Annotated in this window: 59 protein-coding genes, 1 tRNA gene and 1 riboswitch (1 of these 61 only partly in view); of the genes, 31 read left to right on the forward strand and 29 right to left on the reverse strand. The window is 62.4% G+C overall.

Features of this window, described 5'->3' with window-relative positions:
* The coding region (locus ABIE33_RS11055) for a zinc-binding dehydrogenase (RefSeq protein WP_429124742.1) at positions 1-672 on the forward strand (672 nt) is incomplete at its 5' end.
* 70 nt (positions 673-742) lie between these two features.
* Here the strand turns inward: ABIE33_RS11055 and ABIE33_RS11060 are convergent.
* Positions 743-1,201: a hypothetical protein gene (locus tag ABIE33_RS11060; RefSeq protein WP_429124744.1), complete on the reverse strand. Its 459-nt coding sequence runs from the start codon at positions 1,199-1,201 to the stop codon at positions 743-745.
* 215 nt (positions 1,202-1,416) lie between these two features.
* Here ABIE33_RS11060 and ABIE33_RS11065 point away from each other — a divergent pair, with 215 nt between their 5' ends.
* From ABIE33_RS11065 to ABIE33_RS11075, 3 genes are all read left to right on the forward strand, one after another.
* Positions 1,417-1,761: a GFA family protein gene (locus ABIE33_RS11065; protein WP_429124745.1), complete on the forward strand. Its 345-nt coding sequence runs from the start codon at positions 1,417-1,419 to the stop codon at positions 1,759-1,761.
* A gap of 460 nt (positions 1,762-2,221) precedes the next feature.
* Positions 2,222-4,279, forward strand: a complete 2,058-nt coding sequence (gene rpoD, locus ABIE33_RS11070; RefSeq protein ID WP_025427882.1) for an RNA polymerase sigma factor RpoD — start codon at positions 2,222-2,224, stop codon at positions 4,277-4,279.
* 193 nt (positions 4,280-4,472) lie between these two features.
* Positions 4,473-4,766 carry a GYD domain-containing protein gene (locus ABIE33_RS11075; protein WP_429124747.1) on the forward strand — a complete coding sequence of 98 codons (294 nt, stop codon included), beginning with the start codon at positions 4,473-4,475 and terminating at the stop codon, positions 4,764-4,766.
* 45 nt (positions 4,767-4,811) lie between these two features.
* Here ABIE33_RS11075 and ABIE33_RS11080 read toward each other — a convergent pair whose 3' ends face one another.
* On the reverse strand, positions 4,812-5,669 hold the full coding sequence (locus ABIE33_RS11080; RefSeq protein WP_429124749.1) for a DUF2066 domain-containing protein: 858 nt from the start codon (positions 5,667-5,669) through the stop codon (positions 4,812-4,814).
* A complete protein-coding gene (locus ABIE33_RS11085) occupies positions 5,645-6,058 on the reverse strand; it encodes a lysozyme inhibitor LprI family protein (RefSeq protein ID WP_429124751.1) in 414 nt (137 codons plus the stop codon). Before ABIE33_RS11085 ends, ABIE33_RS11080 begins: the two co-directional genes overlap by 25 nt.
* 360 nt (positions 6,059-6,418) lie before the next feature.
* Here ABIE33_RS11085 and ABIE33_RS11090 point away from each other — a divergent pair, with 360 nt between their 5' ends.
* Positions 6,419-6,988, forward strand: a complete 570-nt coding sequence (locus tag ABIE33_RS11090; protein ID WP_429124753.1) for a transglycosylase SLT domain-containing protein — start codon at positions 6,419-6,421, stop codon at positions 6,986-6,988.
* A 29-nt stretch (positions 6,989-7,017) separates the two neighbouring features.
* Here the strand turns inward: ABIE33_RS11090 and ABIE33_RS11095 are convergent, their stop codons facing one another.
* Complete coding sequence (locus ABIE33_RS11095; protein ID WP_429124755.1) at positions 7,018-7,470, reverse strand: VOC family protein; 453 nt, start codon at positions 7,468-7,470, stop codon at positions 7,018-7,020.
* 229 nt (positions 7,471-7,699) lie between these two features.
* On the opposite strand from ABIE33_RS11095, the gene ABIE33_RS11100 reads away from it, so the two are divergent.
* From ABIE33_RS11100 to ABIE33_RS11115, 4 genes are all read left to right on the forward strand, one after another.
* Positions 7,700-8,053, forward strand: a complete 354-nt coding sequence (locus ABIE33_RS11100) for a DUF1428 domain-containing protein (RefSeq protein ID WP_429124757.1) — start codon at positions 7,700-7,702, stop codon at positions 8,051-8,053.
* Positions 8,054-8,255: 202 nt separating this feature from the next.
* The gene (locus tag ABIE33_RS11105) at positions 8,256-8,678 is read left to right on the forward strand and encodes a secondary thiamine-phosphate synthase enzyme YjbQ (RefSeq protein ID WP_429124759.1); all 423 of its coding nucleotides are present in this window, start codon (positions 8,256-8,258) and stop codon (positions 8,676-8,678) included.
* 175 nt (positions 8,679-8,853) lie between these two features.
* Positions 8,854-9,258 (forward strand): ketosteroid isomerase-related protein, encoded by a 405-nt coding sequence (locus tag ABIE33_RS11110; RefSeq protein ID WP_429124761.1) that lies wholly within the window; start codon positions 8,854-8,856, stop codon positions 9,256-9,258.
* 323 nt (positions 9,259-9,581) lie between these two features.
* Positions 9,582-9,980, forward strand: coding sequence for a hypothetical protein (locus ABIE33_RS11115; protein WP_429124763.1), 399 nt, complete (start codon positions 9,582-9,584; stop codon positions 9,978-9,980).
* Positions 9,981-10,626: 646 nt separating this feature from the next.
* Here the strand turns inward: ABIE33_RS11115 and ABIE33_RS11120 are convergent.
* Complete coding sequence (locus ABIE33_RS11120) at positions 10,627-11,388, reverse strand: SIMPL domain-containing protein (protein WP_429124764.1); 762 nt, start codon at positions 11,386-11,388, stop codon at positions 10,627-10,629.
* Between the two features lie 161 nt (positions 11,389-11,549).
* On the opposite strand from ABIE33_RS11120, the gene ABIE33_RS11125 reads away from it, so the two are divergent.
* Positions 11,550-11,625 (forward strand) — tRNA-Ile (locus ABIE33_RS11125).
* Positions 11,626-11,716: 91 nt separating this feature from the next.
* Here the strand turns inward: ABIE33_RS11125 and ABIE33_RS11130 are convergent.
* Entirely contained in the window at positions 11,717-12,355 is a 639-nt protein-coding gene (locus ABIE33_RS11130) for a hypothetical protein (protein ID WP_429124766.1), read from the reverse strand.
* 757 nt (positions 12,356-13,112) lie between these two features.
* Here ABIE33_RS11130 and ABIE33_RS11135 point away from each other — a divergent pair.
* Complete coding sequence (locus tag ABIE33_RS11135; RefSeq protein WP_429124768.1) at positions 13,113-13,460, forward strand: hypothetical protein; 348 nt, start codon at positions 13,113-13,115, stop codon at positions 13,458-13,460.
* 180 nt (positions 13,461-13,640) lie between these two features.
* Positions 13,641-14,663 (forward strand): glycoside hydrolase family 26 protein, encoded by a 1,023-nt coding sequence (locus ABIE33_RS11140; RefSeq protein ID WP_429124770.1) that lies wholly within the window; start codon positions 13,641-13,643, stop codon positions 14,661-14,663.
* A 165-nt stretch (positions 14,664-14,828) separates the two neighbouring features.
* On the opposite strand, the gene ABIE33_RS11145 is transcribed toward ABIE33_RS11140, so the two are convergent.
* The 3 genes from ABIE33_RS11145 to ABIE33_RS11155 form a co-directional block, all read right to left on the reverse strand.
* Positions 14,829-15,068: a DUF982 domain-containing protein gene (locus ABIE33_RS11145; RefSeq protein WP_429124771.1), complete on the reverse strand. Its 240-nt coding sequence runs from the start codon at positions 15,066-15,068 to the stop codon at positions 14,829-14,831.
* A 368-nt stretch (positions 15,069-15,436) separates the two neighbouring features.
* The gene (locus ABIE33_RS11150; protein WP_429124772.1) at positions 15,437-16,147 is read right to left on the reverse strand and encodes a GntR family transcriptional regulator; all 711 of its coding nucleotides are present in this window, start codon (positions 16,145-16,147) and stop codon (positions 15,437-15,439) included.
* 121 nt (positions 16,148-16,268) lie between these two features.
* Positions 16,269-17,063 carry a DUF1194 domain-containing protein gene (locus ABIE33_RS11155; protein ID WP_429124774.1) on the reverse strand — a complete coding sequence of 265 codons (795 nt, stop codon included), beginning with the start codon at positions 17,061-17,063 and terminating at the stop codon, positions 16,269-16,271.
* 160 nt (positions 17,064-17,223) lie between these two features.
* On the opposite strand from ABIE33_RS11155, the gene ABIE33_RS11160 reads away from it, so the two are divergent.
* Entirely contained in the window at positions 17,224-18,534 is a 1,311-nt protein-coding gene (locus tag ABIE33_RS11160; protein ID WP_429124775.1) for a glucoamylase family protein, read from the forward strand.
* On the forward strand, positions 18,531-19,394 hold the full coding sequence (locus ABIE33_RS11165; RefSeq protein ID WP_429124776.1) for a (2Fe-2S)-binding protein: 864 nt from the start codon (positions 18,531-18,533) through the stop codon (positions 19,392-19,394). Before ABIE33_RS11160 ends, ABIE33_RS11165 begins: the two co-directional genes overlap by 4 nt.
* 75 nt (positions 19,395-19,469) lie before the next feature.
* Here ABIE33_RS11165 and ABIE33_RS11170 read toward each other — a convergent pair whose 3' ends face one another.
* The 3 genes from ABIE33_RS11170 to ABIE33_RS11180 form a co-directional block, all read right to left on the reverse strand.
* A complete protein-coding gene (locus tag ABIE33_RS11170; RefSeq protein ID WP_429124778.1) occupies positions 19,470-20,267 on the reverse strand; it encodes a CbtA family protein in 798 nt (265 codons plus the stop codon).
* A gap of 200 nt (positions 20,268-20,467) precedes the next feature.
* Complete coding sequence (locus ABIE33_RS11175) at positions 20,468-20,644, reverse strand: CbtB domain-containing protein (protein WP_025427862.1); 177 nt, start codon at positions 20,642-20,644, stop codon at positions 20,468-20,470.
* Positions 20,645-20,687: 43 nt separating this feature from the next.
* Positions 20,688-20,957, reverse strand: a riboswitch (cobalamin riboswitch).
* Positions 20,956-21,648, reverse strand: a complete 693-nt coding sequence (locus ABIE33_RS11180) for a TetR family transcriptional regulator (protein WP_429124779.1) — start codon at positions 21,646-21,648, stop codon at positions 20,956-20,958. (Overlaps the previous riboswitch by 2 nt.)
* A 103-nt stretch (positions 21,649-21,751) precedes the next feature.
* Here ABIE33_RS11180 and ABIE33_RS11185 point away from each other — a divergent pair, with 103 nt between their 5' ends.
* Entirely contained in the window at positions 21,752-22,582 is an 831-nt protein-coding gene (locus ABIE33_RS11185) for an NAD(P)H-binding protein (RefSeq protein WP_429124781.1), read from the forward strand.
* Complete coding sequence (locus ABIE33_RS11190) at positions 22,579-23,058, forward strand: DUF1772 domain-containing protein (protein ID WP_429124783.1); 480 nt, start codon at positions 22,579-22,581, stop codon at positions 23,056-23,058. The genes ABIE33_RS11185 and ABIE33_RS11190 overlap by 4 nt, the downstream gene beginning before the upstream one ends.
* Positions 23,059-23,106: 48 nt before the next feature.
* Here ABIE33_RS11190 and ABIE33_RS11195 read toward each other — a convergent pair whose 3' ends face one another.
* The 4 genes from ABIE33_RS11195 to ABIE33_RS11210 all read right to left on the reverse strand — a co-directional run bounded on the left by ABIE33_RS11195 (position 23,107) and on the right by ABIE33_RS11210 (position 25,807).
* Entirely contained in the window at positions 23,107-23,904 is a 798-nt protein-coding gene (locus ABIE33_RS11195) for an SDR family NAD(P)-dependent oxidoreductase (protein ID WP_429124785.1), read from the reverse strand.
* 111 nt (positions 23,905-24,015) lie between these two features.
* Entirely contained in the window at positions 24,016-24,576 is a 561-nt protein-coding gene (locus ABIE33_RS11200; RefSeq protein ID WP_429124787.1) for an SRPBCC family protein, read from the reverse strand.
* Positions 24,573-24,983, reverse strand: a complete 411-nt coding sequence (locus ABIE33_RS11205; RefSeq protein WP_429124789.1) for an ArsR/SmtB family transcription factor — start codon at positions 24,981-24,983, stop codon at positions 24,573-24,575. The genes ABIE33_RS11200 and ABIE33_RS11205 overlap by 4 nt, the downstream gene beginning before the upstream one ends.
* Before the next feature lie 29 nt (positions 24,984-25,012).
* On the reverse strand, positions 25,013-25,807 hold the full coding sequence (locus ABIE33_RS11210; RefSeq protein ID WP_429124791.1) for a crotonase/enoyl-CoA hydratase family protein: 795 nt from the start codon (positions 25,805-25,807) through the stop codon (positions 25,013-25,015).
* Positions 25,808-25,902: 95 nt separating this feature from the next.
* Here ABIE33_RS11210 and ABIE33_RS11215 point away from each other — a divergent pair, with 95 nt between their 5' ends.
* The gene (locus tag ABIE33_RS11215; protein ID WP_429124793.1) at positions 25,903-26,484 is read left to right on the forward strand and encodes a TetR/AcrR family transcriptional regulator; all 582 of its coding nucleotides are present in this window, start codon (positions 25,903-25,905) and stop codon (positions 26,482-26,484) included.
* Between the two features lie 16 nt (positions 26,485-26,500).
* Here the strand turns inward: ABIE33_RS11215 and ABIE33_RS11220 are convergent, their stop codons facing one another.
* On the reverse strand, positions 26,501-26,887 hold the full coding sequence (locus ABIE33_RS11220) for a hypothetical protein (protein ID WP_429124795.1): 387 nt from the start codon (positions 26,885-26,887) through the stop codon (positions 26,501-26,503).
* A 91-nt stretch (positions 26,888-26,978) separates the two neighbouring features.
* Between ABIE33_RS11220 and ABIE33_RS11225 the strand changes: the two genes are divergently transcribed.
* Complete coding sequence (locus ABIE33_RS11225; protein ID WP_429124797.1) at positions 26,979-27,911, forward strand: LysR family transcriptional regulator; 933 nt, start codon at positions 26,979-26,981, stop codon at positions 27,909-27,911.
* Positions 27,912-28,081: 170 nt separating this feature from the next.
* On the forward strand, positions 28,082-28,432 hold the full coding sequence (locus ABIE33_RS11230; RefSeq protein ID WP_429124799.1) for a glyoxalase superfamily protein: 351 nt from the start codon (positions 28,082-28,084) through the stop codon (positions 28,430-28,432).
* Positions 28,433-28,489: 57 nt separating this feature from the next.
* On the opposite strand, the gene ABIE33_RS11235 is transcribed toward ABIE33_RS11230, so the two are convergent.
* On the reverse strand, positions 28,490-29,773 hold the full coding sequence (locus ABIE33_RS11235) for a cystathionine gamma-synthase family protein (RefSeq protein WP_429124801.1): 1,284 nt from the start codon (positions 29,771-29,773) through the stop codon (positions 28,490-28,492).
* Between the two features lie 124 nt (positions 29,774-29,897).
* Here ABIE33_RS11235 and ABIE33_RS11240 point away from each other — a divergent pair, with 124 nt between their 5' ends.
* The 4 genes from ABIE33_RS11240 to ABIE33_RS11255 all read left to right on the forward strand — a co-directional run bounded on the left by ABIE33_RS11240 (position 29,898) and on the right by ABIE33_RS11255 (position 34,616).
* Entirely contained in the window at positions 29,898-30,356 is a 459-nt protein-coding gene (locus tag ABIE33_RS11240) for an Lrp/AsnC family transcriptional regulator (RefSeq protein ID WP_429124803.1), read from the forward strand.
* A gap of 354 nt (positions 30,357-30,710) precedes the next feature.
* Positions 30,711-32,000, forward strand: coding sequence for a mechanosensitive ion channel family protein (locus ABIE33_RS11245; RefSeq protein WP_429124805.1), 1,290 nt, complete (start codon positions 30,711-30,713; stop codon positions 31,998-32,000).
* A gap of 151 nt (positions 32,001-32,151) precedes the next feature.
* Entirely contained in the window at positions 32,152-32,784 is a 633-nt protein-coding gene (locus tag ABIE33_RS11250; protein WP_429124807.1) for a LysE family translocator, read from the forward strand.
* 140 nt (positions 32,785-32,924) lie between these two features.
* The gene (locus ABIE33_RS11255; RefSeq protein ID WP_429124809.1) at positions 32,925-34,616 is read left to right on the forward strand and encodes an alpha/beta hydrolase; all 1,692 of its coding nucleotides are present in this window, start codon (positions 32,925-32,927) and stop codon (positions 34,614-34,616) included.
* A 15-nt stretch (positions 34,617-34,631) separates the two neighbouring features.
* On the opposite strand, the gene ABIE33_RS11260 is transcribed toward ABIE33_RS11255, so the two are convergent.
* Positions 34,632-35,522, reverse strand: a complete 891-nt coding sequence (locus tag ABIE33_RS11260; RefSeq protein WP_429124811.1) for a LysR substrate-binding domain-containing protein — start codon at positions 35,520-35,522, stop codon at positions 34,632-34,634.
* Between the two features lie 149 nt (positions 35,523-35,671).
* Between ABIE33_RS11260 and ABIE33_RS11265 the strand changes: the two genes are divergently transcribed.
* From ABIE33_RS11265 to ABIE33_RS11280, 4 genes are all read left to right on the forward strand, one after another.
* Entirely contained in the window at positions 35,672-36,337 is a 666-nt protein-coding gene (locus ABIE33_RS11265) for a cysteine hydrolase family protein (protein WP_429124813.1), read from the forward strand.
* A gap of 62 nt (positions 36,338-36,399) precedes the next feature.
* Complete coding sequence (locus ABIE33_RS11270) at positions 36,400-36,702, forward strand: GYD domain-containing protein (protein WP_065794111.1); 303 nt, start codon at positions 36,400-36,402, stop codon at positions 36,700-36,702.
* An 11-nt stretch (positions 36,703-36,713) separates the two neighbouring features.
* Positions 36,714-37,529, forward strand: a complete 816-nt coding sequence (locus ABIE33_RS11275) for a transporter substrate-binding domain-containing protein (protein ID WP_429124815.1) — start codon at positions 36,714-36,716, stop codon at positions 37,527-37,529.
* An 82-nt stretch (positions 37,530-37,611) separates the two neighbouring features.
* A complete protein-coding gene (locus ABIE33_RS11280) occupies positions 37,612-38,283 on the forward strand; it encodes an amino acid ABC transporter permease (protein WP_429124817.1) in 672 nt (223 codons plus the stop codon).
* Between the two features lie 98 nt (positions 38,284-38,381).
* Here the strand turns inward: ABIE33_RS11280 and ABIE33_RS11285 are convergent, their stop codons facing one another.
* Positions 38,382-39,248, reverse strand: a complete 867-nt coding sequence (locus ABIE33_RS11285; protein ID WP_429125533.1) for a LysR family transcriptional regulator — start codon at positions 39,246-39,248, stop codon at positions 38,382-38,384.
* Positions 39,249-39,376: 128 nt separating this feature from the next.
* On the opposite strand from ABIE33_RS11285, the gene ABIE33_RS11290 reads away from it, so the two are divergent.
* The 3 genes from ABIE33_RS11290 to ABIE33_RS11300 all read left to right on the forward strand — a co-directional run bounded on the left by ABIE33_RS11290 (position 39,377) and on the right by ABIE33_RS11300 (position 45,803).
* Positions 39,377-41,824, forward strand: coding sequence for a GcvT family protein (locus ABIE33_RS11290; protein ID WP_429124819.1), 2,448 nt, complete (start codon positions 39,377-39,379; stop codon positions 41,822-41,824).
* Complete coding sequence (locus ABIE33_RS11295; protein WP_429124821.1) at positions 41,821-44,268, forward strand: GcvT family protein; 2,448 nt, start codon at positions 41,821-41,823, stop codon at positions 44,266-44,268. The genes ABIE33_RS11290 and ABIE33_RS11295 overlap by 4 nt, the downstream gene beginning before the upstream one ends.
* 248 nt (positions 44,269-44,516) lie before the next feature.
* Positions 44,517-45,803, forward strand: a complete 1,287-nt coding sequence (locus ABIE33_RS11300; protein WP_429124823.1) for an aromatic ring-hydroxylating oxygenase subunit alpha — start codon at positions 44,517-44,519, stop codon at positions 45,801-45,803.
* 160 nt (positions 45,804-45,963) lie between these two features.
* On the opposite strand, the gene ABIE33_RS11305 is transcribed toward ABIE33_RS11300, so the two are convergent.
* Complete coding sequence (locus tag ABIE33_RS11305; protein ID WP_429124825.1) at positions 45,964-46,407, reverse strand: Lrp/AsnC family transcriptional regulator; 444 nt, start codon at positions 46,405-46,407, stop codon at positions 45,964-45,966.
* A 114-nt stretch (positions 46,408-46,521) separates the two neighbouring features.
* On the opposite strand from ABIE33_RS11305, the gene ABIE33_RS11310 reads away from it, so the two are divergent.
* A complete protein-coding gene (locus tag ABIE33_RS11310; protein WP_429124827.1) occupies positions 46,522-47,106 on the forward strand; it encodes a cysteine hydrolase family protein in 585 nt (194 codons plus the stop codon).
* Between the two features lie 24 nt (positions 47,107-47,130).
* Here the strand turns inward: ABIE33_RS11310 and ABIE33_RS11315 are convergent, their stop codons facing one another.
* The 8 genes from ABIE33_RS11315 to ABIE33_RS11350 form a co-directional block, all read right to left on the reverse strand.
* Entirely contained in the window at positions 47,131-47,652 is a 522-nt protein-coding gene (locus ABIE33_RS11315) for a hypothetical protein (RefSeq protein WP_429124829.1), read from the reverse strand.
* Between the two features lie 160 nt (positions 47,653-47,812).
* On the reverse strand, positions 47,813-48,964 hold the full coding sequence (locus ABIE33_RS11320; protein ID WP_429124830.1) for an ABC transporter substrate-binding protein: 1,152 nt from the start codon (positions 48,962-48,964) through the stop codon (positions 47,813-47,815).
* Between the two features lie 2 nt (positions 48,965-48,966).
* A complete protein-coding gene (gene fhuF, locus ABIE33_RS11325; RefSeq protein WP_429125535.1) occupies positions 48,967-49,722 on the reverse strand; it encodes a siderophore-iron reductase FhuF in 756 nt (251 codons plus the stop codon).
* A gap of 311 nt (positions 49,723-50,033) precedes the next feature.
* Complete coding sequence (locus ABIE33_RS11330; protein ID WP_429124832.1) at positions 50,034-51,461, reverse strand: gamma-aminobutyraldehyde dehydrogenase; 1,428 nt, start codon at positions 51,459-51,461, stop codon at positions 50,034-50,036.
* Between the two features lie 25 nt (positions 51,462-51,486).
* On the reverse strand, positions 51,487-52,302 hold the full coding sequence (locus tag ABIE33_RS11335) for an ABC transporter permease (protein WP_429124834.1): 816 nt from the start codon (positions 52,300-52,302) through the stop codon (positions 51,487-51,489).
* Entirely contained in the window at positions 52,292-53,242 is a 951-nt protein-coding gene (locus tag ABIE33_RS11340) for an ABC transporter permease (RefSeq protein WP_429124836.1), read from the reverse strand. The genes ABIE33_RS11335 and ABIE33_RS11340 overlap by 11 nt, the downstream gene beginning before the upstream one ends.
* Entirely contained in the window at positions 53,239-54,234 is a 996-nt protein-coding gene (locus tag ABIE33_RS11345) for an ABC transporter ATP-binding protein (RefSeq protein ID WP_429124837.1), read from the reverse strand. The genes ABIE33_RS11340 and ABIE33_RS11345 overlap by 4 nt, the downstream gene beginning before the upstream one ends.
* A gap of 191 nt (positions 54,235-54,425) precedes the next feature.
* A protein-coding gene (locus tag ABIE33_RS11350) for an ABC transporter substrate-binding protein (RefSeq protein ID WP_429124839.1) crosses the window boundary here: on the reverse strand, positions 54,426-54,828 show its 3' end. 758 nt of this gene lie beyond the right edge of the window; the window shows 403 of its 1,161 coding nt (coding positions 759-1,161); its start codon lies off the right edge, out of view — the gene reads right to left on this strand; it ends in the stop codon at positions 54,426-54,428.

A 54,828-nucleotide genomic window follows, 5' to 3' on the forward strand; every position in this document is an offset into this window, starting at 1 on the left:
CCGGGCTCGTTCGGCGAATTCGTCTGCCTGCCGGAATACAACGTCGTGCCGATCCCGCCGGATGTTCCCGACGAGATCGCCGCGATCTTCGATCCCTTCGGCAATGCGGTGCACACCGCACTGTCGTTCGATCTGGTCGGCGAGGATGTGCTGGTGACCGGCGCCGGGCCGATCGGCATCATGGGCGCTCTGGTCGCCAAGCGTTCGGGCGCGCGCAAGGTCGTGATCACCGACATCAACCCGACGAGGCTTGAGCTTGCCCGCAAGGTCGGCATCGACCATGTCGTCGATGCCTCGAAGGAGAACCTTGCCGACGTGATGAAGGCGATCGGCATGACCGAAGGTTTTGACGTCGGGCTGGAAATGTCGGGAGCGGCCCCTGCCTTTCGCGACATGATCGACAAGATGAACAATGGCGGCAAGATCGCCATTCTCGGCATTGCGCCGGCCGGCTTCGAGATCGACTGGAACAAGGTGATCTTCAAGATGCTCAACCTCAAGGGCATCTACGGCCGCGAGATGTTCGAGACCTGGTACAAGATGATCGCCTTCGTCCAGGGTGGGCTCGACCTTTCGCCCATCATCACCCATCGCATCGGCATCGACGCGTTCCGCGACGGCTTCGAGGCCATGCGCGCAGGCAATTCCGGCAAGGTCGTCATGGACTGGTAATCGAGACGACGCTTCCACACGGTGTCCAACTCAAAAGGCCGCGCGTTCCACGAATGCGCGGCTTTTTTCGTCAGTTGGCAAGACCGAACTGGATCTCGATCTCATGGTAGCGGGCGCCCGGGCCTGCCCAGCGGTGATAGATCTCGCGGCTTTCGCCGGAGAAATTGTGCCTGCTCATCTCGATCTTTTCCACCAGAGGCGCGTAGCCCTGGGTAAAGAGGCTTCGCATCGGCCCCTGATGCAGGGCAGAGGCGACCATGATCGGTTCGAGCGTGATCATATCCAGCGCGCCGTGATAGTCCTTGCCACCCTCGACGGGGCGGCAGATGCGCCAGTCAAATGCTGTTGTGGCGTTTTTCGGCAGGTTCTGTGCGATGAAAATCCATGGCCCTGCGGGCGTGAGCCCCGCCCGGCCGATCTCCGCCTCGATCAGTGGCGCCAGCTCGGCGGCGGCGTGCCTGACGTCCGGAATCGTGATCCTGCGCGCAATGCTCATGACGCGCATGGCGTCAGTCTCCCTGATGTTCATTCTGGCCTCCGTTTCTTCGGCGGAGAGTCTTTCGAGATTGGGTGGCCGGCAAGCGGAAAAGCGGAATAATATTGCGAACTCGAAGGCGAAGTCCGCCGTTTCAGGAATTGTTTTGCGTCTTGTTGATCCGGCTTGTTCGCCGGCTGCGGCGCACTATCTTTGCCGGCACTGCGGATGTCTGCGATCAGCGGTTGTGACGGTCAAAGGAGCCTTGCATGCGTTACGAGGGAAGTTGTCATTGCGGGAAGATTGCCTTCGAGGTCGAGGGAGACTTCGCCGAGGCGATTGATTGCAATTGTTCGATGTGCCGCCGGCGCGGCGGACTGCTGGCCTTCGTTGCGCGCGACAGTCTGCGGCTGAAGACGCCTGCGGCTGATCTCTCGACCTATGAATTCAACAGGCATGTCATCAAGCATCATTTCTGCAACCATTGTGGCATCGCGCCTTTCGGCGAAGGGGCCGGTCCGAACGGACCCATGGCGGCCATCAACCTGCGCTGCCTGCCGGAGTTCGACACCGAGGCCGTGAAGATCGTCAAGTACGACGGGCTTTCGATGTGACGGCTGACAGCGGGTACAGCTATGGTTGCGCCGGCGGCTTCGGCACAACGAAGCATTGCCGATATGCGGTATCGACCCTTGTCTTTTTACAGGCAGCGCCTACATGTTCAGCGGACGCTGATAAACACCAAAAAACATGAACTGAGGCGATTTTTGCCGAATCGGGCGGTTTTTCAGCGGAAATGCTTGACGGGATCGAAAATTCTGGGAATCACCATTTCCAAGCAAGAAATGGCGAAATGACACGGCGGTTAGGATATCATGCCAGTAGTGCTTCAGTGGCAGGACTGTCGAAGCTTGCCCGCTTTGCCACGATCGCTATCGTGGTTAATCAGGAATTAAACATCATCCCGTTACGTCAGGGGAAATGATTCGGTGGCGGGTGCGCGGCGCACCCGGACCTTCGAGCGGCATTTGCACCGGGCTCACGCCGGTTGCGACAAGGAAAGCGACGAACTAAATGGCAACCAAAGTCAAAGAAAACGAAGAAGCTGACGTTGAACGCGAAGGCGCTCCTGACGGCCCGCTTCTCGATCTTTCCGATGACGCTGTCAAGAAGATGATCAAGGCCGCCAAGAAGCGCGGCTATGTGACGATGGACGAGCTGAACTCCGTCCTGCCGTCCGAAGAAGTCACCTCCGAGCAGATCGAAGACACGATGGCGATGCTCTCCGACATGGGCATCAACGTCATCGAAGACGAGGAAGCTGAGGAAGCCGCCGGCGGCAGCAGCGACGACGAAAGCAGCGACGACGACAACGACGGCGAAGGCGGCGAACTGGCCCCCTCCGGCGGCACGGCGCTTGCGGCGACGAAGAAGAAAGAGCCGACCGACAGGACCGACGACCCGGTGCGCATGTATCTGCGCGAAATGGGTTCGGTAGAGCTTCTGTCGCGCGAAGGCGAAATCGCGATCGCCAAGCGCATCGAGGCTGGCCGCGAGACGATGATCGCCGGTCTCTGTGAGAGCCCGTTGACGTTCCAGGCGCTGATCATCTGGCGCGACGAACTCAACGAGGGCCAGACGCTGCTGCGCGAGATCATCGATCTCGAAACCACCTATTCCGGTCCCGAGGCAAAGGCTGCTCCGCAGTTCCAGAGCCCGGAAAAGATCGAGGCCGACCGCAAGGCTGCCGAGGAAAAGGAAAAGACCCGCAAGGTTCGCGCCGCCAACGACGACGACATCACCAATGTCGGCGGCGATGTCATGCCGAGCGAGGAAGAAGAGGAAGACGACGACGAGTCGAACCTCTCGCTCGCCGCGATGGAAGCGGAACTGCGCCCGCAGGTCATGGAAACCCTCGACATCATCGCCGAGACCTACAAGAAGCTGCGCAAGCTGCAGGATCAGCAGGTGGAAGCCCGCCTTGCTGCCACCGGCACGCTTTCGCCTGCCCAGGAGCGCCGCTACAAGGAACTCAAGGACGAGCTGATCAAGGCGGTCAAGTCGCTGTCGCTCAACCAGAACCGCGTCGACAGTCTCGTCGAGCAGCTCTACGACATTTCCAAGCGCCTGATGCAGAACGAAGGTCGCCTGTTGCGACTGGCCGAATCCTACGGCGTCAAGCGTGACTCGTTCCTCGAGCAGTATTCCGGCGCCGAACTCGATCCGAACTGGATGAAGTCGATCAGCAACCTGGCCGGCAAGGGCTGGAAGGAATTCGCCAAGAGCGAAAACCAGACGATCCGCGACATCCGCCAGGAGATCCAGAACCTTGCGACCGAAACCGGCATCTCGATCGCCGAGTTCCGCCGTATCGTATCCATGGTGCAGAAGGGCGAGCGCGAAGCGCGCATCGCCAAGAAGGAAATGGTCGAGGCGAACCTGCGCCTCGTCATCTCCATCGCCAAGAAGTACACCAACCGCGGCCTGCAGTTCCTCGACCTCATTCAGGAAGGCAACATCGGCCTGATGAAGGCGGTCGACAAGTTCGAATACCGTCGCGGCTACAAGTTCTCGACCTATGCGACCTGGTGGATCCGTCAGGCGATCACCCGCTCGATCGCCGACCAGGCCCGCACGATCCGCATTCCGGTGCACATGATCGAAACGATCAACAAGATCGTTCGCACGTCGCGCCAGATGCTGCATGAAATCGGTCGCGAGCCGACGCCGGAAGAACTGGCCGAGAAGCTTGCCATGCCGCTTGAAAAGGTCCGCAAGGTCCTGAAGATCGCCAAGGAGCCGATCTCGCTCGAAACCCCCGTGGGTGACGAAGAGGATTCGCATCTCGGCGATTTCATCGAGGACAAGAACGCCCTTCTGCCGATCGACGCCGCCATCCAGGCGAACCTGCGCGAAACGACGACCCGTGTTCTCGCCTCGCTGACGCCGCGCGAAGAGCGCGTCCTGCGCATGCGCTTCGGCATCGGCATGAACACCGACCATACGCTCGAAGAAGTCGGCCAGCAGTTCTCGGTTACCCGCGAACGTATCCGTCAGATCGAGGCGAAGGCGCTGCGCAAGCTCAAGCACCCGAGCCGCTCGCGCAAGCTGCGCAGCTTCCTCGACAGCTAAGCGTCGATATATCGAACATAGAAAAGCCGGGCTCATCGCCCGGCTTTTTGTTTCGGGGTAGAGGCTGGCCGGTTTTCTTGTGACGCCCCGCCCGGAGGACTATACTCCTCTTTTCCGAGCAATCGGGGCACCCGGCCAAAGCGCGGGAGCAGTCGCACCGCGGGCGTGAAACGTGCCCTGTGGGAGGTGTGAAATGACCACTTATGTCGTGCTCCTCAACTGGACAGAGCAGGGCGTGAAGAATGTGCGCGAGTCTCCCAAGCGGCTCGACGCGGCCAAGAAGATGCTCGCCGACATGGGCGGCTCCTTCAAACACTTCTTTTTGACGATGGGTGAGTACGACATGGTGGCCATCTGTGAGGCCCCGGACGATGCGGTGGCGGCGCGTTTTGCCATGACGCTCGGCATGGCTGGCAATGTGCGCACGCGGACGCTTAAGGCATTTCCGGAAGCCGCCTATCGCGAGCTGGTCGCATCGCTCGACTGAGAGAAGCAGGGCTGAGCGAGCAACGACCGGCTGAACAATGCCTATCTACGGTGAGCCGTTGCCGGAGAGAATGCGGGCTGTGCCGCGCATGGCATGACGAAAGGCCTCGTCGAAGCTGACGCCGCGGATCTGCCAGCGATACGCCTTGCCGTTTTCCGTGAGACGCCAGTCGGCGATCCAGCCACGGGCGACGTCGGACCAGATGAGTGTGCCGGCAAGGGGCACTTGCGCGCCAATGTCCGCGCTAAGCTGCTTCAGCTCGGCCGGCCGCAGCTGCGCCAGCTGTTCGAAATCAAACCCTTCGGCGGTCAGCGTTGCAGCATCGGGCAGCCGGATCGAGAGTGCCAGCGGCACTGTCGCGGCGGCAAGTGATTCTGCCATGTAGGGGCTCTCGCTGCCGTCGCGCGTCAGCACGAAGCGGCGCCTCTGGTCGTGAACGTCGAGCAGGACGGCGATGATCGGACGTGTTGACAGCCACGGCTTGCGACCGAGCTTTGCCAAGAGCGGATCGATGGTGGCGGGCTCGAAACGGCAAGTGAGGTCGTGCGGGCGGTCGTGCGTTCCCTGCTCGTCATGGATCGGGATCCCTTCGAGCCGGTCGCGGTAGGAGTAGGCGGCAATGAACTTCGCGGCCTGCGCCTGTACAGCGGCAAGCGCTGTGCTTTCCGTGAGCGTGAAGTCGCCGGAGACCTTGATCAGAACTTCGCTCAGGCATTCGCGAAAGCCGATCTGCCGGTTTTCCTCGCCGGTGCCGGTGACGATCGCGTCGCTGGTGTAGAGCTGCGATATGTCTCCCGCGATCACCGCGTGGCCGGTCCAGGCGCTGGCAAGCGCGATGGCGAAAACGCACGTCTTCGCCGCCTTTGTCAGAGCAGGCATCAGTTGGCTGACGGTATGGGGCAACTGAGGTCGCCTTCCTCGCAGCTCAGGTAGCTCTTGAAGTCCTTGACGCGGTTCTGCGTCAGGCCATCCCGGCATTGCAGGACGATCATCGGATAGACAGAGCCTCCCGCGACACCGGCGGCAGAAAAATCGCATTCGGTATCGCGGAAGGCGATCCAGGCTTTCTGTGCCGAGACGAGCAGCTTTGTTTTGTCTTGGTCGTCCTTCAGGCGCGCCTCGATCTGTTTATAAAGGGTGTTGAGTTCGGTGTCGGAGGCCTTGAGCGCCTTGTCGGCACATTCGTTCAGCGTCGCCTGGTCGCTGGCATTGGCGCAATCGTCGGCCCGTGCGGCCTGCGTTAAGCCCGTCAGTCCGACAAGGGTTGCAAACATCAAAGCAGGAAATCGCATTTCTTCGCTCTCCTCGTTTTAGGCGTGCCGCCGTCGGTGCGCCCGCGCTTTCGCAGGACCTTCGAAAACCTGCGGAATCCGGGCTCGGGTGCTCGCCCACTGCCGTCCTCCGGCGCGCCGAGAATAAGTCAAAGCTGAAACTTCAGATAGCGGATTCTTGGGCGATGCACGCTCCAGCGCCGCGCGTCAAATATGACGCGCAAAGGACGCTGTAGCACTTTGAACCTGCTGCATAATTTTGTCCTTAAAAACGGATCCGATTTAAGGAATTACGCAGTACCCCCGATCACTCGCAATCGATTCAAAACCGATCCTTAACGTTTACGTTTTATCAATCTCTTGGAAACGAGAGGTTCGAAGATGCGTTGCGTTTTTGTCGTCGTCCTCCTGTTGCTGGCCGGTTGCGCAACGGTGCCGAGAGACACCCGAAACGCATGTACGGTTTTCGAGCAGCGAGATGGTCTTTTCAACAACTGGCGCCGCGCCGCCTATCAGGCGGAGCGTGAATACGGCGTGCCCGTTCCGGTGCTGATGGCGACGATCTATACGGAATCCGGCTTCCGCCATAATGCCAAGCCGCCGCGCACCAAGCTGTTCGGCTTCATTCCCTGGACGCGCGTTTCGTCGGCCTATGGCTATTCGCAGGCGCTCGATGGCACCTGGGCGCGCTACCAGAGCGAAACCGGACGCTGGACGGCGCGACGGTCCGATTTCGGCGACGCCATCCGCTTCATCGCCTGGTATCACCGCGAGAGCGGCCAGAAAAACGGCATCGCGCTCAACGACACCTATCGGCTCTACATCGCCTATTATCACGGCCATGCCGGCTATGCCCGCGGCAACTGGAGCAACACGGCCAAGAACGGCGCCAAGCGCGCCGCCGGTATGGCCTCGCTCTATAGCCGCCAGCTGAGCGGCTGCGGCAGCTGATGGAATATCGGCGCAGGTTGGTATAAGGCTCAGCCGGCGGCTGCCTTTTCAAGTCCGGCGACGTCGATCTTGACCATACCCATCATCGCCTGCTGGGCGCGGCCGGCGCGTGCCGGATCGGGATCGCTCAAGTGCTGCATCAGCGCATCCGGTATGATCTGCCAGGCAAGGCCGAAACGGTCCTTCAGCCAGCCGCAGTGCTGCGGCGTGCCGCCGTCGAGCAGTCGTTCCCAGTAGTAATCGACCTCGGCCTGATCGGCGCAGCGCACGAAGAACGAGACGGCTTCGGAAAACTTGAAATGCGGCCCGCCGTTGAGCCCCATGAACGCCTGCCCCTCGAGCTCGAACGAGGCGGTGAAGGCCTTGCCATCGGGCCCTTTCTTGACGTCTGTGATGCGGGAATTGCGGAAGATGGTGGTGTAGAACTGGATGGCGTCTTCGAGCTGGTTGTCGAACCAAAGAAAGGGCGTGATCTTCTGCATGACGGTTTCTCCCTTGGGTGATGGTCTGTCCCAAGGACGAATGGAAAAGGGACGTGCCGACAGGCGAGCGGGATTTTTTCGCCAAAACTTGCGCGGCCGCAACAAGCCGCCCGGCAAAGGTGGCGAGGGCGCACTTAACATTCATCAACTGAAAAAATCGCTGGTATTGTCGGAACCTTTCGTTCCCGTTCGTCCTTTGGTGGTGGAAGCAACCGAGGAGGATATCGACATGAGTTACGTGGATGGTTTTATCGTTGCCGTGCCCAAGGGCAATATCGAGGCCTACAAGGACATGGCGCGGGAGGCGAGCAATGTGTGGATGGAGCATGGCGCGCTATCCTATGCCGAGTGCCTCGGTGACGACGTGCCCTATGGCGAGGTGACGTCCTTTCCTCGCGCCGTGCAGGCAAAGGACGACGAAACCGTCGTCTTTTCCTGGATCACCTACAAGTCGCGCGCCGACCGCGACGCGATCGTTGCCAAGGTGATGGCGGATCCGCGGCTGCAGGGCGATGCCTGGAAGGATGTGTTCGATGGCAAGCGCATGATCTATGGCGGCTTCGAGGCTTTTCTCGAGAAATAGACCTGGCAGAAGGCCTACAGCGCCCGCGCGTCTTATTAGACGCGCAAAGGTCGCTGTAGCACTTTGAATTGCTGCATGTTTTTTCCTTAAATCGAATAGGATTTAAGGAACCATGCAGTAGGCTTGACTTGGCGGCGGCTTTTGCCGAACCCCTTGGGTAGCCGTGCGCTTTGCCGCCGCCAGCCGAGGAGAGACGCCGCCGATGCCGCAGACCACGATCGTCATTTCCACCCGCGGTCAGGGGCTCTACGAGTTCACCGACGAGGCGGCGGACTTCGTCGGCGCCAACGGCGCGGGAGAGGGGCTGTTGACCCTGTTCGTGCGCCACACCTCCTGCTCGCTATTGATCCAGGAAAACGCCGATCCTGACGTGAAGCGGGACTTGCATGAATTCTTCGGCCGGCTTGTGCCGCCATCCTCCGATCCGTCGATGCGCTGGGTGGTGCACACGCAGGAGGGGCCCGATGATATGCCCGCTCATATCAAGGCGGCGCTGACGCAGGTGTCGATCGGCATCCCGGTCAATGCCGGCCGCCTGGCGCTCGGCACCTGGCAGGGGCTCTATCTCTTCGAACACCGCGACCGGCCGCACCGCCGTGAGGTCGTGCTGCATCTTGGCCCCTGACATCTACCGATCGTGCTCTTGATCGCCGCGCCGTCTTGAAGCGCGCAGCCTCCCTTCCATATTCGTAAGGGGACGGCGTGCGGAAATGAGTTTGCCCGCGCGTCCATTCAACCTTGGTTCCCGGCCCTTCGTCCGAAAGGCATGTCCGAACCCGCAATCAGCATCTGAGGCAGATATGACCGACGCGCAGACCATTGCCAGCCGCTTTATCGACGCATTGAACGATCGCGATTTCGACGCTCTGGCGCGGCTTGTCGACGAGGATGTGGCGCTTGATTCGGTCACCGGCCAGCGCACCGTCGGCGTCGAGCCGCTGCGGGCGAGCGTCATGACCTATCTCCGGCATTTCGACGAAACCTATGGCGACATCGTGCTGATGCGCGACAATTTCGGCCAGCGTATCGCTGCCGACCTGACGGCGCGCGGTACCTACCGCGAAACACTGGAAGGTTTCCCCGCTGCCTCCGGCCAGAGCTATTCGATCCCGAGCGTCTTCGTGATCGAGATCGAGGATCAGTCGATCACCCGCATCAGCCACTATCGCAACATGCGCGCTTTTGAGCGCGAGCTTGCCGGCTGAGTGACGTCGACGCATCCGCCTCAAGAGATCGCGTTGTTTTTTGACGCCGCGCGCGCGGGGTCGGAATCCTGTGTTCCGCACGACCGTTAATTAACTGATATTACTGACGAATATCAGCATTGCACTTGCCGACGGCATGCAGCCGCGCTCGCTCAAAAGTCGAACGAATCTTTGTTTCCCGCCCGCTCTCGTCAGCTGTCCGCAATCTGAACCCCGCATGAATGCGCAGTTCCGCTAGCGTTCAGTTTGGCGCCGCTATTGTCCGATCAATCGCTTGGGACGGTGATTGCAGATTGAACCCTTCAAGCCCTCGGAGAAAGACCATGAAGAATATCCTCATCAACGCCGCCGCCGCCGTCGTCATCGGTTTGACCGGCCTCGTGGGCGCCGCCTCCACCGCTTCCGCAGAAACCGTCGAATTCGGCTTCGGCTCGGGCGGTGGCGTTCAGGTCCAGTACCGCGATTTCGACCGTGGCTACGGTGACGAGCGCGACTGGGGTCGCGAGCGCCGCGGTCCGGACCGTGGCTGGGATGGCGGTGGCCGCCGCAGCCGTTGCGCGCCCTGGATGGCCGTCGACAAGGCCCGTGACCATGGCTTGCGCCGCGCCTATGTCGCCGACGTTTCGCGCCGCCGCATCGTCGTCGAAGGCAGCCGCCGCGGTTATCGCCAGTCGATCGCTTTCGCCAATGAACGCGGTTGCCCGGTTATCGGCCGCTGGTAATCCAAGCCTTTTCCGTCCTGTCTCCCCCGGCCGGCGGAAATGCACCCCTCACGCCCCAGGCGTGAGGGGTTTTTCTTTGCCTGAGACACATCGCAAAGGTGCGGTTCTGCGCGGTGCGCGGCAAGTCCCCGGTCAATAGCTGTTTCGAAAGCGGCGCTTTGCCGACCAATACCAACCTGCGCTGATATTGACCATGGTGTGGGACCGTATGCGGTCCATCCGGCGAGAAGCGGACCTGCGAGCGCTGCCTTGGCATCGGTCACGACGCTGCCCGTGGCCGACAGACGGCCCGCCCGAAGGGCCGGGCGATTTTGGCCCCCCGACGAAGTCGATAATCCTCACCGGACCACTGGGTCAGGTTGCGGTTTTCTCCTTGCGGGAAACCAAAATCGCCCCGGCGCGATAGGTCAATATCAGCGCAGGTTGGTATCGGCTCTCGGCTTTGCGCATGTCGTCATCGCAAACCTTCCGGACATTTTGCGCAAAGTGCTTTCATCTCTCGCCAGAAAGAAAAACCCCGCGCGGTTGCGACCGCGCGGGGCTTTGTTTTTTGTTTCATGTCTGTCTGGCCAAGTGTCGCACCAGGCCAACCGGAGACAGCGAAAGCCCGTCCGCATTTTCCGCGCAACGGGCCTCGGTGATCGGCTTACTGCTTGATCGCGAAGGTGACGTTGACCGTCACGTTGTAGCTGTTTTCGCCCGTCGCCACCGGCACGGAGTCGGCCGCGTATTCCTTGGCCATGCCGGCGCGCATCATCGGAACCGGCTCCGGACGGAAACCCTGTTCGGTGATGTTGACGATTTTGCCCAGCGAGACGCCCGCAGCTTCAGCCAGCACCTTGGCCTTCTCGATAGCGTCGGCAACGGCGGCTTTGCGCGCTTCGGTGATCGCGCTTTCCGGCTTGTCGTTGGTGAACTGGATGCCGCCGCCCTGGTTGACGCCGAGGGTCACCGACTTGTCGACGATTTCGCCGAGCTTGGCGAGGTCGCGCACGCGCACGCTGACGCCGTTGGCCACCTGGTAGCCGATCAGTTCGGGCGGGCGGTTGCCGCCGTCATTGTTGGTCGGGTAGTTGTATTGCGGGTTGACCGAAAAACCGCTCGTCTGCAGGTCGCGCTCGGCAATGCCGCCGGCCTTCAGCGCAGCCAGAACCTCGGCCATCGTCTTGTTGTTGGCGTCGAGCGCCTCGCGGGCGGTCTTGGCGTCCTTGACCACGCTTAGCTGCAGGATCGCCATGTCCGGCGCGATCGACGAGCGGCCTTCGCCGGCAACCGTGATGATCGCTCCGCGGTCCCTTTCGCGGTCCTTGGCGGGATCCTGCGCCTGCGCGCCGGCAGCGGCAATACCCGCAAAGGCGGCGGCCAAGGCAGCGATGGAAAGCGTGCGGGCAGTGCGTGTGGAAGTCATGGGTCGTGTCTCTCCGGTTGTTTCTGTCCCTGCTGCTTTCATGCTTATCGATTGTGTAGGCATTGCGGCAATGACTTGTCGTCAAAAAGGTTTTCGGCTAGAGCCATTGCCGATCACGAACTGCCATTGGTTCGCTGAGTCCCGGATCTTCGATCCGGCGTGGGCCTGTAGCTCAATGGTTAGAGCCGGCGGCTCATAACCGCTTGGTTGGGGGTTCGAGTCCCTCCGGGCCCACCATTGAAACTTACCGGCGAATGTTTGCGAGATCTGCGTCTCAAGCCCATTAAATCATTGGGTGTGATGAAGCGTAAAGCGGTAGCTATGTCAGTCAGGCTTTTTCGGTTCGATGAGCGAAACGGAAATCATTGGTCTTTGCGGCTGGCTTCGCCTGGCCAAGCCAAAGTCCGCCGACAGCACTTAAGACTGGAAGTAGCCCAATCGCGGCTATGCTGTATAAGGGGAGGAGAATAGGGTTGGCGAACGGATTGCCTCGGGAACCTGTGCTCTCCCATCCGACAGGCAGGGGAACGATCATGCCGAACATGATTGGAACCAGCGCCGGTATAACAACGGCCCGGTGAGCACTCCATGGCTGGTGCTGCCCTGGTGAAAAGGGGAACTGCAGACCAGTTCGATAGCACCGTGTTGCTGCGACAACCGACAGCGACAATATCACAGCGTAAACGAACAGCATCGTGAAGAAGTAGAAATTTACAGCTTCAGAGGGATAGATTTCCTTGAAATTCTTGGCTTCCAGCCAGAATTTTGGGAGATACGTCATGATCTCCTTTGGGCCGTTAAAATCAAAGAGATGGCGCGGGATAGCTAGGAATAGAATATATGGAGCACAGGTCAGGATCAGGATCAGGATGCCGTATCCTAAGAAAAACGCATAGAACCGCTTAAAGGATTGATCATCAATACCCTCTGCGATTCTCATCAGAGCGGTATCTTCTTTCTTCGTCACCTGCGGTCTCTATCCCTTGCAGCTATTAGGATGTCAACGCCAGCTTATTGCTGAGCTCCTTCCTAATGTTCGCCGGTGCGCCTTGGGTAATCGACCCCGCGCCGCCATGCTTTGACTTTGGGAAGCCGCAACAGTGCAGCGCTAGAGAACAGTGCTCGCGATGGCTGCGGATCAGATGCTTCTCATTTGTGGGGCAGTCGGCGAGGCAAAAAAATGCCCGCCGGAGCGGGCAGTTTTGGAGTGGGCGCATACGCTCAAACATGTTGCGCCTGGAAGCCAAGGTGCGTCACAGACGTCAACACTGTGTAAACAGCCGGCGGCCAGAAATGAGGGGGCTTTGGTCGGAACGGTGCTGCGTCGAGCCTCCCGCGGAAGAACGTTTGTTCCGGCTTGACAGGTGGTCGGCGTGCACGACGGCGGTAGCTGCTGGTGCGGCCCTGTGCGTCAAGCGAAGGAAGATGGGTCCGCAACGGCGCACGGTTGAAATCGGCGCGGGCGGTTTCGCCGCCCAACCTGCTGATCTCATCGCGCTTCTTCGTTCTGTTGCCTATCTCAGCTCGGCTTGGTAGCGGCTGGCGAGACGGTCAACCGTGCCGACGGCGTCGATGGCGGGAGTTCCGGAGATAGAAAAGTCAGTGCTAAGCAAGAAACTCTTAATTTTAGCTGTCAATAATAAGAAGTTGGGGTTGAACGTCACGGTCGATTCCCGCTAAAGAGGTTGCCGGGCGGCGTTGGCCGCTCATTCGAAAGGATGCTTATGCGAAGCCTAACTGCCTTGGGCGGCGTTCGCCGCACCACCGTTTCGGGTTTCAAGTATCTCGTACCTGCCTCGCTTCTCGGTCTTCTGCTTATCTCATCCGGCTGTTCGTCGGCGAGCGTGGCCGAAAGTCCGTTGTTCTCGTCTGCCGGCTCGAAGGCAGCAGTGAGCACGCCGAGTGCGGCCCCGAGAGAGGGCAAGCTGATCAAGGTTGCGGAAGAAGACGATATCGTCGAACCGCTGCCGGCAAGACGGCGCGTTTCCGCCTATCTCGGCCGCGCGCCCTATATCTGCTCGCCGAGCGGCTTCGGCCATACATCGCGCTGCTTCCTCAGAAGCTCGCTGTAAAGCCATTCCCATAAGGCGGAGGGCCAAAGCTCTTCGTTTCAATCCGGGTGCCGTTAGACCGTTTCCGCTTTGGATGCACTGACGGAAAGACTCTAGTTCCTTGTTTTTCAGGCATTTCCGGGCGGAAGCCGCTTCGCGCTTTTCCTGGAAATGCTCCAGATCTTCGGTCGGAGACTGCTCTTGTCGATTGCGATGTTCAGATCGGTTTTCCTGGCCGGCCTCATGGCGCTTCTGCCTGTGGGGGGCGCCTCGCGTGTCGCGGCTGCCGATCTCGGCGGCACGGTCGATCGCGTGCTGACGACCGGCTCGATCAGCTCTGCGGCGCGGCGTGCCGGGACACCCGGCGGTGAGGTCGCGATCGGCGTCTACGATCCCCATGACGCGGTGGCGAGCAGCGATGCGCTGCAGATCGAGCATGTCTTCATCTATTGGCAGGCGCTCGACAAGGCGATGCTGAAGCGCAAGATCGCCATTGCCGAGGGCCAAGGGCGGGCGCTGATGATCTCGGTCGAGCCCTATACCCATGCCAGCGACTGGCGGGCGGGCGGCGAGCGGCTGTTTGCCGATATCGGCCGCGGCCGTTTCGACCGTGAGATCCGCGATATCTGCCGGCGCGCCGGCGCGGTCGCAGCCCCGGTCTACATGCGCTGGGGCCACGAGATGGAAGATCCGGATGGTCGCTATCCCTGGGCGCGGCGCGACGCGGACGGCTACAAGAAGGCGTTTCGCTATTTCGTCAGGAGTTGCCGGGAACTGGCGCCCGACGTGCGCTTCGTCTGGTCGCCCAAGGGCCATCGCAACCTTGCCGGCTACTACCCCGGGGATGACGTGGTCGATGCCATCGGCATTCCCGTCTGGGGCCTCCAGAAGATGGATGTAGACTATTGGGGGCGCGAGCGCAGTTTTGGCGAGACGCTTGGCGAAAAATATCGCCGTGTCGAAGGCTTTGGAAAGCCTGTGATGGTTGCCGAGCTCGGGGTTTCCGGCTCCGCAGACTACAAGCGCGCTTGGTATGCGGAAATCTTCGACCGCAGGACCTATCACGAGTGCTTTCCGCTTTTGACGGCCGTGGTGTTCTTCAACGACAAGGAACCCTACAAGTGGCCGCTCGGCTATGGTTCGCCGGATTGGCGGCTGGACAAGGCCTCGCTTGCAGCACTTGTTTCCGACAAGGTCGAAACCAACAGCGGGCCGACGCAATAGCGGCTGCCGCATGTTTCCTTAAATCGTATCCGGTTTAAGGAAACATGCAGCAATTCAAAGTGTTACGGCGACCTTTGCGCGCCTGACAAGATGCGCGGCCTGTAGGGGCGGTGGACGCACCGGCCGTTCAGCCGGTGCGTGAATCTCGGAAAACTGGAGTTTTTCTCAGGCGAGCAACAGGCCCGATTCGCGGGCGGCTGCGGCAAAGCAGCGGCTTGCCCTGTTGACACTGGTCAGCCCGTCGAGCGCATCCAGGCAGCGCTGAAGGGCGGCACGATATTCCCGTCCACGTCTGCCCGGCCATTGCCGCAGCAGCTCAAGCGCCTCCCAGACCGTCCTGACGACGGTCTGCCGCTTGGACGACAGTTTCAGGTGGATCGGCGTTGCGAAGGGTTTTTCGCTCATCTTGCATTCCTCATTCATAGTCTTTTGAGCGCGAGGCCAACGCGGGGAATCGCGAATAGTTCCCCTGGCGGACGCACTTTTTTAACCATGATGAAGTCGGCCGGGCGTGGCCGGCGCGACCGGAGCTGTCGGAAGCACCGGAAAACAAGGCTTTCGGACGAGCGCCGGCGCGCTTTGACCGTGACAATTGTTGCGAAGGATTTTTTCGATTGATGGAGGCATTAAGGGAATGGCGATGGTCCCGAGACCCTAATCAGCGCGGGTTGGTGTAACGCAGGTTGCGGGCGAACAGGCTCCTATGGTCTGCCTTGGACGATCCTGGTGCATGCCGTCTTCCCGAAGTCGTTCCAGCGTTTCGGTGACGGGTATCAGAGATCGAGCGCGGCCCTGAGGTCGGTCGGCTTGCGCTCCCTGAGGTCGAGATCGGCTTCAATATGATCGATATGGCGGATCATCAGTGCGCAGGCGGTCTCGACGTCGCCGGTTTCGATCGCGGTCAGGATGTCGCCATGCTCGTTGTGGCCGCAACTCGACACGCTAGATTGTCCGTAAAGCGCGATGACGAGCGAGGAGCGTGCCACCAGCTCATCCATGAACCGCCGCAGGATGGTATTGCCGGAGAGATCGGCGAGGGCCAGGTGGAAATCGCCCGAGGCCTTGATCTCGGCGCGGCGCGCCGACCGGCCGCGCTGCGCGGTCAGGTGATGTTCGGCGGCCAGCAGGCGGCGCAGGTTGTCGATCTCTGCCGGGCCAATGCGGGGCGCGGCAGCGCGCACGAGCCCAGGCTCGATCAGCCGGCGGGTCGCAAAAATCTGGCGGGCTTCATCGGGCGAGGGATGGGCAACGAAGGCGCCGCGGTTCTTCTCGACATTGACAAGACCCTCATAGGCGAGCGCTTGCAGGGCGGCGCGCACCAGCGTGCGGCTGACGTTGAACAGATCGCCGACATCGCTTTCCGACAGCTTGGTTCCCGGCGCAAGCCGTCGTTCGACGATCGCATCGCGCAGCTTGTCGCGGATCTGCCGGGTGCTGGTGTCGGTGGACGCGTCGGCCGGCGCAGGATGGGTCGTCAGGGACATGAAGGAAATCGATCCGCGAATGAATGCGTCATCTTATCGTCCGCGCGCGTTGAAGGGAAACGACAATCTGGCATGGCAAAGCGTTGTTGCCGCGCCGGCGGCCGTTGCTTGTGCCAACTGGCTACTTGTCGAGCTCAGGATAGATGCGGTCGAGGAAACCGGGCCGCAGCTTTTCGCCGATCAGGCAGTCGGGCGCGGGCAGGGCATCGACAAGCCGCACGCTCGGCGGTGCCGGCAGGCCGCTCACCTCCAGGATCAGCTTCTGGCGGATGGCGACGGCGAAATCCTCCGGCTCATGCACCGGCAGCACGAAGGAGCCGGGGCCGCCGACGACGCACTCGGCATAATACTGATCGAGCGGGCCGGTGGAGACGGATGGCCGGATCAGGATCGCCAGCCCATTGATGATGATGCCGCGGGCAATCGCAATGTCGCGGGCGGGGGTGACCGGCGGGCCGATATTGTTGGGCCCGTCGCCGGATACGTCAATGATGCGGCGCATGCCGGAAAAGGCGTTGGAGTCGATCAGCGCCGTGCCGTAGGTGATCGCGTTGGAAATCGACGTGCCGCGCCTTGTGCCGACCGGCCGGGCCTCGATCATCGCGGCAAAGGCGGCGGCATCTGCGGCATTTGCGATCACCTGCCAGGCGACGACGGAGGATTCGTTGACCGTGCCGGCCCACTCGTAATAGCCGATGGCGATGCGGCCGTAGCGCCCGCTGGCGACGGCGTTGAGAAAGTCCGCATGGCGCAGCGCCTGCACATAGCCGGCGCGCTGGATGCGCGCTTCGTCGAGGTCCATCGAGCCGGACATGTCGACGGCGAGGACCAGTTCGACGTCGACATCAACAGGCGCGGCGGTCGATTGGGTCGGGCCACCAGTCAGGGAAAGGATCAACGCCAGCATGCTTAACATCGCTTCAACCCGTCATTGCGAGCCGCGTCATCTGAGGAACTGTAGCACAGGATTGGCGTTCGGCGACTGTTTGGGGTTGGCTGACCTTCAATAAAAGGTGATATCGACTGGGTTCACCGCCGATCGATACCGTGCCAACGGGCACGCATGAGCCGAGGATATGCTTCAACAGACACGGAATACGGAATGTTTTCAGATCGATAGGCTGCAGTCCGCCGCCTTCGACTACTTCCTGCGCTATAGCGACCCAAGCACAGGGCTTGTCGCCGATACCTCGCTTGCCGACGCGCCTTCGAGCATCGCCGCCACCGGCTTCGGGCTTTCCTGCTACCCTGTTGGCGTCGAACGCGGCTGGATCGGACGCGGCGAAGCTGCCAGCCGGGTGCTGACCACATTGCGGTTTCTGGCGCAAAGCCGGCAGGCGAGCGATGCGCTTGCCACCGGTTATCGCGGCTTCTACTATCATTTTCTCCACATGAAGACCGGCGAGCGGGTGTGGCAGTGCGAGCTTTCGACCATCGATACCGCGCTGCTGATTGCCGGCATGCTGACTGCAGCGGCCTATTTCACCGGTGAGGACGCAACGGAGACGGAGATCCGCGCGCTTTCGGAAACGCTCTATGCCCGGGTGGACTGGCGCTGGGCGCTCGCTCGCGGCGAGACGCTGACGATGGGCTGGCGGCCGCCGGGGCGGTTTCTGAAACATCGATGGCAGGGCTATAGCGAGGCCTTGCTGCTTTACGTGCTGGCGCTCGGCGCGCCGCACCACGCGATCGGCCCGGAGCATTACCACGCCTTCACCGCCGCCTATGAGTGGATCACGGTCGACGGCGCGCCGCATCTGCAGGCCGGTCCATTGTTCATCCATCTCTTTTCGCAGGCCTGGATCGACCTTCGCGCCCTCCGCGATGCACCGATGCGCGACAAGGCGACGGATTATTTCGCCAATACCGGCCGGGCGATCGCGTTGCAGCGGACCTATGCGAAGCGCAATCCCGGCGGTTTCGCCGGCTACGGCAGAGATATGTGGGGGCTCAGCGCCTGCGATGGACCGACGGGGCGGCACCGGCTTGTCGACGGGCGATGGCAGCGGATGCTCGGCTATGCGGCGCGGGGCGCACCCCATGGTCCTGACGATGGCACGCTGGTGCCCTGGGGGCCGATCGCCTGCCTGCCTTTCGCCGCCGATGCGTCGCGGTCGGCACTGGCCGAGCTTGAGAGCTGCTGTCCCGACCTCCTCAGCGAAGGCCGGTTTCCCGGCGGGTTCAATCCGAGTCTGCCCGGTGCAGGGCGTGAGGGTTGGGTCGACGACCGCGTGGTCGGGCTTGACCAAGGGCTTGTCGTGATGATGATCGAGAACGCCAGAAACGGTTTCGTCTGGGAGCTGACGCGCGGCATTCCGGCCATCCGGCGTGGATTGCAGCGGGCGGATTTTCGCGGCGGCTGGCTTGCGACCAAGGAGACGGCATGAGGTTGGGCCACGAGCGGCAGGAGGTGCGCTTGGCGAAAGACGAGGCGCTGCGCCGAAGCACCCTTGGCGTCCTTGCGCGCCTGCAGTCGTCGTTCCCCGAAGTCGGCTTTTCGCTCGAGGCTACCGGCGACGATTTTCTTTCCGAGGCGCGGTTCTGGGCGGAGGACGGCGGCGGGCTAGAAGCCGGCCTTGCCTATCAGGATCGTTTTGCCGAGGGCATGGACGACAAGATCCGGGCCGCCCATCTGATCGCCTTCTACAGCAACCAGCTCGCCCTGGCGCTTGGCAGCCTCTACCTCGGTGCAGGAATCGTGGCAGCCGTTCGCGGCCTTCGCTTCGAAGAATTTTCAAGGGTGTATGGCGAGCGGGTGGTGGAGGCCAAGCGGTTTCATTTCAGCCTAGCCTTGCCCGCAGCCGGAGATGATACCCCAGCGGATGCGGACGCCTTCGGTGAAACCTTCGCTGCGCACCTGGCGCCGATCGTCGCCACGTTGAAACGCCGCACCGGCTTGTCCTCGGGCGCGCAATGGCGGCTTGCGGCGGATTCGCTTGCCGGCGGCTTCCTGGAGATCGGCCGCGCGCTCGGCGACGAGGAGACCGGGATGGCGAGGGCGCTGGCGATCGTCACGCGCGCGGGCACGCCGCTCTTCTCCGACAGGCTCTGTTACGAAAACATCACCGTCGAGATCGGCGACAGTGCCGGCCATCGGCCGCTGTCGCGGGTCTATCGCCTGCGCGGCGGCTGCTGTCTCTACTATCGAACTCAAGGCGGCAGCTACTGCGATAGCTGCGTGCTGCTGGCGCCGGACGAACGTCGAGAACGATTGCAGGTGCATCTGCTGGCATCGCAGACCGGCTGAGGGCATTAAACGACAGAGCCCCTGATATCGGCGATATCAGGGGCTCTGGTTTGATCATGATGTCTGGCCGGCCTGTTACGCCTTAGCGAAACGGTCGTTGATGAAGCCCGCCACCACGCCGAGGACGATCCAGAAGGCGAGCGTGGTGGCAAGGGCTGCCACGGCGAATTCGGCGCCGAGCACGGGCGGGACATTGCTGGAGATGTCCGACGGCTGCGGCGCGCCATAGACATGGGGTGCCGCGATCAGCACGAGGCCGATGATCTTGGCGACGATCTCTCCCCGCAGGACCACGAGATAGAGGCCGACGGCCGAAAGCGCCACAGTTGCCAGCCACCAGACCTGGCGATCTCCCAGCTCGGCGGCCGGGAAGCCCGGCAGTTCCGGCGGCAGACCGATTGCCGGCAGCATGTGCACGGCAAGCCAGCCGCAGGCGCCCCAGAGCGCGCCGTTTCGGAGCGTGATCGGGTAACCGATGACGAGGCTGACGCCGGCCAAAAGCAGCGCGAAGCCGGAGCCGGTGACCAGATTGGCGATCAGCGTGCCGGAGAAGCGGCTCATGCCGAACATGATGCCGCCTTCCTCGTGTTCGCCCTCATGGGCGTAGGCGGGGGTGATCGGCGACAGGGCGTCGAGCAGGGCGCCGATCGGCGAAACCGCCTTCAGCGACGAATGCTGGTCGTGGTTGGCTGCGGCCGGATCGGCCGATCCGGGCTGTACGGCGGCAGGCTGTTCGCCGGCTGCCGGCGCTTCGCCTTCGAATTCTTCGGCATGCAGGATCAGCGGTACGACACGCAGTTCCTGGGCGCCGGTCATGAAGACACCGGCAATCAATCCAGCCACGATCGCGGCCAGAAGCGTTCTGACAATCATTTTCGATGTCCCTCGATATCGGCGCGCCATGCATCATCTGGCGGGCAGCGCCGTGTCCCATTGGCAAATTTGCGAACGGCTCCATCCGGCAGATCTTCAGTCTGCGTCAGACGTAAGCAAACGCGTCCGGCTGTCTGCCGGAAGCGTTTCTGTCCGCAGTTATGTCGATGCGGAACGCATGCAGCGTCCCTGAGCATCGCTTAGTGGCAGGGGAAGCCGTAGGAGTGGCGGGTGTCGTGCGCGGTGTCATGCAGCACGGCCGAGTTCGCCAGGCCTGCGCCAAAGACGAGGAAGCCGCCGATGAGGAGCGCGATGATACCTGCGGTCAGACGATCGCTGAGGGAGAGCGGAATGCTCGAAACTGTTGAAGTAGCCATGACAACCTCCGTGATGGCATCGGGATGTTTCCCGGTTTGGGCCCTATGCCCGCATCGACTGGCAGGTTTCCTGGCTCAGGACGTCGGGTGAGATCACCCTGGATTTGCCTCGCCTTCCCAGAGCCAAGGTCCGCCCTCTCGCGGTCTCGTCTCCAGTGGCTTTTTCCGGATCGCTCCGGAACGGCGCATTCACGTCGCTCTACAGTCGCGGGGTCGGCCGTGATTTGAATGCCCAGTATGGGTCCATCCGTCACGTTCCCGTTTACTCCCGAAACGCGTTCGCGTTGCGGGAACCAATCGATCCATGATGATTAGGATCGCACCCCGGAGATGTCAATTAGACTTGCGCCGCCGCCCGGTCCATCCGCGACAAAATCACGAAGGATCATGCGTTTATAGGCTTCGACGATCTGGTCGCCCTCAGCGCGGTCGACGGAGACCGCAAGCCGCATGGTGCAATCGCCGAGATGCATGATCAAAAAGGCGGCGCTGTCGATCGTCTCCCGTGGTGTGTCGGGTGCAAAGCGCACCCAGACGTCGGCAAGAAGCCGGCCGCCGGCCCGGCTTTGCAGAAGGTCGATCTCACGCAGCGCCTTGTCGGCCTGCATCGCCGACCAGATGTCGCGCATCACCGGCTCGGCCAGGAACATATCGTAATAGATGTCGAACAGCACGGAAAAGGCGTCGCGCAGTTCCGCGATCGACGTCACCTTGGCAAGCTCGGCCTGGATGCACTCGCTGCAGACGGCATTGTAGCGCTCGGCCAGCGTGCGCACGATCGCGGCCTTGTCGGGAAAGTACTGGTAGAGCGAGCCGATCGAAATTCCAGCCTTTTCAGCGACTTCGCTCATGCGCATGGCGTCACTGCCCTTCTCCTGGATGATCGCCGTCGCGCAGGCAAGGATTTGCTCGACGCGGTCGCGGCTGCGCTTCTGGCTCGGCGTACGGCGCAGCGCGGTCTCGTCGTCGGCGGGAACCGCGGCAGGGCTTATTTCTGGAATCATGAGTGATGCTCACATTTTGACTTGACTCTTAAAATACGAGGATTTATCACATTTGCAAATGTGAGAGATGCTCATGTTTGTGAATGAACCTCAGGAGGAAGCGATGACGGACAAACTCACACTGGTTTTGGGCGGTACCGGCAAGACGGGGCGGCGGGTCGCTGCCCGCCTTGAGGAGCGTGGCGTTGCGGTGCGCATCGGCGCCCGTTCGGCGTCGCCTTCCTTCGACTGGACCGACGAGGCGACCTGGCCGGCAGTCCTTGAGAATGTCGAGCGCATCTATGTCAGCTACCAGCCGGATCTGGCGGTGCCGGGCGCCGTCGACGCCATTCGCAAATTCTCGAGCCTTGCCGTTCGCTCGGGCATCAAGCGGCTGGTGCTTCTGTCCGGGCGCGGCGAGGACGAGGCGGAAGCGGCCGAGCGCGAGTTGCAGGCCTCCGGCGCCGACTGGACGATCATCCGGGCAAGCTGGTTCTTCGAGAATTTCAGCGAGGATTTTTTGACCGATGCCGTTCGCAGCGGATCGGTCTTCCTGCCGCCGGATCAGGTCATCGAGCCGTTCATCGGTACCGACGACATTGCCGACGTGGCGGTTGCAGCGCTTCTGGATGAGGGGCATGTCAGCAAGGTCTACGAGTTGACCGGCCCGCGATTGATGACCTTTGCCCAGGCCGTGGCCGAGATCGCCGCGGCTGCCAACCGCCGGATCGCTTATCAGCCCGTGCCGGTTGCCGACTTCACCGCGCAATTGCGGGCCGACGGTTTGCCTGATGACTATGTCGAACTCATCCGCTATCTCTTTACCTCGGTGCTCGACGGACGGAATTCTCAAGTGACGTCCGATGTCGAGCGCGTGCTTGGGCGCAAACCGCGCGACTTCGCCGACTATGCCCGGGAGACTGCTGCAACTGGTGTCTGGAGTATCGCCGCATGATCCCGATGATCCCCGCTCTGGCGTTTGCCGCCGCGATCGGCTCCGGCCTGATGGCCGGGCTGTTCTTCATCTTCTCGGTCTGCATCATGCAGGCCTTGTCGCGGCTGCCGGCGGAGCAGGGGATCGCGGCGATGAACGCCATCAACGTGGTGATTCAGAATCCGCTGTTTCTCAGCGCGTTCATAGGTACGGCGCTGTTGGGGCTCGCGCTGGTGGTCGCGGCCTTCATCTGGGGCGGTAACGGCAGCATGCTGCTGGCGGCGGGCGGTATCGTCTATGTTGCCGGCGTGCTCATCGTCACCATCGTCTTCAACGTGCCGATGAACGATGCGCTGGCGGCAGCAGCCCCCGGGCAGGCAGCGACTGAAATCTGGCAGCAGCGCTACCTGACCGACTGGGTGTGGTGGAACCATGTGCGCACGATTTCCTCGATCGGCGCGCTGGCGCTGTTCATCCTGGGCTTTGCTCGCGCCTGAAGCACGACGACCGGCAGACCTTCAAAAAGGTTGCGCCGGTCGTTCTTGTCAATCGACCAGCGAACCGCAGGTGAGATTGGCGATCGCGCCTGTCATGGCGCCCGCCCTGTCCGAGGCGACGAAGGCGGCATAGTCGGCGACCTCGTCGAGCTTCGGGAAGCGGCCGAGCAATGTGCCTGTCTTCGCCCGCCCGTCGAGCATCTCCTCCACCGTCGTGTCGAAGCGATCGGCAAACCCCTGGAACACGGCGCGTGCATGCGAAACCGGCAGCGCCTCGGGAATGACATCGGGACGCAGGCAGATGACGCGGATGCCGTGGCTGCCTAGTTCGCCGGCCAGAATGCGCGAGAAGGTCTCGATGGCGCCGCAGGTGGTGCCGTAGCCGAGGAAGCCCGAGCCAGACATGCGCGAGCCTGGCGTCGATAGCGTCACGATGACGCCTCCCCCGTTTCTTTCCATATGCGTCGCGGCCGCCTTGGCGGTGATGAAATTGGCGCGGGTGTAGGCTGCGATCGGGTGCTCGAACTGCTCCAGCGTCAGTTCCGAAAGCGGCGGGCCCTGGATATGGGCAAAGCCGACCGCGGTCAGGACCACGTCGATCCGGCCGGTGCGGTCGACGACGGATTGCGCATGCCGCTCGACGGCGGCCTGATCCAGGACGTCGACGACGTCGAACTCCGCCTTTCCACCCGCCGCCCGAATCGTCTCGGCCGTGTGATTCAAGGTTTCGGCCGTTCGACCGACCAGAAAGACGTTAGCACCTTCGCGGGCAAAGGCACGCGCCGCAGCACCACCGATCGCGCCGCTGCCGCCATAAACAATCGCCACCTTACTCTGAAGCAACATTTCAACCTCCCTTGATCCTGTCCGGGTGAATGGGCATGCGGCATGAGGCCCCTGGCATCGACATCGATCCAAAGGAAAAACCATACAGAAAGTCTGATGCGTTAGGGTGTGCTAGCGCGGCGATATCCGCTGCGCATATTCGTGTTCGAGCCGGGTATGCTTTTTCCAGAAGCCATGCGACGTGCGGCCGGAAACCACGTCGACAAGAATGTCGAGATGGGTGTGCCAGCCGGCTGCGACGCTTGCCATCATCTCCTGCGTTGCGATGCGCGAATGAGTGATCACCAGCAGCACTTCGGTACCCCTCACTTCCAGATCGAAGCGCACCTGCGACGGCGTCGGCGTGCCTTCGCCCCAGCTATAGGCCAGCAGGTGCGGCGGGTCGCAGGCGATGATGCGGCCGCGGATGCGGCTCTCGCCGGCAAGAGCGGCATATTTGGCTGGCGGCTCACCGCAGTCCGTGCCGAGTTCCTCATGGCGGAAGATATGTTCGACAGCGGCCTCGGTCGTATCACCTATGGTTCCCGACGCCATCCAAAGGCGCCGCTTGTCTTCCTCCGTCAGATAGGTCCAGATGCGCTCGATAGGGCCGGGCAACAGCCGCTCGATGCGTGCCGCATCCGGCGCGACGATCCTGGCGTATCCGTCGTCAGTGCCGGGCGGCGGGGTCATCGCTTCTTCTCCGTTTCCTGCCGCGTCGTGGGCTGCTCGTCTGTGGCCTTGGCGGCGTCTTCGGCCAGAAGCAGCGCCTCCAGCACGTCGATGCGTTGGCGCCAGAAGGCCTCGTAGTGGCGCATCCACTCCATGCCGGCATGCATCGGTTCGGCGTCGAGCCGGCAGACATGCGCCCGGCCGCGCACCTCGCGCCGCACGAGGCCGGCGCCTTCGAGCACCTTGATGTGTTTCGATGCGGCGGCAAGCGAGATGGAGAAGGGTGCCGCAAGCTCGCCCACCAGCCGTTCACCCCCTGACAGATCCTGCAGCATCGCCCGCCGCGTCGGGTCGGAGAGCGCATGGAATACGGCGTCGAGCCGATCGTTCATATATTCAACCATGTCGTTGAATATCGCCGATGTCATCGGTATTGTCAACCGATTGGTTGAATGTTTTAGGTGTCAACCGCCCGTTCAGTCCCCTGTCGATCCTTCCAGGCTGCCAGCGCCTCAGTCAGATCCGGGGTCGGCACCATGCGGGCGAACTGCTCGCTTTCCACAAGAAGCCCCTCTGATATCGACATGTTGAGGCCGCGGGTGACAGCCGTAATGATCGTCTGGGCCGCAAGCGGCGAATGGCGCAGAATGCGTTTGGCAAGCGCGCGAGCGGCGGGCATGAGATCGTCATGGGCAACGACGCTGTTGACCAAGCCCAGTTCAAGCGCGTGTTCGGCCGAAAAGTCGTCGCCGGTCAGAAGCAGTTCCAGTGCGCGTTTGCGGCCGGCGAGCCGGGGCAGGCGCTGCGTGCCGCCAAAGGTCGGCGGCATGCCCAGCTTGATCTCGGGCTTGGCGAAGCGGGCGCGATCGCTGGCGACGGCAAGGTGCACGGCCTCGGTGATTTCGCAGCCACCGCCATAGGCGAGACCGTTGACGGCGGCGATGACCGGCTTGGGAAAGGCCTCCAGCCTTGCGGTCAGGCGCTGGCCGCGGCGGACGAAATCGCGCACGGCGGTGTTTGCGCCCTTGGCCACGCTTTGCAAGAACTCGTGGATGTCGCCGCCGGCGGAAAAGGCCCGTTCGCCCGCACCGGTGATGATCACGGCGCCGACAGTGTCGTTCACCTCGAGCATGTCGAGCAGGCTTAAGAGCCAGTCGATCAGTTCGTAGTTCAGTGCATTGAGCTTGGCCGGTCGGTTCAGCGTCAGAAGCGCGATGCCATCGGAAATCTGCAGCAATACGGTGTCGGTCATGGTGGTCTCCCTTTGTCGCGTCGAGCGAGGCATTGACGAGGAGAGGCTAGGTGGGGGAGGATCCGATGTATATTCACTAGTCGGTATACATAGAGATGGCGAAACCAGAGCGCAGCACCCGGGAAGGCATCATCGATGCCGCATCGAAACTCTTCTACGCCGAGGGCATTCGCGCCGTCAGCGTCGATGCCGTCGCGGAAGCTGCCGGGGTGACAAAGCGCACGCTCTACTATCATTTCGAGAGCAAGGACGAGTTGATCGCCGCCTATCTGGAAGGTCGCGACCAGCCGAACCTGTCGCTCTTTCGCAAATGGTTCGAGGCGGCCGACGGCGATCTTGCCGCGAAGGTCGAGGCGATCTTCGTCAATCTCGCCCGCACCGCCCGGCATCCCAAGTGGAAGGGGTGCGGCTTCCTGCGCACTTCGGCCGAGCTTGCAAACATGCCCGGCCATCCGGCGATCCGCATCGGTGCTGCGCACAAGAAGAAGTTCGAGACGTGGCTGATGCGGGTGTTTGCCGAGGCGAGTGTCGATGATGCAGGCGAGTTGGCGCGCCAGATGCTGTTGCTGCTCGACGGCAGTTTTGCAGTTGTCCTCCTGCACCGGGATGCGAGCTATATGGAGAGCGCGGGCAAGGCGGCAGCGATGCTGGTTCGCGTAGCGACGGCTGCCCGCTGATCTCGGGTTCCTGCAGTCAGCGTTTTCCGTCAGCTTCTACCTTGGTGGTGCCGCAGGGATCGAGCACGACGCCGTTTTCGAACGTGCCGGACACCAGCCCGCTGACATCGACCCGGTCTCCCGGCTTCAGGGTGCTGTTGTTGTATTCGAGGCAGACGACGCGGGTCGTGGTTTGTGGGCAAAGTGTGGTGACGGCGATCGGATCCTGGACGTCCAGCGACACGACCTCGGCCGTCAGTTCGACATCCGGCCACTCGGGCGGTTGCTTCTGCCAGCCGGCAACCATATGGAAGATCGCCTCGCAGCTGGTAACGTGCGGGCCGCCATTCTCGGCGGCCGATGGCGTCGGCAGCAACAGAAGCGGCAGGAAAGTGCTGCGGGCGATCCGTGTCAGGCGAGGCATTTGAGGTCTCCTGTGTTAGGGAGGCGCTCTAGCAGGGCCGGCAAGCGCTGGAAAATGATCGCTCCTCATGTCGCATTGAACGGAATTCAGCATGCTCGACTGGCGTCGCATCGATCTCAACAATCTGAAAGTGCTGCATGCGCTGATGCTGGAGCGCCATGTCGGGCGGGCGGCAGAGCGGCTGGGGGTGACGGCCTCCTCCATCAGCCACAGGCTGCGACGCATGCGGGAGGACTTTTCCGACGAACTGTTCGTGCGTACGCCGACCGGCATGGCGCCGTCGCCCCGCATGGAGGAGATCGCGGTACCGCTGAGCGAGATGATCACCAGCATTACGCTCGCGGTTTCATCCGGCGCGATGGAGGCGCTGCCCCAGGCGCGCCGGTTTACGCTTGTGGTGCCGGACGGCTTGCGCCAGCAATTGCTGCCTGTCCTGATGCAGGGCGTGCAACAGGACCATGCCTGTCATAGCCTGGAGATCCGCTCCTTCGAGCGCCGCTCCTACGCCACCGAACTGTCGCAGGGCGAGGTCGATGCCGTCGTCTCGGTCGGCGGCGATCGAGACGATCGCAGCCTCGTCGACCGAACCCCGGTTGCGATTGACCGCCTCGTTTGCCTGTTCGGCCCGCTCTGCCCACTCGCCGGTGCAGATAAGGTCACGGTGGAAGACTATCTTTCGATCGCGCATCTCTATTCGCTGCCATGGCCGGTTTCGGACAATCACCTCGATCGGCTGCTGGCGCGGGATGGGCGCTCGCGCCGTATCATGCTCACCATGCCATCGCACTTGGGGATCGGCGATGCACTGATCGCAAGCCGGCTGGTCGCCACCGTTCCGTCGTCGCTTGCCCGTCATCTGGCGGCTCTGCACCCGGCGCTCGCCATCCGCCCGCTCGCGATCGACGGCACCGAGGGAACGGTCTTTCTGGAGACCTCGCGCCAACAGCAGCGGCGGCCGGAGATCGGGCGCTTCAAGGCACTGGTTGAAACGGCTATCCGGACCGTGCTGCCCCGGTCGTCATAGAGCGTTTCCGGTTTAGACGGAGTCGTAGAAACGCTCTATCTCCTTGTTCTTACGCATTTCCCGGCGGAAGACCGTTTCGCAGTTCTTCTGGAAATGCTGCAGGCGCGGGCAGGCTTGGCAAAATCTCTGCCGCGATACAGATTGCACCTGACGAAATGCAGGAGGACGACATGGCAGTCAAGCGCATCGTGTCCAATCTACAGGCTTCGGATCCGCGGGCCGCGCACGCCTTTTACGCCGATCTGCTCGGGCTCGAGGTGGTGATGGATCACGGCTGGATCCTGACGTTCGCAGCCAAGGGGCAGGCGGCGATGCCGCAGGTGGGCGTGGCGAGCGAGGGCGGGAACGGTACGCCCGTGCCGGTGCTTTCGATCGAGGTGGATGATGTCGACGCGGTCTATGCCCAGGCCCAGGAAAAGGGGGTGGCTATCGTTTATGACATCACCGACGAGCCCTGGGGTGTGCGGCGCTTCTATCTGCGCGATCCGTTCGGCAACGTGATCAACATCCTGTCCCACTGAAAAGACCGGCCGCCGAAGGCATCGGCGGCCGGTCTTTCGAAATCAGGCCGCTCGAAATCAGGCGAGCGTCAGCGCGTTGGCGAGGTCGGCGACCAGATCGTCTGGGTGTTCGATGCCGATCGAAAGCCGGATCGTCGTGTCGAGAACGCCGATGCGGCGGCGCACCTCGATCGGCACGCCGGAATGGGTCATCGCCGCCGGATGGCTTGCCAGCGATTCCGTGCCGCCAAGGCTGACCGCGAGCTTGAAGATCTGCAGCGCATTCAAGAAACGGAAGGCCGCCTCCTGGCCGCCGGTGATGTCGAAAGAAAAGGTCGAGCCGGCGCCGGTGCACTGCGCCGCATAGGCCTTGCCGAGCGGCGAGGCTTCGTCGTGGAAGGGCAGGTAGTGGATGCGCTCGACCTTCGGATGGTCGCGCAGGAATTCCGCGACAACACGGGCATTGTCGTTGGCCTTGTGCATGCGCACCGACAGGGTTTCGAGCGAGCGGCCGAGCATCCAGCAGGAATGCGGGTCGAGCTGCGTGCCGATTGCGCCGCGCAGCGCCTTCACCTGCTTCATCACCGCCTTCGAGCCGAGTGCGGCGCCGGCGATGAGGTCGGAGTGGCCGCCGACATATTTGGTCAGCGAGTAGAGCGAGATATCGGCGCCATGTTCAATCGGCCGCTGGAACACCGGGCCGAGCAGGGTGTTGTCGCAGGCGATGACAGGGGTATGGCCCTGTTTGGCGCCGATCGCGTCGGCGACGCGGCGGATCATGGCGACGTCGACGAGGCTGTTGGTCGGGTTGGCCGGCGTTTCGATGAGGATGACCGAGACGCGGCCCTTGGCCATCGCTTCTTCGGCAGCTTCAGTCACCGCCGCCTCGTTGACGCCATCGGCAAAGCCGACGGCCGAGACGCCGAGATTGAGGAAGGTTTTCGCCAGCAGCGTCTCCGAACCGCCATAGAGCGGCTGGCTATGCAGCACCGCGTCGCCCGGCTTCACGAAGGCGAGCAGTGTGGTGGCGATCGCCGACATGCCGGAGGAAAACAGCGCGCAGCTTTCCGTGCGCTCATAGACGGCGAGGCGATCCTCGACGATCTCGCTGTTCGGGTGGTTGAAGCGCGAATAGACAAGCCCGGCGCCCACACCCGCCGGCGGCTCGCGACGGCCTGAGACGAAATCGAAGAAGTCGCGGCCTTCCTCTGCCGAGCGGAAGACGAAGGTGGAGGTCAGGAACACCGGCGGCTTGACGGCCCCCTCCGACAGTTCAGGATCGTAGCCATAGTTCAGCATCAGGGTTTCGGGATGCAGCTTGTGGTTTCCGATGTGGGTCTTGTAGGGGTGCGGCGCGGTCATGGCTTTTCTCCTGAAGCGAAACGGGCGACTGACAGGCAAATTATATCAGACGCTTGGACCGATCCTTGCTATTTGCGATCATATACCCTTGAGTTGCGCAAAGAATTGCCAGGATCGGAACAATATGACGCAGAAAATTGCCGACGAAACGGACCGCCGGATTATGAAGGAATTGCTGACCGACGCGCGCATCACCAACAACGAGCTCGCCGAGCGTGTCGGGCTGTCGGCATCGCCCTGCCTGCGCCGGCTGCGGCGGCTGGAAGAGACCGGCGTCATCCGCGGCTATACGGCGCTGATCGACCCGGCGGTGGAGGGCTGGACGATGACAGCGATCGCGACCGTCAGGCTCAGCCGCCAGCACGAGGACGAGATCGTCATGTTCGAGCAGGCGATCCGTGGCTGGGACGAGGTGCTCGAATGCCACCTCGTCACCGGCTCGCGCGATTATGTGCTGAAGGTGATGAGCGCCGGGCTGGAGCAGTACGAGCGCTTCATCAAGGAGAAGATCGCGCGGCTCAAATGCGTGGCCTCGATCGAGACGAGCTTCGTCATGAACACGATCAAGGAGCGGCGGATCTAGTGGACTGCTCTATGTGCAGAGTCGTGTTTTCCGGCACCAAAGCTCTGAGAGTATTTCGTATTTTCGATCGCAGTCCTCTTTTTTGGGGGATGAGATCCGTCTCGCGCGACGCCTGAAATCAATGGATCCCGACGCGACGGCGTCAGGTTTTCGGGCGGCGGCTATGAAAGTGCAAAGGGTGCTCTAGATTCAAAGAGAGCGTCTCTGGATCACGGTGATTTTCGGTCGATCGACCCACGATCATGGATGTGATCGATTCTAGATAGGGCGGGATGCGGGCGGAAACCGCGCCCACTTCTCCTCATCCCGCTCTTGTGCGCTCAGATGGACGCTTGGCGCTCGCGGAGAAAGGCGATGGATTTCGCAGAAGCATTCGACGCCGTCGGTTCCTGGATGCGGACCGTCCTTCTCAACGAGTGGACGTTCTTTCAACTTGCCCTGATTGTCGCCGGCTACCTGCTTTGCGGCCTTCTGGCAAGACGGATAGAGCCGGTAGTCGAAGCCCGGGCACGCACGATCAAGGGCAATCCGGACCTGCTGCGCGTCATCATCGCTTTCATGCGGCGGCTGCGGTGGCTGTTCCTGATTGTATGGCTATGGATCGCCGATGCGATGCTTTTGCGCTTTGGGTGGCCCTCGTATCGATGGCTGGTCGCCACCGCGCTTACGCTTGCGGCGGCGTGGTTCGTCATCTCGGTCCTCACACGCATCATCAGAAACCAGACGCTGGCGCGTGTTGTTGCCGTCACTGGTTGGACCTATTTTGCTGCCTACGCGATTGGCCTCGATCGCGTGATCCTGACGACGCTCGATAGCGTGGCGTTTAATCTCGGCGCGGTTCGCCTTTCGCTGTTGCTTGTCTTGAAAGCCATCGCGCTTTCTTTCGCGCTGATCTGGCTGGCCGTTCTGGTCGGCAACGTCTCGGCGCATTGGATACAGAGGTCCGCGGATCTCACGCCGTCCTTCAAGGTTCTCATCAGCAAATTGGTCAAGATCGGGCTGATCGGCTTCGCGGGCGTTATCGCCCTGAACGCGACCGGCGTCGACTTGACCGCATTGACGATTTTTTCGGGTGCCGTCGGCGTCGGTATCGGTTTTGGCCTGCAGAAGGTGGTCTCCAATTTCATCTCGGGGATCATCATCCTGCTCGACAAATCCATCAAACCGGGCGACACGATTACGCTCGGCGACACCTTCGGCTCGGTCCGCGACCTGCGTTCCCGGTTCGTCTCGGTGATCACGAGAGACGGCAAGGAGTACCTCATCCCAAACGAGGACTTCATTTCGCAGCAGGTCGTGAACTGGTCGTTTTCCAGCGACTATGTTCGCATCGAGATCAACTTCGGAACGTCTTATGACAGCGATCCGCACGAGGTCGCGCGCATCGCCATCGAGACCGCCGCATCGATACCGCGGGTTGCCAGCACCTATGCCCGGCCGGTCTGCTGGATGACCGGTTTCGGTGCATCATCGCTCGATTTCAAACTGAGGTTCTGGATTTCCGATCCGAGCAACGGGCTGACGAATATCCGCGGCCAAGTGCTCATGGCCCTATGGGAAGCGTTCAAGGCGGCTGGCATTTCGATCCCGTTCCCGCATCGTGAAATCATCATGAAAACACCTGTCGAGGTGACCCGCGCGTGAAGCGGAACGCAGCTGCGCGGGTGGTGTGGAGGACGATGAAACGCCCGGCAATGTCCGCGTGCAGTTAGGAACCGATCTCGCCTTGCCAAGCAAGCGCAGGCATTGTCTATTGCCAGCTATTCCGCACCGTCCGGCTATCGGGAGTACATCGATGCCTTCTATGGAACTGCTGTTGGCTTTCCTCGCGACCACGGCGATCTTCGCCTATATCCCCGGTCCTGCGATGCTCTACGCGGCGGCGCAGACGATGGCGCGTGGCCGCTGGTCGGGACTGATGGCGACGCTCGGCATTCACTTCGGCGGTTATGTGCATGTTTTTGCGGCGGCCGCCGGCCTGTCGGTGCTGTTTCATGCGGTGCCGGTGCTCTACATGGTCGTCAAGTTCGCCGGTGCGGCCTACCTCGTCTGGCTCGGCATCTCGCTGTTTCGCGCCAAGACGCAAGGCCAGAGCGCCTTGCCCGGCATCCAGGCGAAATCCGGCCGGCGCGCCTTCTTCGAGAGCATCACCGTCGAAGTGCTGAACCCCAAGACGGCGATTTTCTTCGTGGCCTTCCTGCCGCAGTTCATCGATGCATCCGCGGCCTTTCCGGTCTGGCTGCAGTTCGTCATCCTCGGCACGATCGTCAATCTGATGTTTTCATCGGCTGATATTGCCTGCGTCATCCTGGCGGGCGTGTTGATCACCCGGCTCAAGCGTTCGAGCATGGCGCAGCGCGCCATGCAACGCGTTGGCGGGGGTGTGCTCGTCGGGCTGGGCGTACACCTAGCCTTCCAGAAAAGCTGATCCGCGCGCAAGTGATGCCGCCCCATGGTGGTTGCACGGCGGATGCGAGGTTGTCGCGGTTGAGGCTGGCGGCTATCAATCGGGTAACGCGCCAATCGGAATGGCGCGCTCGATGAACGACTGACACAAGGAGCCTGCCGGTGGATCACCTTCAAGAGACGGGTCTGCGCAGGATGAAGTGGCCCGTTCCGCAATTCGTGTCCGGGCTTTGGGCGTCGTTTTCGACGACGGGCCTCATCGTCGGCGTGCTGTTCTTCGCCACGTCGCTGACACCGAGCCTGATCCCGCGCCCCTATGTCATCCAGGCGGTCATCTCAGGACTTTCGCTTGCCGCGGGCTATGCCATCGGCGTGTTCCTTCGCTGGCTCTGGTCCTATCTCGAGCTGCCGGACGTGCGCCCGAGGACAGGCCTGATCGTGAAGCTGCTTGCTGCGCTCGGCTGCAGCCTTGTCGTGCTCACTTTTCTTTGGCGAACTGCCGAATGGCAGAACACCGTGCGCACGATCATGGGGCTTGATCCGGTCGAGAGCGCCGAGCCGTTCAAGCTTGGCCTTATCGCTGCTCTCGTCTTCATTTTCATCGTCCTGCTGGCACGCCTGTTCCGGCTGACGTTCCGCTTTCTATCCAGGCGCTTCGAATATGTGTTGACGCGGCCGTTGGCAAAGTTCGCCGCCATTGCCGCGGCCATCGCTCTCTTCTGGTCGGCTGTTGACGGGGTGATCTTCCGCTACGCGCTGCATGCGGCCGACAGCTCGTTCCAACGGCTCGATGCGCTGATCGACCCCGATGTAGCGCCGCCGACCGACCCGATGAAGACGGGTAGCGGCGCATCGCTGATGACCTGGGACGAACTCGGCCGGCAGGGACGCCAGTTCATCGCCTCCGGGCCGAGCGGCGGGGATATCGGCGCCTTCTTCAGTGGCGAGGCCAAGGAGCCCTTGCGCGTCTATGCCGGGCTCAATTCGGCCGAGACGGCGAAAGAACGGGCCAAACTGGCGCTCGAAGAGTTGAAGCGCGTCGGCGGGTTCGAGCGGTCCAACCTCATGATCGTCGTGCCGACCGGAACCGGCTGGATCGATCCACCAGGGCTCGATTCGCTCGAGTACCTGCTGAAGGGCGATGTCGCCAGCGTCGCGGTGCAATATTCCTATCTGACGAGTTGGCTCTCCTTGCTGGTCGAGCCGGAATATGGTGCCGAGACTGCCGATGCACTGTTCGACGCCGTCTACGGCTACTGGACGACGCTGCCCAAGGACAAGAGACCCAGGCTCTATCTCTATGGTCTCAGCCTCGGCTCGATGAATTCGCAGGGTTCGGTCGACCCGTTCGATATCATCAGCGATCCGTTCCAGGGCGCGCTCTGGGTCGGCTCGCCGTTCCCGACCAAGACTTGGCTATCGATCACCGGCAACCGCAATGCCGGCTCGCCGGAATGGCGCCCGCTCTATCGCGACGGCTCGGTGATCCGCTTCACCAACCAGGAGAATGCGCTTGATATCCCGGGCGCAGTATGGGGCAATGTCCGCATCGTCTATCTGCAATATGCCAGCGACCCGATCACCTTCTTCGATCCGCACTCCTTCTACCGCGAGCCGGACTGGATGAAGGCGCCGCGCGGCCATGACGTCTCGCCCGACCTCAGGTGGTTCCCCGTGGTGACGATGTTCCAGTTGCTGGCCGACATGGCGATGGGCACGACGACGCCGATCGGTTATGGCCATGTCTATGCGCCGGAACACTATATCGATTCCTGGATGCAGGTGGTCGCTCCGCCGGGCGTGACGGCTGACGATGCGGAACGGCTGAAGGCGCTGCTCAAGGGGCGTTACTGAAATCCTGCCCCGACGTCAGTCGCCGCGCAGATGGGCGGCGATCTGATGGGCAAGCGCCTGGATCAGCGGCTCTTCGGCTTTTTCCGTCGGACAGAGGAGATAGTATCCTGCTGATGCCGGTATCGCTGTCGGGAACGGCTGGATCAGCCGGCCCTCCTGCAGGTAGGAGCGGGTAAGAACATCCGAGACGAGCGCGATGCCCTGTCCCTGCAGGGCGGATGCGACGGCGACGGCGACCGAGGGCACCCGGACGCTGCGACTGCCTTCGAGCGAAATGCGCGAGGCGGCCGACCAGCGTGTCCATTCCCGCCCGTCATCTTCATGCAGCAATGTGACGTCGCGCAGCTTCCTGTCGCGGTGCGAGCCTTCCAGCCGCGGGAACAAGAGCGGCGAGCATATGGTCTTGAGCTTCACGTCGCTGACCACCTGCCACCACAGGCCGTCGAAAGGCGGATTGTCGTAGACCACAGCCAGATCGACATCGTCCCACAGCACGTCGCTCGCGCGGATGCAGCTATGCATAGCGAGGTCGCTGACGCCGCGCGCGTCGGCAAATTGCACCAGGAGGCCGGCCATCCAGGCGATTGCCAGCGCCGGTGGCAGAGCCACCGTCAGCTTCTTCTGGTGGTTTTCGAGCTGCCGCTCGGCACCGTTCTCGACCGCAACGACGAGATTGCCGATGGCATGCGAGACGGTCTGGGCGAAATCACGCCCGGCCGCGGTCAGGCGGATGTTGCGTCCCGATTTTTCCAGGAGCGTCAGCCCCGTGGTCTCCGCAAGCCGGCGCAGTTGCAGCGATACCGCGCCAGGGCTGAGGCCGAGCTCGTCGGCGGCCTGACGGACCGACCCGATCCGGGCGACGGCTTCGAAGGCCCTGAGATAGGGCAGGAAATGCAGCGCCTTCATTCGACCTCCGAGCTCCGATCCGCCGCTGATTGCATTCGGGTCCGAACTCGCAATCGTTTAGCTAAACTAGACAATATCAAGCACAAAAAATCGCTATTCCCAATCGATTTTTGCTCCTATGAATTGGAACGGAGAGAGGGAGACATGTCATGATCGCAGCGCAACCATTTGATTTTCCTTATGACGGCAGGTTGGTTCCGTCACAGACCGCGCTGATGGTGATCGACCTTCAGATCGACTTCTGCTCGCCCGACGGCTACTTCGCCTCGATGGGTTACGATCCGGCGCCGCTCGCGGCTATCGTGCCGGCCGTCAATCGGGTCATATCAGCCGCACGGCAAGCCGGATGCCTGATTATCCATACGCGCCAGGGCTACCGCGCCGACCTCGCCGACATGACGCCTTACGAAAAATGGCGCCGCAAGCGCTCGGGCCTGGAGAACACCCAGGTGCTGCTGCGTTCGAGCCCCGGCTTTCAATTGCTGCCCGAACTCGATGTCGCGGAAAGTGACGTCATCATCGACAAGACCTGCAACAGCTCGTTCACCTATACGGATCTCGAGCATGTGCTGAGGGCGCAGGGCATCACCCATATGCTGTTTACCGGCTGCACCACAGACGTCTGCGTGCACACGACGCTGCGCGAGGCCTGCGACCGCAATTTCCAGTGCCTGACGATCTCGGACTGTTGCGCCAGCGGCGAGCAATGGGCGCATGAGGCGGCGATCAACATGATCTCGATCGAGAACGGCATTTTCGGCACGGTCTCGACCAGCGATGCCGTCATCGCCGGCCTGGAAAAAGCCATCCGCTAAGCGCCGTACCGCATCCACATTCTCAAGACGTTTTGCCAACCGTTTCAACGGAATGATGCCCCATGCAAAGATATATCTCGCTGATGAAACTGACGGCCAAGGGACTGGCCGAACTTGCCGACAGTGGCGCGCGGCGCAAGGTGAGCGAAGACCGCGTCTCGTCGCTCGGGGGGCGGTCGGTCGCCTTCTACGCCACGCTTGGAGCCTATGATTTCGTTCAGGTTTTCGAGATGCCCGACAATGCGTCGATGATGCAATACGTGCTGACGGCACGACGCGACGGGTTCGTCGACCCGCTTATCCTTCCCGCTTTCGACAGCCAGACGTACGGCGACATCGTCGGGCGCGTTTCACCAACTCAATGAGGGGAATAGAGATGATCAGACTGGCATCGCATGCAACCCTTCTCGGGACCATCCTGCTGTCGGCGGGGCTTGCCCATGCGGAAGTACCGGCTTTCGCAACCGATGGCGACATCGGCGTCTGCACCACCGCCGCCTTTCCGCCGCTCACCTTCAAGGAGAGCCCGGCCGATGCGAGGCCGACCGGCATCGATATCGAGATCGCCGAGGCGCTTGCCGGTCTCTGGAACGCCAAGGTCAACTATACCGTCACGGAGTTTGCCGGCCTGTTGCCGACGCTGGGCGCCGGGCGCTGCGACGTGATCATCAGCGGCATCTACATCAACGCCAAGCGCCGCGAGACCTATGACGGCGTGTCCTACATGAAATCGGCCACTGCAATGGTGACCAAGGCCGGCAGCGACACGATCAAGGTGCCGGAGGATCTGAGCGGCAAGGTGATCGCGCTCGAAGCCGGCGCCTATTACAAGGAAGAGCGGATCGAGCCCCTGAACAAGGCGCTCGCCGCCAAGGGCCAGCCGCCGGTCGAGGTGCAGGAATATCCGACCCAGCAGGCGGCATACCAGCAAGTCCTCGTCGGCCGTGTCGATGCGACGATGACCGAAGAGGCCGAAGGCGCCTACCGCGCCTCGCGCTCCGACGGGGCGTTGCAGCTTCCCTATACATGGGCGTCGGATTTCACCTACGGCATCTACAGCCGCCGCGAAGGCAGCGATGCTGCTCAGGTCAAGGCGGGGCTGAAGGCTCTGAAGGAGCAGGGCTTCTTTGGTGGCATCGCCAAGAAATATGGCCTCGATCCGGCGCTCTTCGACGTCGATTACGATCGTTGATGCTTGAGAGCGGGATGAGGAAAAGTGTGTGCGGTTTTCCGCCCGCATCCCGCTCCAACTTAATCTAAGGAGTGGGCAGGGCATGAACTTCGACGCGAAACTGTTTCTCGATGCCCTGACCATGCCGGTCATGCTGCAGGGGGCGGCAATCGCCGTCCTGCTGTCCATCCTGGTTCAGGTCGCATCGTTCCTGCTCTGCCTGCCGCTCGCCGTCGCGCTGAACTCGATGGCGGCGGTGCGGCGCACGGCGGCCCAGCTTTATGTCTGGCTGTTTCGCTCGGCCCCGCTCATCCTCGTGCTGCTGATCGTGTGGAACGGTGCGCCGCAGCTCTTTCCCGGCCTGACGCGGGCGCCCTGGTACACGCCCTTTGCCGCCGCCTTCATCGCCTTCACGCTGGTCACCACCGCCTATATGGCCGAAGCGATGCGCGGGGCACTGGCGGCGATCGGCCAGGGGCAGACGGATGCGGCACGCGCGCTCGGGCTCAGCCGGCTGCAGACCTTCTTCCTCGTCGTCCTGCCGCAGGCATTGCGCATCGTCATGCCGGTGCTCGTCAACGAGTTCATCAACCTGATCAAGCTGACGTCGCTTGCCTATGTGATTTCGATGCGCGAGATCATGGCCGTCGTCAACGACGCGATCGCCTCGAGCTTCCGCTTCGTCGAATGGTACTCGGCAGCGCTCGTCTACTATCTGGCGATCGTCTCCATCCTCATGTTCCTGCAGCGGCTGATCCAGCGCCGCATGGCCTAATCAAGTCGCTTGCAAGCGACCTGCTTTAGGCTCTTGTTCCTATGCATGTCGTCATCCCGAAACCGCTGCACACTTTCGGGCGACATGCACTAGCGCCTTCAGCCAGCGCCTTCGCCATCTGTCGAAAGCAGCGCCCCCATCGCGCCGATGATCTTGCGGTGCTGGTGGGCGTGGCGGGTGCGAAGACTGGTGGCGGCGTAGACGGTCTGCGCGATCACCGGCGCATCGGCAACAAGGGCGGCGCGGCCGGATTGCGTCAGCCGGTGGGCCGTTGCCGTGGTGACATAGGCGGCACCGCCGAGCGAATGCAGGAGCATAGTGATCGCCATGTTCTGGCCGGCTGCCACCGGCGCTGCGGAGAGATGCGGCAGAGCCAGCCGGTGGGCGCGATCGAAGGCCGGCGAATAGATTGCCTGGATATAGGTCTCGACCCTGATATCCGATAGTGAAGCGACATCCGTGCTCACCATCAGGTAATGCAGATCGCCGATCCTTTCGTAGTGCAGATCGGGCAGATAGTGCGGGGTATAGAGCATGGCGAGGTCGAGGTCGCCGGCGCCGAGATCCCGATTCATCTGGTTGGAATAATCGGCTTCCATGTAGATCTCGGTTGTCGGCAGCTCACGCCTGATAGTGGAGAGCCATTCGCCGGCAAAGGCTTCGGCCAGATCGTGCTGGATGCCGAGCCGCATCGAGCGCTCCAGCGCGCCGGCATTGGTGACGGCGCGTGTTGCCTCATGCCACTGGTTTTGCAGTGCTTTTGCGTAATCCAAGAACCGCAGACCGGCCGCTGTCGGCACGGTGCCGCCCTTGTTGCGGGTGAAGAGCTTGCGATTGAACTGCGCCTCCAGTGCCTTGACGCGGTGGGAAACGGTGGACTGGGTGATGTTCAAACGCTCGGCCGTGCGGTTGAAGGAGCGTGTCTCCATCAGGTCCAGGAACGTCTCGATCAGATCCACTTGCATCGACATTGTGTCCGGTTTCGAAGGTCCGCCCAATCTAATCGAATTTGTCGATCAATAAAGCCTGTTTCCGTCGCTTGATGGCGTCCCGTTTCAACGGCAAGAATTCCGGCAATACGAGGGAACAGTGCATGTCGAATTTGCCGTCTCACGCGCGCGTCGTGATCATCGGTGGGGGAGCGATCGGCGCTTCCTCGCTCTACCATCTCGCCAAGGCCGGCTGGACCGACTGCGTGCTTCTGGAGAAAAACGAGCTGACGGCCGGATCGACCTGGCACGCGGCCGGCAACGTGCCGACGTTTTCGTCGTCCTGGTCGATCATGAACATGCAGCGCTACTCCGCGTCGCTCTACCGCGATCTCGGTGCGCTCGTTGATTACCCGATGAACTACCACGTCACCGGCTCGGTAAGGCTCGGCCACTCCAGGGAGCGGCTGCAGGAGTTTAAGCGCGTCGTCGGCATGGGCCGCTACCAGGGCATGGACCTCGATATCCTGACGCCCGACGAGATGCGCAGCCGCTATCCGTTCCTTGAAACCCACGAGCTGACCGGCGCGCTCTACGACCCCTATGACGGCGATATCGACCCGGCGCAGCTGACGCAGGCGCTCGCCAAGGGCGCGCGCGACATGGGCGCTAAGATCATCCGCTTCTGTCCCGTCACGGCGGCGCGCCGCGAAAACGACGAATGGGTGATCTCGACGCCCCAGGGCGAAATCCGCTGCGAATATGTCGTCAACGCCGCCGGCTACTACGCCCGCGAGGTGGGCAAGATTTTCGGCCGTGACGTGCCGATGATGGTTATGAGCCATCAGTATATCCTGTTCGACGAGATCCCTGAGCTGGCCGCCTGGTCGAAGGAGGCCGGCCACAAGCTGCCGCTCCTGCGCGATGTCGACAGCTCCTACTATCTCCGCCAGGAGAAGAACGGCATGAATCTCGGCCCCTATGAGCGCAACTGCCGCGCCCACTGGACGACGCCTGACGATCCGATGCCCGAGGATTTCTCCTTCCAGCTTTTCCCTGACGATCTCGATCGGCTGGAGTGGTATCTGAACGATGCCGTCGAGCGCGTGCCGATCCTCGGAACGGCGGGCCTATCGCGGATCATCAACGGCCCGATCCCCTATGCGCCCGACGGCAATCCGCTGATCGGGCCGATGCCCGGCGTGCCGAATGCCTTCGAGGCCTGCGTCTTCACCTTCGGCATCTGCCAGGCCGGCGGCGCCGGCAAGGTGCTGGCCGAATGGATTACCGAGGGCCAGACGGAATGGGACATGTGGTCCTGCGATCCCAGGCGCTACACCGACTACACCGACCAGGATTATTGCATCGCCAAAGGCATGGAAATCTACGGCCACGAATATGCGATGCATTTCCCGAAGCACTACTGGGCGGCCGGCCGCGGCAAGAAGCTCTCGCCGATCCACGACCGGATCGCCGCACTCGGCGCGCAGTTCAAGCCCTATAACGGCTGGGAGCGGGCGATGTGGTACGCCAAGCCCGGCGACGACACCTCTGAAGAAGCAACGCAGACCTGGGGTCGGGCAGGGCCCTGGGCCAGACGCATCGAGGAGGAATGTCTCGCCGTGCGCGATGCCGCGGGCATCCTCGACCTGCCGGGCTTCTCGCGCTTTCGGGTGAAGGGCAAGGGCGCAACCGAATGGCTGTCCGGCCTGATCACCGGCCGCGTGCCGAAGCCCGGCCGCATCGGCCTTGCCTACTTCGCCGACGACAAGGGCCGCATCGTCACCGAAATGTCGATCATGATGCTGGACGAGGATTTCTTCTTCCTGATCACGGCGGCAACGGCGCAGTGGCACGATCTCGAATGGCTGCAAAAACATCTGCCCGCCGATGCCGTCTTCACGCTTGACGATGTCACCACCCAGTTTGCCTGCCAGATCCTGACGGGGCCGAAATCGCGCGACATCCTGGCTGAAGTCAGCAACGCGGATCTCGCCAAGGGCTGGCTCACCCATCAGACCGCGCAGATTGCCGGACGCTATTGCCAGCTGGTGCGCGTGTCCTTTGCCGGTGAACTCGGCTGGGAGATCCACACCAAGATTGACGACACTGGCGCGATCTTCGATGCCGTCTGGGCCGCAGGTCAGGTACATGGCCTGAAACCCTTCGGCATGGAAGCGCTCGACAGCCTGCGGATCGAGAAGGGCTACCGCGCCTGGAAGGGCGATCTGTCGACCGACTACACCATCCTGCAGGGCGGGCTGGAGCGCTTCGTCGACTGGGCGAAGCCCGGCTTCAAGGGCAAGGCGGCGCTGGAGCGGGAAAAACAGCAGGGTGTCGCCAAGCGCTTCGTCACCCTGACGGTTGCCGCCGACGGCTGCGACGCGCCCTACATGTCGACGCTCTGGTCGGACGGCCAGGTGGTGGGCGAAACGACGTCGGGCAACTGGGGCTACCGCGTCGGCAAGTCGATCGCGCTTGGCATGCTGCGCGCCGATCTCGCCGTGCCCGGCAAGGAGATCGAGGTCGAGATCTTCGGCGATCGCTTCAAGGCGACCGTCGAGGCCGACCAGCCGCTCTGGGATCCCTCCAATGAAAGACTGCGCGCATGACCAAGCCGATCCCTTCGAAAGCCCGGGCAGTCATCATCGGTGGCGGCGTTTCCGGCTGTTCGGTCGCCTATCATCTCGCCAAGCTCGGCTGGACCGACGTGGTGCTGCTTGAGCGCAAACAGCTGACATCGGGCACGACCTGGCATGCCGCCGGCCTTATCGGCCAGTTGCGCGCCTCGCAGAACATGACGCGGCTCGCGAAATATTCCGCCGACCTCTACGTCAAGCTCGAGGCCGAAACCGGCATTTCCACCGGCATGCGCCAGAACGGTTCGATCACCGTGGCGCTGACGGAGGAGCGAAAGGAAGAGATCTATCGCCAGGCCTCGCTGGCGCGTGCCTTCAATGTCGACGTGCGCGAGATCACGCCCGACGAGGTGAAGGCGATGTATCCGCATCTCAACACCTCGGATGTGAAGGCCGCCGTGCATCTGCCGCTCGACGGTCAGTGCGACCCGGCCAACATCGCCATGGCGCTCGCCAAGGGCGCGCGCCAGAACGGTGCGACGATCATCGAAGGCGTCAAGGTGACGGCCGTTTTGAAGAAGGACGGCCGGGTGACCGGGGTCACTTGCGAGCAGAACGGCGAGACCTACACGATAGACACCGACCACGTCGTCAACTGCGCGGGCATGTGGGGCCGCGAATTCGCGCGGCAATCCGGCGTGACCGTGCCGCTGCATGCCTGCGAGCATTTCTACATCGTCACCGAGGCGATCCCGGGATTGACCCGCCTGCCGGTGCTGCGCGTGCCGGATGAGTGCACCTATTACAAGGAAGATGCCGGAAAAATGCTGGTCGGCGCCTTCGAGCTCAAGGCCAAGCCCTGGGGCATGGACGGCATCCGCGAGGACTTCTGTTTCGACCAGTTGCCCGACGATTTCGATCATTTCTCGCCGATCCTCGAAATGGCCGTCAATCGCATGCCGATGCTGGAGACGGCGGGCATCCATACCTTCTTCAACGGGCCGGAGAGCTTTACACCCGACGACCGCTACTATCTCGGCGAGGCGCCGGAGGTGAAGGGCTATTGGGTCGCGGCCGGCTACAACTCGATCGGCATCGTTTCATCCGGCGGCGCCGGCATGGCGCTGGCGCAGTGGATGAACGACGGCGAGCCGCCGTTCGATCTCTGGGAGGTGGACATCCGTCGGGCGCAGCCGTTCCAGAAGAACCGCGCTTACCTTAGGGATCGCGTCTCGGAGACGCTCGGGCTGCTCTATGCCGATCACTTCCCCTATCGCCAGATGGCAACGGCGCGCGGCGTGCGCCGCTCGCCGTTGCACGAACACCTGAAAGAGCGCGGGGCGGTGTTCGGCGAAGTCGCCGGCTGGGAGCGGGCCAACTGGTTTGCCAATGACGGCCAGGAGCGCGAATACCGCTATTCCTGGAAACGGCAGAACTGGTTCGAGAACCAGAAGGCCGAACATCTGGCGGTCAGAAACGGCGTCGGGCTGTTCGACATGACCTCCTTCGGCAAGATCCGGGTGGAGGGGCGCGACGCGCTTGCCTTCCTGCAGCGGCTCTGCGCCAACGAGATGAATGTCGAGGCCGGCCGCATCGTCTACACCCAGATGCTCAACGGCCGCGGCGGCATCGAAAGCGACCTGACGGTTACGCGTCTTTCGGAAACCGCGTTCCTGCTGGTGGTGCCGGGCGCCACACTGCAGCGCGACCTTGCCTGGCTGCGCAAGCATGTGCGCGACGAGTTCGTTGTCATCACCGATGTTGGCGCCGGCGAAAGCGTGCTCTGCGTCATGGGGCCGAAGGCGCGCGACCTCTTGCAGAAGGTGAGCCCGAACGATTTCTCGAATGCGGCGCACCCCTTTGGCACGGCGCGCGAAATCGAGGTCGGCATGGGGCTCGCCCGTGCCCACCGCGTTACCTATGTCGGCGAACTCGGCTGGGAACTCTATGTCTCGACCGATCAGACGGCGCATGTGTTCGAGGCGCTGGAGGCGGCGGGCCAGGATCTCGGGCTCAAGCTTTGCGGCATCCACACGCTCGACAGCTGCCGGATCGAAAAGGCCTTCCGCCATTTCGGCCATGATATCACCGACGAGGACCACGTGCTCGAAGCCGGGCTCGGCTTTGCGGTCAAGCCCGACAAGGGCGATTTCATCGGCCGCGAGGCGGTGCTCGCCAAGCACAATCGCGGACTTTCGCGCCGGCTGGTGCAGTTCCGGCTGGCCGATCCGGAGCCGCTGCTCTTCCACAACGAGGCGATCGTGCGCGATGGCAAGATCGTAGGCACCATCACTTCGGGCAATTACGGCCACCATCTCGGCGGCGCCATCGGTCTTGGCTACGTGCCGTCTGAAGGCGAGAGCGATGCCGACGTGCTCGGCTCAAGCTTCGAGATCGAGATCGCCGGCACGCGGGTGAAGGCCGAGGCGTCGCTGAAGGCGATGTACGATCCGCGCTCCGAGCGGGTGAGGATGTAACGAGCGGCATTTGAGGCTGCCCCTCATCCGGCCTGCCGGCCACCTTCTCCCCGTTGACGGGCAGAAGGAGACTCGTGGCGAGCTTGCCGCCCATGAACGAGGCGAGGCGGAGCGCCGAGTGTACGGCTTTCCCTCTCCCCGCGTGCGGGGAGGCCAGGGTGAAGGGCAACCCGAGAACACGAGAGCAAATTTAGCATGCGCGCGCCGGAACGCGGGTCTTCCGGTCCATCTTTCGGGAGTTCAGGCCCATGTTCGCATCGGACCTTTCCAATGCCACTGTCGCGGGCGACCGCATCGATCAGCTGGTCGCGGCGCATCGGCCGGGCCATGGGCTGGTGCGGGCCTTCTACCACGAAGAGGACATTTACGAGCGCGATCTCGACCGGGTGTTTCGCCGGCATTGGCACTGCGTCGCGCATGAAAGCGTGATCCCGAACCCCAATGATTTTGAAGTCTTCCGCATGGCCTCCGAGCAGGTGATCGTCACCCGCACCGCCACCGGCGCAATCCACGCGATGCTGAACGTCTGCCGCCATCGCGGTGCCGAGGTCTGCACCAAGGACAAGGGCAATGCCCGCGCCTTCGTCTGTCCCTACCACGCCTGGACCTATGGCAATGACGGCGCGCTGAAGGCGGCGCGGCTGATGCCGAAGGATTTCCAGCGCGAGGATCATGGACTGAAGAAATTGCATGTGCGCGTCGTCGAGGGGCTGATCTTCATTTCCTTTGCCGAAGAGCCGCTCGATTTCACCGAGGTCGAGAACCTCCTGCATGCGACCTGCGGCCAGTATGGCTGGGCTGATGCCAAGGTCGCGCACCGGCAGTCCTATCCGGTTGATGCCAACTGGAAGCTCGCGGTCGAGAACTATGTCGAGTGCTACCATTGCGGCCCGGCGCATCCGGAATATTCCGAGACGCACGCGCTCGAGCAGCCGCTGCACATGATCGAGGAGCTGAACGCCAGGATGGAGGCGCGCACCTGTGCGCTCGGCATCGAAGTCGGCTCTGGCGACCACTGGCAGAGTTCTGCCGGCGGCAAGGAAACGGTGCACGCCTTCCGCTACGCGCTCTATGATGGCGTCAAGACCGGCAGCAAGGATGGCCAGCCGCTCAGCACCCTGATGGGCCGGTTCAGCGATTTCGATGGCGGCGTCACCTCCATCCACCTCGGCGGCACGACATTCCTTGTCTGCTATCCCGACCACGGCATGATCTATCGCTTCATTCCGAAGACGGCGGGCACCTGCGAAATGGAACTGATCTGGCTCGTCGACGGCAAGGCCGAGGAGGGGCAGGACTACGACCTCGAAAAGCTCACCTGGTTGTGGAAGGTCACGACCGACGAGGACAAGGCGATCATCGAGCACACCTCGCGCGGCGTGCGCTCGCACTATTTCGTGCCGGGACCGATCGCGCCGATGGAGCAGAACGAGCTGCGCTACATCACCTGGTACCTCGACGAGATCAGCCGGCCTTCTCAACCCTCATCCCTGTGCTTGTCACAGGGATCCAGCAGCGCCGCGTCGGCGGTGTGAAAGGACTTTGAACACTCCGGTTGGACGAAGAATCTCACTGACGGCGCGGACGCGCCGTCGCTAGATTCCTGTGGCAAGCACAGGAATGAGGCAAGATCTATGGCTCAGTTGCGGCATTGAGGCCGAAACAACGCGGGCGTCGTGCAGCGGCGTAGCGCGATCAATCCCGCCGGTCGAAATGGGTGCGCAGCGCTACATGGGTCTGCACGGTCGCAACGCCCGATATCAACGAGATCTGTCGGCGGATGGTGTCGAGATCGCCGTTCGAGGCGCATTCGACCAGCAGCATCAGGTCGGTCTCGCCGGCGAGCGACCAGCAGCTGACCACAGGCGGCATGCCGGCCAAGTGCGGCACGATGTGGTCGCAGTTCTTGCCGGGCCGAAAGGACACGGCGATCAGCGCGCGCACCACCGGCGCCTTGTCCTCGATGCCGATGCGGATGGTGTAACCGGCAATCACGCCCCTCGTTTCGAGCCGGCGCAGACGCTCATGAGCGGCACTGCGCGACAGGCCGGCATGGCGGGCAAGCGCCACGAGGCTCTGGCGCGAATCCTGCCGCAGGGCGGCCACCAACAGCCGGTCCTTTTCATCGAGTTCGGTCAATCTGTCGCCCTCTTGGTCATCTGGCCGGACGAACGTCCGGCATACCGCCATCATGTCCAGTGAAACCGGACGATAGGACGCCTAGCTTCCTGAAGCAACCAAGGAGCGTTAGCCATGACCATTCCGAGACTTCCCGACAATGCCGTCCTCATCCCGATCGACATGCAGCAGGCATTTGATACCGCCCCTTGGCCGCCACGCTGGAACGCGGATGTCGACGACAACGGCCGCGCCTTGCTTGCCTCATGGCGCGCGGCAGGTCGTCCGATCATTCATGTGCGGCACGACAGCGTCGCGCCGGGCTCGACCTTGAGCCCGGGTGCGCCGGGCAATGCGCCGCGCGCGGGCTTCGAACCTTTGGGTGACGAGCCGCTGGTCAGCAAGAGCGTCAATGCCGCCTTCATCGGCACCGATCTCGATCTTCGTCTGCGCCGGCTTGGCGCCGATACGATCGTCCTCTTCGGCATCTCGACGGATATGTGCGTCTCGACCTCGGTGCGGGTCGGGGCCAATCTCGGTTATCGGGTGATCCTGGTGGAAGATGCCTGCGACTGCTTCGACCAGCCGGACGTGCAAGGCGCCATGATCCCGGCGCGAGACATCCACCGTGCTCACGTCGCGACATTGCGGGCGGAATTCGCCGAGGTGACGACCACAGCCCAGATCCTCTCGGCCCTGCGGCCGGCGTCGGCGGCGTAAGGGCGCTGCAACGCGTAGAGAGAGTTATCGGCTGCCGGCGCCGCGGACTTCCAGCACCTGGTAGGTCCATTTCGGTGCCGTCAGGCTCCCGCCCTCGCGGCTCGGAAAGGTGAGGAAGGTCTCGAACGGCCGCGCCTGGCCGACGGGCACGCGGGCGAGAACCAGCGCGGTGTCGTCACCGATCTTCTGGCAGGTGTCCTGCGGGCAGTCTTCGAGCGTCACTGAAAGCCGGAAATATTCGAGCGCTGTCTCGCCATTGTTGGTGACCGTGCCGCGCAGGCGGAAGCTTCGTTCCGGCTGGCTTTGTTCGAATGTAATGCCGTCGAGGCTAATGTTCTCGGTGGCCGGAACCTCGGGGGCTGTCGTCACCGGGTCAGGTGCGGGCGCCTTGCGCTCGCCGCTGTCGCTGATCCAGATGATGAAGGCAGAGAGCAGGGCGATTGCCACCGCGACGGAGAGGATGGGTTCTGCCCATTTGCGGAAGCGGCTGAAACGCGCCGCCAGATACACGATCGCCACACCGACCAACGCAACCAACCAAAGCATGAAGCTCCTCCTCATTGACCCTTATATAGGGTGAGCGGTGGGTGGCAACATCGTCAGGGTGTGGTTGCAGATCATGCTTCCGACATTTGCTGGTTTGCATGGCGAGCGTTTTCGCCAACCCCTTGCGGTGATTGCAAATGTTGCGGGCTTTTGGGCGCTTCTAGCGAGGCGTATCGGCTTCAAGGCTGACCGAGTAGGTGCCCTCGAAGGGCACGGCAGCGAAGCGTTCGTTGATTTCGGCGAGGCTCTTTTCCGGATCGAGATCGGCAAAGATGTCGGGCCGCAGCCAATGGGCAAAGGCTTCGGCGGCGACGATGTTGAGCGGGATGGCGTTGAAGAAGTTCCACAAGCCATGGACACGGCCGTTCTCGACCGCCGCAATGCTGGAAAGCGCCGGAGTTGCGACCGCGGCGGCCAGCGTCTGCTGCGCCTCGCCCTTGGTAACGCCGGGACCAATCGAGAAGCCGCTGTATGTGCCGCCGGGTGAAGAGGTGGCGATATAGACCTCGGGGTTTGCGGCCATTACTGCCTCGGCATTGACGGTGCCGCCGGGTCTTGGGAGCGTGCCTTCGGCCATGTTGCGCCCACCGGCGATCGTCAGGAATTCTCCGAGCCCGCCGACGCCATAGGCCCAGCAGCAACGATCAGGCTTGGGAAACGCATCCATCAGCACAGTCGGGCGCGGTTCGGGCTTGGCGGCGACACGGGAGCGGATCAGCGCCAGCTTGTCCTCGTAGTAGCGCGCAAAAGCCTCGGCCTGTTCGTCGCGTTCAAGGATACGGCCGAGAAGCCACATCATATCCGGCGTGCTTTTCAGGGGATCGTTGTTGAAATCGACAACGATGACCGGCACACCAGTGCTGGTGAGGTAGTCGATGGCGCGCTGGCCCGGCTCGGTGTCGGCCTGCCAGTTGGCGAGGATTGCAAGGTCGGCCTTCAGCGTCAGCAGCGTTTCGAAAGACAGTGCGGTGCCCGCGCCGGCGCCGTCATCGATCAGCGGCACGTCGGCAATGTCAGGGAATTTCTTGCGGAAGCTCTCGTAGATCTCGGGGTTGTCGCCCTTCATGTCGCCGGACCAGCCGGCCAGCAGGCTGACGGGATCCGGATGAATGAGCGACAGGGCGACCAGGTTGAAACCGCTGCCAAGCAGGATGGCCTTTGGCTTTTCCGGTATCGTCACCTCGCGGCCGGCCGCGTCCTTCACCGTCAGCGGCCATCTGCTCTCGGCCCCGGCACCTGTGGCAAAAAGCGTGATGGCGACGAGGAGGGCCAGCAAAGCCCGGACCGTGGATCGCAATGCGAGGAGAAGCAAAACTACTGTTTCCGTTGGCTGGGAAGGGCGCACAGGCTGCCGCAGCTGCGCACCCCCGGTAAGAGGTAGCGCAGGCAGCAGATCTTGCGCCGGCAGACGCGCGCGCCGTCCTCTTCCTCGTGGCGCAGGCAATCGAAGAAGGGGTTGGGCGAACCGTCGGGCAGGGATTTGCTGCCGATGAGAGCCTCGGCCTGGGCATGAAGCGGTTCGACGCCTGCGGCACGCAGGGCATAGTCGATGTAGACCAGCGCGTTGTTCCAGGCGAGTTTCGGCGCGATGCCGCCGCTCGACTTGAGATAGCCGACGACTTCGCGCAGGTGCTCGCCCATCAGCGGTGCCAGGGTGGCGAACACGTCGTCGTCATCGCCGGACTGCCAGCCGCCGGCATCGGCGACGCCGAAGGCGCGAGGCAGGCCGTCTTCGGCGAGCGCCACCTTCATGCGGTCGAACGAAACCGGCAACACCTGATGGTCGAGCACGCGGGCAACGAGATAGGGAATGGTCAGGGCCGAAAAATAATAGAGCGACCACATGGATGCGACCGCGCGGCGATCGGTGCCGCCGGACTTTTCGGCGTAGGTATCAAGCGCCCGGTCGAAGGCGCCGGACGCGAAGAACTCCGGCAGGGCCATGCCATCGGAGAGCTCGTCAGACAGCACCATCTTCTCGTTGCACCAGGCATGCGGGCCTGAAAAGGCGGAGGAAAGCACCTTGGGGCCGCCCGTCTCCATGATCGCTTCGGACGCGGCCGCCGTCATCGCGCCACCTGCCATGAATGGACACCCCGACGAGATACGCTTTGCCTCACACGGTGCGGGCGGGACACAACCGGCAACCCGGCTGAAGCAGCGAACCTTCTTGCAAGCATGCGATACACCTTCTGAGCATGGGTCAGAAACTCATAAGGTGACCGTGTTACTCATGATTTTTTCCGACGCAAGTCATTTTTATGAGTTTGCCGGTCATGTTTGCGACCTGTGGGCGAATGACAACAGCAAGAGGCGCAGGGAATGACCCTGCGCCTCCGGATGCATGCGGCGGTTTATCTGCCTGCTTGGCGCGCTTCGCTTCAGCCGTGATTGATCATGATGTGACGCACGGCAGTGTAGTCCTCGAGCGCATAGACCGACATGTCCTTGCCATAGCCCGACTGCTTTACGCCGCCATGCGGCATCTCGTTGGTCAGCATGAAGTGGGTGTTGATCCAGGTGCAGCCATATTGCAGGCGCGAGGCCGCTTTCATCGCCTTGGAGATGTCCTTGGTCCAGACGGAAGAGGCGAGGCCATAGTCGCTGTCGTTGGCCCAGGCGACGGCGTCGTCCTTGCCGGTGAAGCGGGTGACCGAGACGACTGGGCCAAACACCTCGCGGCGGACGATTTCGTCTTCCTGGGTCGCTCCGGCAATCACCGTCGGCTGGAAGAAGAATCCGTCAGTGCTGCCGGCACCGCCGCCGGTGGTGATGTCGATATGCTTCTGGTCGGCGGCGCGTTCGACGAAGCTTGCCACCCGATCGCGCTGGCGACGCGAGATCAGCGGCCCGATCTCGTTTTCGGTGTCGTCGGCGAGGTTGTAGCGGATGGTGGAGACGGCCGAACTCAGGTCGGCGACGAGCTTTTCGTAGATGCCGGCCTCGGCATAGATGCGGCAGGCGGCGGTGCAGTCCTGGCCGGCATTGTAATAGCCGAAGGTACGGATGCCGTTGACGACGGCCTCGAGGTCGGCGTCGTCATAGACGATGACCGGAGCCTTGCCACCGAGTTCCAGATGCGTGCGCTTGACCGTCTTGGCGGCGGCCGTCAGCACCTTCTTGCCGGTGGCGATGTCGCCGGTGATCGAGACCATCGCGATCTTCGGGTGGTTGATCAGCGCGTTGCCGACGGTCTCGCCACGGCCGGTGACGACGTTGACGACGCCTTCCGGCAGGATGTCGGCGAGCAGGCGTGCGAGTTTCAGCGCTGTCAGCGGCGTCTGCTCGGACGGCTTGAAGACGACGGTGTTGCCGCCGGCAATTGCCGGCGCCAGTTTCCACGCCATCATCATCAGCGGATAGTTCCAGGGCGCGATCGAGCCGACGATGCCGACCGGATCGCGGCGGACCATGGAGGTATGCCCCGGCAGATACTCGCCCGATGTCGGCGCATGCAGGTTGCGGATGGCGCCGGCAAAGAACCGCCAGCAGTCGACGATCGCGGGCAGTTCGTCGTTCTTCACCGCGTTGATCGGCTTGCCGCAGTTGAGCGCTTCAAGCGCCGCAAAATCGTCGGCATTCTTCTCGATCGCGTCGGCGATCCTAAGCAGATAGCCGGAGCGTTCGCCCGGGGTCGTCATCGACCAGGAGACGAAGGCGCGTTCCGCCGCATCCACGGCCGCTTCAACCTGCATGTGCGAGGCTTCAGCGAGATCGATGATCTTTCCGCCGGTGCGCGGGTTCAGGATATGCTCCTCGGCCTCGGTTCCGGCTTCGAAGCGCGATCCGATCAAAAGCTGGGTGTCCATGTCTGTTCTCCCTTGAAAGTCGAGTTCATTTGCCGGCGCCGGCGATCTGGTCGCCGTCGCGGGTCAGGTAGTAGGCGCCGAGGATCGGCAGGAAAGTGATCAGCACCACGATCATGGCGACCACGTTGGTCACCGGTCGCTGACGCGGGCGGATGAGTTCTTCGAGCATCCAGATCGGCAGCGTCGACTGCTGGCCGGCTGTGAAGGTGGTGACGATCACCTCGTCGAAGGAAAGCGCGAAGGCGAGCATGCCGCCGGCCAGAAGTGCTGTGCCGATGTTCGGCAGGATGATATAGCGGAAGGTCTGGAAACCGTCGGCGCCGAGATCCATCGAGGCCTCGATCAGCGAGCCCGATATGCGGCGGAAACGGGCAACGGCATTGTTGTAGACGACGACGATGCAGAAGGTCGCGTGGCCGAGCACGATCGTCCAGAATGAAAACGGGATCTCCGCCATCGAAAAGGCCGAGCGCAGCGCAATGCCGGTGATGATGCCGGGCAGCGCGATCGGCAGGATGACCAGCAGCGAGATCGTCTCGCGGCCGAAGAAGCGCGTCTGGCTGACGGCGGCAGCGCAAAGCGTGCCGAGCACCAGGGCGACAGCGGTCGCGATCGAGGCGACCTTGACCGACAGCGTCAGCGCAGCCCAGACGTCGGGCCGGTTCCAGGCAACCGCAAACCATTGCGTCGTCAGCCCCGGTGGCGGAAACTGGTAGCTCTTTTCCTCCGTGGTGAAGGCATAGAGGAAGATCAGCAGGATCGGCACATGCATGAAGGCGAGGCCGGCGGCAGCCGCAATCTTCAGGCCGAGCGGTGAACGGTTGAGGCGATCAGAGCGCATCGAAGGCCCCCATGCGTTTGGCCATAAAGAGATAGGCGCCCATGATGACGATCGGCACCACGGTGAAGGCGGCGGCAAGCGGGATGTTGCCGGCGGTGCCCTGCTGGGCATACACAGCCTGGCCGATGAACAGCCGGGAGGAGCCGATGATCTGCGGAATGATGTAATCGCCGAGCGTCAGCGAAAAAGTGAAGATCGAGCCGGCGACGATGCCCGGCAGCGCCAAGGGAAAAAGCACGTGACGGAAGGTCTGGGCCGGCGTGCCGCCGAGATCGGAGGAAGCCTCGATCAGGTTGGTCGGCACGCGCTCCAGCGCTGCCTGGATCGGCAGGATCATGAATGGCATCCAGACATAGACGAAGACGATGAAGGTGCCGGTGTAGCTGACCGAGAGTGAGTTGCCGCCGACGATGGGAAGCGAGAGCCAGGCGTCGAGCACCCACAGAAGATGGAGCTTCGCCAGAAACCAGGTGACGATGCCTTCCTTGGCAAGGATCAGCTTCCAGGCGTAGATCTTGACCAGGTAGCTCGACCAGAGCGGCAGCATGACGCCGAGATAGAACAGCACCTTCCATTTTCCCTGCGCGTAGCGCGCCGCGTAATAGGCGATCGGGAAGGCGATGAGCGCCGAGGCGAGTGTCACGATCGCCGCCATCGACACCGTGCGCAGGATGATGTCGAGATTGGTTTCGCTGAGCAGCTGGCGATAGGTGGCGAAGGTGAACTCGTAATTGATCAAGCCGGAAAAATCGTCGATCGAGAAGAAGCTCTGCAGCAGAAGCGCAAAGAGCGAGCCGACATAGACGACGCCGAGCCAGAGCAGCGGCGGCGCCAGCAGGACCACAAGCAGCACGTGCGGGTGCTTCCAGAAGAAGTCCGAGAGCCGACCGGTCGCGCCGCGGCGATCCGGAGACGCGAGATTTTCAGCGACGGCGGTCATGCGTCCTCCATCGGGTGCAGCTCGTCGGCGGCAAAGCTGATGGTGACGGGGCTGCCGATTTGCGGGACGGCGAGCGAGGCGGGGCTTGCGACGGCGATGCGCACGCCTTCGACGTCGACGACGACGCGGTTGACCGCGCCGAGGAAACTATGAGCCGAAACGGTGCCGTTGAGGCTGAGCGCGCCTTCGCGCTGAGGCGACAGCACGATCGCCTCGGGGCGTAGGCTGGCATAGGATGAGTTGACCCCCAGCCTTTGGCACAGCTTTGCCGGCAACACGTTTGACGAGCCGACGAAATCGGCGACGAAGCGGGTCTTCGGCTGCTTGTAGACTTCCTCCGGGCTGCCGAGCTGCTGGATGCGGCCATCGTTGAAGACAGCGATGCGGTCGGCCATCGACAGTGCTTCGCCCTGGTCATGGGTGACGAAGACGAAGGTGATGCCGAGCGATTTCTGCAGGCTCTTCAGCTCCTCCTGCATCTGTTCGCGCAGCTTCAGGTCGAGCGCGCCGAGCGGCTCGTCGAGCAACAGCACCTTGGGCTTGTTGACCAACGCACGGGCCAGCGCCACGCGCTGGCGTTGGCCGCCCGAGAGCTGGCCGGGACGGCGGCTGCCATAGCTCGGCAGCTTAACCATGGCGAGCGCATCCTCCGCCGCCTTGCGGCGCTCCTCGCGGCCGACGCCCTTGACCATCAGCCCGTAGGCGACATTGTCGAGGATCGAGAGATGCGGAAACAGCGCATAGTCCTGGAACACGGTGTTGACGCTGCGGCGATAGGGCGGCACGCCCTCGGCCGTCTCGCCGAAGATTTCGATATGGCCGCCCGTCGGCTGTTCGAAGCCGGCCATCAGTCTCAGGCAGGTGGTCTTGCCCGAGCCGGAGGGGCCGAGCATGGCGAAGAACTCGCCCTCGGCGACTTCGAGGTTCACACCGTCGACCGCGCGCACGGCGCCGAAGTGGCGGGAAACATTGTCGAAAAGCACGGCGGTCATAAGAATACTCCGGAATTTCAGCCCCTCATCCCGCTGCCGCGACCTTCTCCCCGCGCGCGGGGAGAAGGGGACGTGCGGTTGGCGTCTCGCCCAAAGCTCACCCGACGGGTTTGCCGGGGGCGTTCCCTCTCCCCGCATGCGGGGAGAGGGCTAGGGTGAGGGGCAAATGCTTGCGTTATGGTCGTGGCGGCTTACCGCCCGCCGATGACGCCGATATAGTCGGAGACCCAGCGGTGATAGGGCACGCATTCGCCCTGGCTTGCGCATTTCGTCACCGGCGTCTTCCAGAACTTGACCTTGTCGAAGTCCTCGTAGCCGTTGGTCTTGCAGCCGGCGTCGGTCAGAAGCTCGTTACCCTTGCAGGCTGCGCCGACGGAGGGGTTGGCGCCGAACCAGGCGGAGACGTCACCCTGGACCTTGGGCGACAGCGAATGCTCCATCCACATATAGGCGCAGTTCGGATGTGCGCTTTCGGCGTGCAGCATGGTGGTGTCGGCCCATCCGGTGGCACCTTCTTCCGGGATGGTCGAGGCGATCGGCAGCTTTTCGGCTTCCATCAGGTTGACCTGGAACGGCCAGGAGCCGGAGGCGACG

Source organism: Ensifer sp. 4252, from assembly GCF_050434565.1.
Lineage (GTDB): Bacteria > Pseudomonadota > Alphaproteobacteria > Rhizobiales > Rhizobiaceae > Ensifer.

Coding starts and splice junctions, on each gene's coding strand:
- ABIE33_RS11060 (WP_429124744.1), bottom strand. CDS start 1,201: ATGAACATCAGGGAGACTGACGCCATGCGCGTCATGAGCATTGCGCGC.
- ABIE33_RS11065 (WP_429124745.1), top strand. CDS start 1,417: ATGCGTTACGAGGGAAGTTGTCATTGCGGGAAGATTGCCTTCGAGGTC.
- rpoD (WP_025427882.1), top strand. CDS start 2,222: ATGGCAACCAAAGTCAAAGAAAACGAAGAAGCTGACGTTGAACGCGAA.
- ABIE33_RS11075 (WP_429124747.1), top strand. CDS start 4,473: ATGACCACTTATGTCGTGCTCCTCAACTGGACAGAGCAGGGCGTGAAG.
- ABIE33_RS11085 (WP_429124751.1), bottom strand. CDS start 6,058: ATGCGATTTCCTGCTTTGATGTTTGCAACCCTTGTCGGACTGACGGGC.
- ABIE33_RS11090 (WP_429124753.1), top strand. CDS start 6,419: ATGCGTTGCGTTTTTGTCGTCGTCCTCCTGTTGCTGGCCGGTTGCGCA.
- ABIE33_RS11095 (WP_429124755.1), bottom strand. CDS start 7,470: ATGCAGAAGATCACGCCCTTTCTTTGGTTCGACAACCAGCTCGAAGAC.
- ABIE33_RS11100 (WP_429124757.1), top strand. CDS start 7,700: ATGAGTTACGTGGATGGTTTTATCGTTGCCGTGCCCAAGGGCAATATC.
- ABIE33_RS11105 (WP_429124759.1), top strand. CDS start 8,256: ATGCCGCAGACCACGATCGTCATTTCCACCCGCGGTCAGGGGCTCTAC.
- ABIE33_RS11110 (WP_429124761.1), top strand. CDS start 8,854: ATGACCGACGCGCAGACCATTGCCAGCCGCTTTATCGACGCATTGAAC.
- ABIE33_RS11115 (WP_429124763.1), top strand. CDS start 9,582: ATGAAGAATATCCTCATCAACGCCGCCGCCGCCGTCGTCATCGGTTTG.
- ABIE33_RS11120 (WP_429124764.1), bottom strand. CDS start 11,388: ATGACTTCCACACGCACTGCCCGCACGCTTTCCATCGCTGCCTTGGCC.
- ABIE33_RS11135 (WP_429124768.1), top strand. CDS start 13,113: ATGCGAAGCCTAACTGCCTTGGGCGGCGTTCGCCGCACCACCGTTTCG.
- ABIE33_RS11145 (WP_429124771.1), bottom strand. CDS start 15,068: ATGAGCGAAAAACCCTTCGCAACGCCGATCCACCTGAAACTGTCGTCC.
- ABIE33_RS11150 (WP_429124772.1), bottom strand. CDS start 16,147: ATGTCCCTGACGACCCATCCTGCGCCGGCCGACGCGTCCACCGACACC.
- ABIE33_RS11155 (WP_429124774.1), bottom strand. CDS start 17,063: ATGTTAAGCATGCTGGCGTTGATCCTTTCCCTGACTGGTGGCCCGACC.
- ABIE33_RS11160 (WP_429124775.1), top strand. CDS start 17,224: ATGCTTCAACAGACACGGAATACGGAATGTTTTCAGATCGATAGGCTG.
- ABIE33_RS11165 (WP_429124776.1), top strand. CDS start 18,531: ATGAGGTTGGGCCACGAGCGGCAGGAGGTGCGCTTGGCGAAAGACGAG.
- ABIE33_RS11170 (WP_429124778.1), bottom strand. CDS start 20,267: ATGATTGTCAGAACGCTTCTGGCCGCGATCGTGGCTGGATTGATTGCC.
- ABIE33_RS11175 (WP_025427862.1), bottom strand. CDS start 20,644: ATGGCTACTTCAACAGTTTCGAGCATTCCGCTCTCCCTCAGCGATCGT.
- ABIE33_RS11180 (WP_429124779.1), bottom strand. CDS start 21,648: ATGATTCCAGAAATAAGCCCTGCCGCGGTTCCCGCCGACGACGAGACC.
- ABIE33_RS11185 (WP_429124781.1), top strand. CDS start 21,752: ATGACGGACAAACTCACACTGGTTTTGGGCGGTACCGGCAAGACGGGG.
- ABIE33_RS11190 (WP_429124783.1), top strand. CDS start 22,579: ATGATCCCGATGATCCCCGCTCTGGCGTTTGCCGCCGCGATCGGCTCC.
- ABIE33_RS11195 (WP_429124785.1), bottom strand. CDS start 23,904: ATGTTGCTTCAGAGTAAGGTGGCGATTGTTTATGGCGGCAGCGGCGCG.
- ABIE33_RS11200 (WP_429124787.1), bottom strand. CDS start 24,576: ATGACCCCGCCGCCCGGCACTGACGACGGATACGCCAGGATCGTCGCG.
- ABIE33_RS11205 (WP_429124789.1), bottom strand. CDS start 24,983: ATGACATCGGCGATATTCAACGACATGGTTGAATATATGAACGATCGG.
- ABIE33_RS11210 (WP_429124791.1), bottom strand. CDS start 25,807: ATGACCGACACCGTATTGCTGCAGATTTCCGATGGCATCGCGCTTCTG.
- ABIE33_RS11215 (WP_429124793.1), top strand. CDS start 25,903: ATGGCGAAACCAGAGCGCAGCACCCGGGAAGGCATCATCGATGCCGCA.
- ABIE33_RS11220 (WP_429124795.1), bottom strand. CDS start 26,887: ATGCCTCGCCTGACACGGATCGCCCGCAGCACTTTCCTGCCGCTTCTG.
- ABIE33_RS11225 (WP_429124797.1), top strand. CDS start 26,979: ATGCTCGACTGGCGTCGCATCGATCTCAACAATCTGAAAGTGCTGCAT.
- ABIE33_RS11230 (WP_429124799.1), top strand. CDS start 28,082: ATGGCAGTCAAGCGCATCGTGTCCAATCTACAGGCTTCGGATCCGCGG.
- ABIE33_RS11235 (WP_429124801.1), bottom strand. CDS start 29,773: ATGACCGCGCCGCACCCCTACAAGACCCACATCGGAAACCACAAGCTG.
- ABIE33_RS11240 (WP_429124803.1), top strand. CDS start 29,898: ATGACGCAGAAAATTGCCGACGAAACGGACCGCCGGATTATGAAGGAA.
- ABIE33_RS11245 (WP_429124805.1), top strand. CDS start 30,711: ATGGATTTCGCAGAAGCATTCGACGCCGTCGGTTCCTGGATGCGGACC.
- ABIE33_RS11250 (WP_429124807.1), top strand. CDS start 32,152: ATGCCTTCTATGGAACTGCTGTTGGCTTTCCTCGCGACCACGGCGATC.
- ABIE33_RS11260 (WP_429124811.1), bottom strand. CDS start 35,522: ATGAAGGCGCTGCATTTCCTGCCCTATCTCAGGGCCTTCGAAGCCGTC.
- ABIE33_RS11265 (WP_429124813.1), top strand. CDS start 35,672: ATGATCGCAGCGCAACCATTTGATTTTCCTTATGACGGCAGGTTGGTT.
- ABIE33_RS11270 (WP_065794111.1), top strand. CDS start 36,400: ATGCAAAGATATATCTCGCTGATGAAACTGACGGCCAAGGGACTGGCC.
- ABIE33_RS11275 (WP_429124815.1), top strand. CDS start 36,714: ATGATCAGACTGGCATCGCATGCAACCCTTCTCGGGACCATCCTGCTG.
- ABIE33_RS11280 (WP_429124817.1), top strand. CDS start 37,612: ATGAACTTCGACGCGAAACTGTTTCTCGATGCCCTGACCATGCCGGTC.
- ABIE33_RS11285 (WP_429125533.1), bottom strand. CDS start 39,248: ATGCAAGTGGATCTGATCGAGACGTTCCTGGACCTGATGGAGACACGC.
- ABIE33_RS11290 (WP_429124819.1), top strand. CDS start 39,377: ATGTCGAATTTGCCGTCTCACGCGCGCGTCGTGATCATCGGTGGGGGA.
- ABIE33_RS11295 (WP_429124821.1), top strand. CDS start 41,821: ATGACCAAGCCGATCCCTTCGAAAGCCCGGGCAGTCATCATCGGTGGC.
- ABIE33_RS11300 (WP_429124823.1), top strand. CDS start 44,517: ATGTTCGCATCGGACCTTTCCAATGCCACTGTCGCGGGCGACCGCATC.
- ABIE33_RS11310 (WP_429124827.1), top strand. CDS start 46,522: ATGACCATTCCGAGACTTCCCGACAATGCCGTCCTCATCCCGATCGAC.
- ABIE33_RS11315 (WP_429124829.1), bottom strand. CDS start 47,652: ATGCTTTGGTTGGTTGCGTTGGTCGGTGTGGCGATCGTGTATCTGGCG.
- fhuF (WP_429125535.1), bottom strand. CDS start 49,722: ATGACGGCGGCCGCGTCCGAAGCGATCATGGAGACGGGCGGCCCCAAG.
- ABIE33_RS11330 (WP_429124832.1), bottom strand. CDS start 51,461: ATGGACACCCAGCTTTTGATCGGATCGCGCTTCGAAGCCGGAACCGAG.
- ABIE33_RS11335 (WP_429124834.1), bottom strand. CDS start 52,302: ATGCGCTCTGATCGCCTCAACCGTTCACCGCTCGGCCTGAAGATTGCG.
- ABIE33_RS11340 (WP_429124836.1), bottom strand. CDS start 53,242: ATGACCGCCGTCGCTGAAAATCTCGCGTCTCCGGATCGCCGCGGCGCG.
- ABIE33_RS11345 (WP_429124837.1), bottom strand. CDS start 54,234: ATGACCGCCGTGCTTTTCGACAATGTTTCCCGCCACTTCGGCGCCGTG.